Below are 56011 nucleotides of genomic sequence, written 5' to 3' on the forward strand. Positions count from 1 at the left end.
ACAGCAGCTGAGCTATCTGGCCAACGTCTATAATGACAAGGCGCGCGCCTTCTATCACAAGCACGGCGTGCAGCTGATCGACGCCGCTTACGAGGCGCACGAAGAGCCGGGCGAGGTGTCCCTGATGATCACCAAGCACTGCCTGCGCTTCTCCTTCAACCTGTGCCCGAAGCAGGCCAAGGGTGTGCAGGGCGTGCAGGGCCAGGTCAAGGCCGAGCCGATGACCCTGGTCAGCGGCAACGAGCGCTATACCCTGCGCTTCGACTGCAAGCCCTGCGAGATGCACGTGGTGGGTGCGATGAAGGACAACATCCTCAAGCAGCCGCCGCCTTCGGCCGTCCCCTACAGCCCACTGGTCTTCCACAAGCAGCGCCCGCGTGCCTGAGTCTTGAGAAGACGATAAAAAACGCCGCCCGGTTGCCCGAGGCGGCGTTTTTCATTGGGCGGCGAATGTCAGTCGACGGTCGCGCCGCTTTGCTTGACCACTTTGCCCCAGCGCGCGTGCTCGGCCGCGACGAACTTGCCGAAGTTCTCAGGCGTATCGCCCACGAAGTCCGAGCCGGTATCGGCCAGCACCTTCTGGAATTCCGGCTGCTTCATGACCTTGATCGCTTCCGCATTGATCTTGGCGACCACATCTTTCGGGGTCTTGGCCGGTGCGAACATGCCGTACCAGGCGTACGACTCGATCTGCGGCAGGCCCGCCTCGGCGAAGGTCGGCACATCCGGCAGCAGCGGCGAGCGCTTGGCGCTCGAGATCGCGATCGGCTTGACCTTGCCGCTCTTGATGTGCGGCATGATCGCGATGGTGCTGTCGAACATCACGGGGATATGGCCGCCCAGCAGGTCGGAGATCGCCGGCGCCGAGCCTTTATAGGGCACGTGAGTCATCTCGAGCTTGGTCACGCTGGCGAACAGTTCGCTGGTCAGGTGCTGGGGCGTACCGTTGCCCGAGGAGCCGTATGAGAACTGGCCCTTCTTCGACTGGATGTAGGCCATCAGTTCCTTCAGGTTCTTGGCCGGCACCGATGGGTGGGCGACCAGCACCAGCGGCACGCGCAGCAGATTGGTGACCGGCGCCAGGTCCTTCAGCGGGTCGAAGTTCATGTTCTTGTACAGACTCGGGTTGATCACGATCGGTGCGCTCGAGGTGATCAGGAGGGTCGTGCCGTCCGGCTTGGCGCGCGTCACCGCTGCGGTGCCGATGTTGCCGCCGCCGCCCGCGCGGTTGTCGATCACGAACGATTGTCCCAGCCCCTGGGTCAGGCCCTTGGCCATTGGGCGCGCCGCGATGTCCGACGGGCCGCCCGGCGGCCACGGAACCACCACCGTCACCGTCGAGCTTGGCCAGCCCTGCGCCAGCGCGCTGATGGACATCACCGATGCCGCCAGTGCAAAGGCAAATTGTTTGGTGCCGAAGAGTCGTCGCATAGTCTCCATCCTTTGTTAGTGAATTGGCATTGAGCGACAGTGTATCCTATTCGGCCCTCGGCAACACAGCGGCTACTACGTAGGCGTTATTTGCGCGAATTGAGCCTCGAACCGCATCCGCCCAGGGTAATTACAACACTCTCGTCAATTTTCGCAAAGGAAATCTAGATTTATTAATAGAAATGAACTACGCTGTAGGAACTCTCCTACTTTTCCACGAACATGGACCGCAGTTACCCCTACAGCCGCCGCCTGCTGTCACGCGCCCGCCTGCACAAGCGCATGGCTGTGATGGCTGCCGCCGGCTTGCTCGGCGCGACGGCGATGTTCATGCTGACGTGGAAACCGGACCCGATCGCTTCCGCCGTTCAGGCATCTTCCCTGCTGGCGTCGACAGATGGCGTGCAGAGCGTGCGCGGCGTGCGCCGCGTCTATCCCTATTCCGTGGTGCCCGGCGGCGTGTCCGGCAAGACCGAACTGGCGCGCGTGATCCGCACCGATCGGGTGGTGGCAAGCCATTACGCTACTTTCGACGTCGACCAGGCGCGCCCGGTCGTGGTCCAGAAGCCGCGCGCGGTGCACGTGTCCTATCGCAAGGGTGGACAGGTCTACTGGACTGCCCACAAGGTCATGCTGGCGCCGGGCGAGACCTTGCTGTCGGACGGACGCAGTGAAATGCGGGCACGTTGCGCGAACCGGATTTCGGACGTGGCCCAGTACCCGGTGGAAGCCCACCAGCCCGCCATGGATGAACTCGACAATGCAGTCGAGCTCGATGAAGACGAAGAATACGCGCTCGGCCCGGACGGCCTGCCGGTGTCGACGGCCGGCGGCGGCGGCATTCCACGCCACACGGGCCAGCGCTCGCCCGGCCGCCTCGGCGGCGGTGGCGGCGGCGGCGCGGCGCCGGGTGCGACGGCGCCGGACAGCATGCTCGCAAGCAGCACCTTCTCGCCCGCTTCCGCGATGAGCACCGCGATGGGCATGGCAGGCTCGTCCAGCAGCATGGGCAGCCGCCCGCGGCCGGCCGCGACGCCGGCCCCCACCACTACACCCACTGGTTCCGGCGGCAGCGAGAGCAGCAGCGGCGGCTCGTCCGGGTCGCAGCCCACGTCAGGCGGCGGCGAACCCGTCTCTGCACCAGGCGCCGGCACCGACGTCGTCACATCGCCCGGGATTCCCGAAACCGGCGCCGGACAGCCGCCGACGGGCCTGCCGCCAGTGACCGGCGACCCCGGCACCGTGCCCGTGCCGGGTACGTCGCCGGAGCCGGATCCGCTGCCGGTGTTCACGCCCGAGCCACTGCCGCAGCCGGGCAATCCGGTGCCGACCCCGCCGGCCGGCAATGGCCCGCTGTTTCCGCCGACCGGACCAGAGACCGGCCCCTTGATCCCGCAACCGCCGCTCACGCCGGCGCCTCCGCTCGAAAACGTCGAGCAGGAACCGAAGGCGCCCAACACCGTGCCGGAACCCGGCAGCGCCTGGCTGCTCGCCGGCGCGCTGGCCTCGATGCTGGGCCTGCGCCGGCGCGCCCGCTTCAAGCGGGAATCTTGAGTCCGGCAGCAACGGCCGGACGCGCGCGGAAGGCCTCGAGCGCGGCCTGCACGCGCGGGAAATCCTGAAAGCCCACGAGTTCGCCCGCGTCGTAGAAACCGACCAGGTTGTTCACCCAAGGGAAGATCGCGATGTCCGCGATGCTGTACTCCTCGCCCGCCACCCACCGATGCCTTGCCAGCTGGCCTTCGAGCACGCCGAGCAGGCGTTTTGACTCGCTCACATAGCGGTCGCGCGGGCGCTTGTCCTCAAGCTCGCGGCCGGCGAACTTGTGGAAGAAGCCGAGCTGGCCGAACATCGGCCCGATCCCGCCCATCTGGAACATCAGCCACTGGATCGCGGCGTAGCGCCCGGCCGGGTCGTTCGGGAGGAACTTGCCGCTCTTCTCGGCCAGGTAGATCAGGATCGCGCCGGATTCGAACAGCGGCAGCGGCTTGCCGCCCGGTCCGTTCGGATCGAGGATGGCGGGAATCTTGTTGTTCGGGTTGAGCGAAAGGAAGGCCGGCGACATCTGGTCGTTCGTCTCGAAGCTGACCTTGTGCGCCTCGTAGGGCAAACCGGTCTCTTCCAGCATGATCGAGGCCTTCACCCCGTTCGGCGTGGGCAGCGAGTACAGCTGGATGCGGTCAGGATGCTGTGCGGGCCACTTGGCAGTGATGTCGAAAGCGCTGAGGTCTGGCATGGTGTCGTCCACGAGGATTGATGGACTGCCAACGATAGCAAACTTCCCACGCGCCTGCCGGAAGCGGCCCGCTTTTAGCGCTTCTTAGCCGAACAGCTTGTTGGCGGTCCGTGCGATCAGTTCACCCTGGTGGCGTGCGCCGCCCAGTTCGATCTCGCTCGGCTGGCGCTGGCCCTGGCCGCCCGCGATGGTCGAGGCGCCATAGGGGCTGCCGCCGACGATCTCGTCGAGCGACATCTGGCCTGCATAGCTGTACGGCAGGCCGACCACGGTCATGCCGAAGTGCAGCAGGTTGGTGATGATCGAGAACAGCGTCGTTTCCTGGCCGCCGTGCTGGGTTGCCGTCGAGGTGAAGGCGCCGCCCACCTTGCCGTTCAGGGCGCCGCGCGCCCACAGGCCGCCGGTCTGGTCGAGGAAGGCCGCCATCTGGGCCGGCATGCGGCCGTAGCGGGTTGGCGCGCCGATGATGATGGCGTCGTAGTCCGGCAGTTCGTTCACGGTCGCGATCGGCGCATCCTGCTGCAGCTTGAAGTGGGCGTTCTTGGCGATCTCCTCCGGCACCGTTTCCGGCACGCGTTTCACATCCACCGTGGCGCCGGTGGTACGCGCGCCTTCCGCGACGGCATTCGCCATCTGCTCGATGTGGCCGTAGGTGGAGTAATACAGAACCAGGACTTTCGACATGCCTTCCTCCCTGTAGTGATTGGCAAAAGCCCTATTCTGCTGCGGTCGCCGATTTTGCGGCACGCGCGAGGACGATGCGCAGGGAAACCAGCTGCAAAGAGGGACCAGAGTTTGTCGGGAATGACCACTTCGGCCATAGCAGCATCCGCCAAGGCCGTCGCGTACCTGCTATGCCAGGGCCAAGGGCTACGTGCGTCTGGAAATGTCCCGCCACGGACGCAAGATCGGGACGGGTCAGGCAGTCGGATAACCGATCGCGGACCCTTCTACGGCGAGCTGATCGAAGCGGCGGCTTGACCCCAGCGCTTCGATCAGGGCCGGAGAAAGGGGCTCGTGCTTGTAGACCCGTGCAATGGCCTCGACGGGAATGTCGACTTCGTAGTAGTGCTGCGCAAAGTCGTGGTAGGTTTGAGGCCCACCCCTGTAGTACGAAAGCATCCATAACGCCCCATCTGGATCGCTCGTCAAAGGGTACGCGATCGCGCCTTGACGCCAAGCCTGATCGCCTGCCGGGAACCAGATGCAAAACGTCGTATCGTCCATATGAAACGCCGGCTCCGTCAATGAGGACGAGAACTGGCGCGGGACATCTTCCAGGACACCCGGCCAGACTTTCGCAGAATTCGAAGCCCATGGCGACATTGCCGATTCGTGATCGAAGCCTCGAATAAAACACCCGGCAGGGTCGAAAACAGCAAACAAGTCGTCGCCTTGGCCATTACGCATCGAACCCATCTGTGCATCGGGCGACCAGCTGGCATCGAACGAAAAGTACCGGTACTCACATTCCTCTTCGACAATTGCATCCAGCATTGCAAGAGACTGCATAACGCGTTTCAGTATATCGGGCGCTGGAAGGTCGAGCATTGGTCGTGTATGCATGGTTTCAACAGTGGAGGCAGTAAAGCGCCCTTCACCGTCCATCGGATGCGGCGATAACCATCCGCCCTTGAGGTCCTCTCTTGGCCGCACCAGGCCAATTGCAAGGTCCAGTGTACGGCGCTTATTGCTTCGTTTGCAAGTAAGCGATTTGATCAGGGTATCTAGCCTTCAGATAGCCAGGCCAGCGCCGCTTCCGCAATTTCCGCTGGAATCACGTGCTCGCCGACGAACTCTTCGTAGCGCAGCGGATAGCCGGCGTCGCGCAACTGGCGCACGATGCGGCGGCTGCAAGGGTCGATCGGCAGGATGGGATCTTCCGTGCCATGCGAAATGAACACCTTCGGCTCACCGCGCGCCTGGAGCGGACCGATGAAGCCGGGCGAAAAGGCCAGGATGTGGCTGAACAGGTCGCCATTGGCCAGCCCCAGTGACAGTGCATACGAGGCGCCATCCGAGAAGCCGCCCACCGCCAGCCGTGTGGCATCGACGTGATAACGCGTGAACACGTCAGTCAGTGCGCGGTCGGCCAGGTCGCGATCCGGCCCGTAGCTGCGCCCGGCGATGATGTCCCAGGTATTGCGGTTCGAGGCTGGCGCCACAAGGATCAGGCCGGCCTGGTCAGCCAAGTGCAGCAGCACGCGCAGGCCATCATGGGCATGGCCGCCGGCGCCATGCAGCAGCAGGACCAGCGGGGCTGGCGTCTCGAGCTTGTATTGGCTGGAAACGAAGACGTAGCTGTCGCGGGTGCCGCCGACTGCCAGTTTGTGCAGGCCGGTCGGGGAATCAGGGGGAAAGACGGAATTGACGGGCGCGGGGCGCGCCTCCAGGCGTGCATCGGCGGACATGGGGCCTCCTCGGACGGGTGGTCCGGGAAGGCGGGCCTTACCCGGTCAGATCCAGTAGATGAAGGCGGCCAGCGCGATCACCAGTAGCACACGCGTGATGTTGTAAGCGGTCTTGTTCCAGGCCTTGAAGCGGCGGCGGTACTGGCCCATGTAGAAGGAGATGCGGAACAGCTTGCTCACCAGGCCGACCTGGTCGCCCGTCTCGTTGGGCGAGGCGGCGGCGGTCATCACGGTGCGGCCGAACCAGCGGTTGAAGGCACCCATCCAGCGGTAGCGCATCGGGCGCTCGACGTCGCAGAACAGGATCACGCGGTCGCTCTCGCTGCCGTTGATGGCCCAGTGGATGAAGGTCTCGTCGAACACGACGCCCTGGCCGTCGCGCCAGCTGTGGCGTTCGCCGTCGACTTCGATGAAGCAGCGGTCGTCGTTCGGCGTGGCCAGGCCCAGGTGGTAGCGCATCGAGCCGGCGAAGGGATCGCGGTGCGGGTTCAGCTTGCCGCCCGGCGGCAACTCGGCGAACATCGCGGCCTTGACCGAGGGGATCGCCTGCAGCAGCGCATAGGTCTGCGGGCACAGGCGCTCGGCCGATGGATGGCTGGCGTCATACCATTTCAGGTAGAAGCGCTTCCAGCCGTTCTTGAAGAAGGAATTGAAACCGGCGTCGTCGTTCTGCTCGGCGGCCTTGATTTTCTTGAGGGCCAGCAGGTTTTCGGCTTCGGCGCGGATGATCGGCCAGTTCTCCTGCAGCTTCGCCAGTTCCGGGAATTCGCTTACCGGGATGAAGGGCGTGCTCGGGACCTTCGAGAACTTGTGCATGAAGATGTTGATCGGCGCCATGAACGACGAGTGGTCGAACAGCTGGCGACGGAAAGGCAGGCGCACGCGGCCGCGGAAGTGGATATGCAGGATCGACAGGATATAGAATCCGACCACTAACCACTTCATTACTTCCTCCGTCCTTGCTGGCTTGCCTGATAAGGGACGCAGGATACCACAACGGCCACTCAGCCGTCGAAGGCGGGGTCGTTATTCGGTGGAACCATGTTGCGCCGGCTAAGCGCGGTGCGCGCGCCGGCGCGGGGTCGATACGTCAGTCCGGCGCGCAAGCCGGACTCAGGGAAACTCAGTGCTGGACCGAGGTGATCGCATACCCTTTTTCGCTGATCTGGCCGGCCACGTTCTGCAGGTCGTAGTCTTCCAGTTCGTCGGCATCGTCCGCCACCTCGATGGCACGGACTTCGATTTCCCAGTCGGTGTTGGTGGCTTCTTCAGGGATGTTGCGTGCTTCCGGCACCGCCAGGTAGGACAGTTTGCCGTCGTTTTCTGGTCTGCGGTAAATATCCAAGCGCATAGTCGTTTCCTCAAGTCAAAGCCCGCTTTCCCGATGAAAGCGGGCACCCACAGTAGAAAAGATTAAGGCGCTGTCGTCTGTTAATTGACCCACACTCAGCCGCGCACTCAGCGGCCGGGCGATGCCCCGAGTATGCGCGCGGGCAACATCACAATGGCGCGCAACAGTTCGAACACGGCCTCGACGCCGACACCGAGCAGCCGGAACGGCAGCAGAAGCAGCCACACCAGCGGGTACAGCACCAAGGCCAGCAGGGCGATGGGCCAGCACAGGAACAGCAGCAGCAACCATAGCAGGAAACCTAACATTGTTCTCGTTCCTTTGGGTGGTAAGGGGTAGGAGAACTGTAAGTTACCGGGATGGGAGCGACAATCCGTGTGCGACGGACGGGGCAAAAGGCGGGGTAAATGGAAGAATTTGCAGGGTAGGCGGCTCGTAAGCGGGGCCACTGGCCCTGCTTACCCCACCCTGCGAAGGGAATCAGGCGAAGGCAGCGACCTGTTCCGTGACGCGCTGGTTCACGACCTGCGCCCGCAGCGAAGCCTGCAGCGACGGAATCGACCCGCCCGCGCGGTACTGGAAGGCCACGTGCACCAGGTCGCCCGCCTCCACCTTCACCGGCTGAGCCAGCGGCAGTGTCATGTAGTGGTTCAGCCAGTCGATCGTGTTCGACTCTTCCTGCACGATCGCCAGCACGTTCTTGGTGATGAAGCGCATCGCATTCAGCGTGCCGCTCTTCTCCGCCACGATGCCGCCTTCCCAGGCGAACACATTGTCGACCGGCTGGCTGAAGTCGATCAGGCTGTACACGGCCGGCTGGCCGAGCTCGACGGTGCCCGGGTAGACCACGCCGGTTTCCTGGAACTGGACGATCGGGGCGTAGAAACCCTCGAAATCGTATTCCTGCTGGATCGGCTGGGCCGCCATGATCACGGCTTCCGGCAGGAACACCGGCAGCGGGCCGCCGAACTTGGCCAGGTAGCGGCGCTTGAAGGATTCGATCACTTCGACCTGCTTCTCGCGCAGCATAGCGACGTGGATCATTTCGCAGATCACGACGTCCACCGGCTCCGGCGGCAGGTAGTCGAAGGCGTCGGCGTGGATCACCTCGACCTTGTGGCCGTTGGGGTTCACCGCCAGGAACTTGCGCGCCTCGCGCACCATGTCGGGATTGAATTCGACGCAGTAGACCTTGGCCGCCTGCTGGGCTGCGAAGAAGGACAGGACACCCGTCCCGCCGCCCAGTTCCAACACCTTGGCGCCAGGTTTCACCGCGTAATGGATGGCAGACTTGAAGCTATGCATCCGGTTCTGGTCCATCAGCATGTTGTGATGGTAGTGGACTGGAATGAACTGCCCCAGGTAGCAGCTTTCGATTTCGCGTTCGTTCAGCATCGGTATCCTCGACGTACAAGTTGTACAGTGAAGCCATTATGGCCAAGGATGCACGGCGCCCATGCGTCGAGCTGGAGGGTGTTTACCGTCCAGTTCCCACAAGAAATGTAAAAACGTCAGCGCTTGAAGGACGTAATGCTTGCGGCGATGTCGGTCTGGCCGGCGCGCTCGGCGATCTGGGCCGCGGTAAGGCCCTCGGTGTTCTTGAGGAGCGGATTGGCGCCCTGCTCCAGCAGCAGCCGGACCATAGCGGGCTGGCCCTCGCGCGCCGCCATCATCAGGGGCGTGTAGGCGCCGCTTTCGCGCGGCGACACCGCATCCAGCTTCGCCTTGCGGGCAATCAGAAGGCGCGCGATGTCCTCGCTGCCCGCGGCGGCCGCATAGTGCAGCGGCGTCCAGCCGGCGCGGTTGACCTGCGCACCCTTGGCCAGCAACGCCTCGGCGGCGCGCCGGTTGTTCTTGAACGCGGCCATCATCAGCGCCGTGTTGCTGTTCATGGCCTTTGCTTCCAGGTCGGTGCCGGGATGGGCCAGCAATGCATCGAAGACCCGCATCGAACCCTCGCGCACGGCCAGTACCAGCGCCGGCTCGCCGCCCACCGGGTTGATCTCGTTGGCGTTGACTTCCTTGCCGACCATCTCCTTGACGGCCGAGACGTTATCGACCTGCACCGCACGGAAGAATTCCGCGACCTGCTGCGGCGTGGCGGCTGCCGCCGCGGCGGTGGTCAACAGGGAGACGACGAGGATGGCGCGGCGGGTCAGGCTCATGGTCAGGCTTTCGCGGTCTGGAACAGGTTGAAGAAGTTCTCGCTGGTCTGTGCGGCGACGTCGCGCAGCGACACGCCCTTCAGGTTGGCGATGAATTCGCCCACGTGGGCCACATAGCCCGGCTCGTTCATCTTGCCGCGGAACGGTACCGGCGCCAGGTAGGGCGAATCGGTCTCGATCAGCATGCGCTCGAGCGGCACCGCCTTCGCCACTTCCTGCAGCTCCTTGGCGCTCTTGAAGGTGACGATGCCGGAGAACGAGATGTAGAAGCCCTGCTCCATGGCCGCCTGGGCCACTTCGAGCGATTCGGTAAAGCAGTGCATGACGCCCGCGACACCGCCGGCGTCGGTGCCGGCGCCCTCTTCCTTCATGATGCGGATCGTGTCGGCGCTCGCCGAACGGGTGTGAATGATCAGGGGCTTGCGCGTCTCGCGCGAAGCACGGATGTGGGTACGGAAGCGCTCGCGCTGCCATTCGAGGTCGCCCTCGAGCCGGTAATAGTCGAGACCGGTTTCGCCGATGGCGACGATCTTCGGGTGGTCGGCCAGCTCCACCAGCTGCTGGACGGTGGGTTCGGGCGTGTCTTCGTAGTCGGGGTGGACGCCGACCGACGCAAAGATGTGGGGGTGTTCTTCAGCGAGGGCGCGCACCTGCGGAAAGTCCGGCAGGTCGACGGAAACGCACAGCGCATGCGTCACCTTGTTCTCGGCCATCTTGGCCAGGATCTCGGGCATCCGGGCAGCCAGCTCCGGGAAATTGATGTGGCAGTGGGAATCGATAAACATCCCGTCATTTTAATCCAGTCGGCTGCAGGCCGTCGCTGTCGGTGCTTGCTCTACAATATCATCAGGACCACTGGATGGAATGCGCATGGCAATCGAGAACTTCAACTACGGATCGGACGATTCCGGTCTGGTATGGGGCTACCTGATGGCGCCGGCGGCGCCGGCAGTTCCCATCGGCACGGTTGAAGCGATGGAATGGCTGGCGCGGCGGCCGCCCTCGCAGTTCATCTGGATGCATTTTAATTTGTCGAACTCGGCCAGCGAGCGCTGGCTGCGCACCCAGGCAGGCTTGCCCGAGGAATTCTTCGCCGCCCTGCACCAGGGCTCGCGCTCAACCCGCATCGAGGCGGCCGACGACGCCCTGATCGCGGTCGTCAATGACGTGCTGCACAACTTCACGCTGGACGACGCCGACATCTCGACGCTGTGGGTGCACGTAACGCCCTACGGCGTCTTCAGCGCGCGCCGCAAGCCGCTGGAATCAATCGAACGCCTGCGCCAGGCACTGCGGCAGGGCGAAACCCTGGACAGTCCGATCCAGTTGCTGGTGCACCTGCTGCGCGACCAGGCCGAGGTACTGGTCAACATCGTGCGTGAAGCGGTGGCCCGGGCCGACGTCATCGAGGACCAGTTGTTGTCCGGTCGCCCCACTCGCAAGCGCGAAGACCTGGGCGCCTTGCGGCGCGTGCTGGTACGGTTGCGCCGCCTGCTGGCGCCGGAGCCGGCGGCCGTGTTCCGCCTGCTGCAGCGTCCACCGCTGTGGATCACCGCGCACGACCTGCAGGACCTGCGCCAGGCGACCGAAGAATTCGACGTGGTGCTGAGCGACATGAGCGCTCTGCAGGAACGGATCAAGCTGCTGCAGGAGGAGATTGCCGCTGGCGTCAACGAAGACAACAACCGCAGCCTCTTCCTCCTGACCATCGTGACCGTCATGGCCCTGCCGATCAATATCGTCGCCGGCCTGATGGGGATGAACGTGGGCGGAGTGCCGCTGGCCGAACACCCGCACGGGTTCCTGATCGTACTCGGCCTGATCGGCGGCTTCAGTGCCCTCGTCGCCTGGGTCCTGCTGAGGCTGCAGCGGCAGCGCTGAACGGAGTCAAGCGACCCGCTTCCCGAGGATGATCAGATCGCGCTCGATGCCATCCAGGTTCGCGACGCGTGGGAAATGCGCCCACTTCTCGAAGCCGTATTGTCCGAACAGCGCCAGGCTCGGCGCATTGTGGCCGAAGATGAAGCCCAGCAGCGTATGCACGTTTACCTTCGGCGCATGCGCAATGGCCAGCTCCAGGCAATAGCGCCCGATGCCTTTGCCACGCGCCTGTTCCGCGATGTAGATCGACACCTCGGCCGTCCCCGAATAGGCCGGGCGGCCGTAAAAATTCGAGTAGGACAGCCAGCCCAATACTTCCGGCTGCTCAGCAGTATCCTCAGCAGAATGGATCACCCACAGCGGCCGGCGCTCTGGCGTATGGTCGGCAAACCAGGCTTCGCGCGACTGCACCGTGATCGGTTCGGTGTCGGCGGTCACTTCACGCGAAGCGATGGTGGAATTGTAGATATCGACGATGACCGGCAGGTCGTCGCGGGTGGCAAGGCGGTGGACGTAGGACGGCATAGATAAGCGAAGCTGATCCAAAGTCAGCAAAGGTAAGGAAAACTGAACTAGAGGGTATGCGTGGCGCGCGAGGAGCGCAGTGCGGCGCCGAGGATTTCTTCGATCCTCAGCTTGGCGCGCTGGCCGGCTTCGTCCGCCGGGAAGTGCACGCCGATGCCCTGCGCCTTGCTGTTGTTCGCGCCGGCCGGGGTGATCCAGGCAACCTTGCCGGCGATCGGGTATTTGTTGGGATCGTCCATCAGCGACAGGATCAGGTAGATCTCGTCGCCGATTTTATAAGGTTTGGTGGTCGGCACGAACATGCCGCCGTTCTTCAGGAAGGGCATGTAGGCGGCGTACAGCGCGGCCTTTTCCTTGATCGCCAGCGACAGCACGGACGGCCGCGGCGGCTGCGGGGCCGCCGTTCCCTGCTGCTCTCCGGGGGTGGCGCTCATCGGTTTCCTTTCATGCACAGCACAAAGTGTACTCAAGCAACATATCTTCGACAAACAATTTCGCCGAAAGGGGATGGTCGGCGACGGCGCGGCGCTCGTTGGCGGCCTTGATCGCCCGGTTCAGATTGCCGGTTGCCACCCTGCCCGCCAGCCCGGCAAGTTCCTTCTGATAGCGCGGATAATAGCGGATTCGGCCGGACAGCTTCACCGACAGCACATCGTACAGCCAGCGCTGCTGCCAGGCGACCAGCGCCGACAACTGCGCTTTGGCCAGCTTCTCGGCCGCGCGCAAGGAAGCCTCGACGCTCGGATTGGCCAGGAAGTGCAGCAGCACATCCATCTCTTCGCGGCTGCCGGCTTCCGCCTCCGCCAGCGCGGCGAGCGGCGCGCCGCCCTGCTCGCGCAGCCAGCTGTCGGCATCCTGCACACCCTGGGCCTTGAGCCAGGCCAGCGCCTCGTCGTGGGCCGGCATCGGCAGCGCGAACTTGCGGCAGCGCGACAGGATGGTCGGCAGCAGGCGGTCCAGGCTGTTCGAGGCCAGCAGGAACACGGTGCCCGGCGGCGGTTCTTCCAGGGTCTTGAGCAGCGCATTCGAGGCCGGCATATTCAGTGCTTCCGCCGGATACAGCACCACCACGCGCAGGCCCTGGCGGTGGGTCGAGATGTTCATGAAGTCGCCCAGTGCGCGCACCTGCTCGATCTTGATTTCTTTCGACGGCGCCTTGGTCGACTTGGCCTTGGTGGCGGTCTCGCCGCCCTCCTCGCCCTCGCCCGCCGGCTCGTCTTCCAGCGCTTCCGGCCGCACGCGGCGGTAATCCGGGTGGTTGTTCTGCAAGAACCAGCCGCAGGACGCGCATGCGTTGCAGGCGTGGCCGTCGGGGCGCACGTTCTCGCACAGCAGGGCCTGGGCAAAGGTTTCCATGAAGTCGGCCTTGCCGACCCCAAGCGGGCCGTGGAACAGGATGGCGTGCGGCAGGCGTTCGCGCATCTGCTGCAGGCGCTCCCATGCCGCTTGCTGCCAGGGGTACATCGTCACAACGTTTTCTCCAACACTTCAGCCAATACTTGAGACAACTTCACCTGGATGGTTTCGATCGTCTGCGTCGAATCCACCACCACGATGCGCTCCGGGAATTGCGCCGCGCGGCGCAGGTATTCGTTACGGCATTTCTCGAAGAACGCCGCCTGCTCGCGCTCGAACTTGTCGAGGGTCCGGGTGGCGTCCAGGCGCTCGCGGGCCACCTCCAGCGGCACGTCGAACAGCAGGGTCAGGTCCGGCTGCAGCTTCGGATGGACCCAGTGTTCCAGCGCTTCCAGCCGGCTGCGGTCCAGGCCGCGGCCGCCGCTTTGATAGGCGAAGCTGGCGTCCGTGAACCGGTCCGACAGCACCCAGTCGCCGCGCCCCAGCGCCGGCTCGATGACTTGCGCCATGTGCTCGCGGCGGCTGGCGAACATCAGCAGGGCCTCGGTTTCCAGGTGCATCTTCTCGTGGAGCAGCAGTTCGCGCAGCTTTTCGCCCAGCGGCGTGCCGCCCGGTTCGCGCGACGACACCACGGTCTTGCCGCGCGACGCCAGGAACTCGGCGACGAAGCCGATGTGGGTCGATTTGCCGGCCCCGTCGATGCCTTCGAAGGTGATGAACTTGCCTTGCACTTCCCTACCGCCTTGCGTCATTTGCCCGTCCGCCGCTGATACTGGTTGACTGCACGGTTGTGCTCGTTCAGGTTCTCCGAGAAATGGCTGGTGCCGTCGCCGCGCGACACGAAATACAGCGCCTGGGTCTTGGCCGGCGCCAGCGCCGCCGCCAGCGACTGCACGCCCGGCAGTGAAATCGGCGTGGGCGGCAGGCCGGTGCGGGTGTAGGTATTGTACGGGGTGTCGGTCTGCAGGTCTTTCTTGCGGATGTCGCCGCCGAAGCGCTCGCCCATGCCGTAGATCACGGCCGGGTCGGTCTGCAGCATCATGCCGGTACGCAGGCGGTTGACGAACACGCCAGCGATCATGCCACGCTCGCTCTTCTGCCCGGTCTCCTTTTCGATGATCGACGCCATGATCAAGGCCTCGTACGGGTTCTTGTACGGCAGGCTCGGATCGCGCGTTTCCCAGGCAGCCTTCAGGTGGTTCAGCATGGCCTGGTGGGCCTGCTTGTAGATGGCCAGCTCGGAGGAGCCCTTGGCGAACAGGTAGGTATCCGGGAAGAACAGGCCTTCCGGATTGGTGTACTCGCTCGAAATCTTCCTCATCAGCTCGTCGTCCGAGAGCTTGACGGTGTCGTGACGCAGGCGCTCGTGGGCCGCGAGGGCGGTGCGCATCTGCTTGAAGGTCCAGCCTTCGACGATGGTGACGGCTTCCTGCGCGAATTCGCCGCGCACCAGCTGGCGCAACAGGTTGCGCGGCGTGGTGTTCGGCTTGAGCTCGTAGCTGCCGGCCTTGATCCGCCCGGCTTCGCCCGTGACGCGGGCCAGGATGTTGAACAGCTGCGGATTGACCGGCACGCCGGCCTTGACCATCTGCTGGGTGGCCACGCCGACGCCGACGCCCGGGTCGATGGTGAAGTCGATTGCCGGACCGTCCGTCGTCAGCGGGCTTTTGGCCCAGTATGAAAAGCCGGCGACTGCGGCGATCGAAACGATGACGCCGGTGACCACTAATTTTTTGATGAATGCCATGGGTTCTTGTTTTGGTTTTCGCCGTGGGTTTTGCCCACCTCGGCGCGATTTTGCCGACATCTTTATAATGAGCCCGTAATGATAAAGCTTATTTGCTACTGAATTGCTAATACTAACGGGATTATGAGTAACTGGACAGATACCCTTTCCTCGATGGGCGCCCGCTTCCATATTGACGAAGCCGCCCAGGTGGAAGATTTCGGCCGCGCATTGACCGCCGCCGAACTGGCCGACGGCTTCGTGGCCCCCGTCACCGACCTCGGCATCATTGCCGTCGCGGGAGACGATGCCGCCAGCTTCCTGCACAACCAGCTCACCAACGACGTCGAGCACCTCGGCCTTGGCGAAGCGCGCCTGGCCGGCTACTGCACCCCCAAGGGCCGGCTGCAGGCAACCTTCCTCTACTGGCGCGACGCTGACGCAGTGTACCTGCAACTGCCGCGTACGATCCAGCCGCCGCTGCAAAAGCGCCTGACGATGTTCGTGCTGCGCGCCAAGGCCAAGCTGCGCGACGCCACCGACGAAGCGCCCTTTGCGGCCGTGCTCGGCATCGGCGGCGGCAAGGGCGAAACGGCACTGCGCCGCCACGTGGCGCAACTGCCGGACGCAGCTTACGGCAAAGTCGACGGCCAATCCGGCACCGTGATCCGCCTGGCGGACGTGTTCGGCGCGCCGCGCTACCTCTGGCTGACCGATGCCGAGACGGCGACCGCTGCGCTGCCGGGTCTCGCCGGCGAACTCGCGCTGGGCGGCAACCAGGCCTGGCAACTGGCGTCCATCCACGCCGGTGTGCCGCAGGTGACGGCCGCCACCCAGGAACAGTTCGTCCCGCAGATGGTGAACCTCGAGCTGCTGGGCGGTGTCAATTTCAAGAAGGGCTGCTACCCGGGCCAGGAAATCGTCGCGCGCAGCCAGTACCTGGGCAAGCTCAAGCGCCGCACGGCGCTGGCCACGGTGGCCAACCCGGCCGCCCGCGCCGGTGACGAGGTATTCTCGATGCTTGACCCCGGCCAGCCCTGCGGCATGGTCGTGAACGCCGCCGCCAACGGCCTGGGCGGCGCCGACCTGCTGGTCGAGATGAAGCTCGACGCGCTGGGCGAAGACGTGCGCCATGGCGCCGCCGGCGGCCCGCAACTCAGCTTCCAGCACATGCCCTACCACCTCGACGCGCTCGACGTGTAACGATGATCGACCTGTACGTCTACTACAAGGTGCGCGAGCATAACGCCGCCAGCCTTGCGCCCCGGGTACGCGCCATGCAGGCGCAGCTCGGCTTGCCCGCGCAGCTGAAGCGCCGTCCGGAAGAGCGCGACGGCCTGCAGACCTGGATGGAAGTCTATCCAGCGGTACCGGGCGGCTTCGCGGCCGCCGTCGAGCAGGCGGCGCTGGACGCCGGCCTGCTTGCGTATATCGAAGGGCCGCGCCGGTCCGAAATCTTCACGGACCTCGACCTATGTGCCTGATCGTCTTTGCCTGGCAGGTGCTGCCGGGCGTGCCCGTCATCGCGGCGGCCAACCGCGACGAATTCTATGACCGCCCCGCTACCCCGGCCGCCCCCTGGCCGGAGCATCCGCACGTGATCGCGGGACGCGATCTGCAGGGCGGCGGCAGCTGGATGGGGGTGAGCACGACGGGCCCGAACGGCCCGCGCTTCGCTGCGCTGACCAATATCCGGGGACCGCTGGAGCGGCGCGAGAACGCCCCGTCGCGCGGCGACCTCGTGGCCGGATACCTGACCGGCGAGTTGCCGGCCGCCGACTACCTGGAACAGGTGATCGCGCGCGGCGACGTCTATAACGGCTACAACCTGGTGCTGGGCGACCGCGACACCCTGTTCTGGTACTCGAACCGCGGTGGCGAAGATCCGCGCAGTGGCAAGCCGCTCGAGCCGGGCCGCATCTACGGCATTTCGAACGGCCTGCTGGACGCACCTTGGCCCAAGGTGCTGCGTACCAAGGCCCAGTTCGCCAGCCTGCTGTGCCAGGGCGCTCCGGAAGACGCCTACTTCGAGATGCTGGCCGACACCACCCGCGCGCCCGACCTGCGCCTGCCGGAGACCGGCATGCCGATCGAGGTCGAGCGCATGCTCTCGCCGGTGTGTATCGAAATGGAGGGCTACGGCACCCGGACGTCGACGGTCGTCAAGCTATACCGCGAGGGCGAGCCGGAACTGCACGAGCGCGTCGTCCAGCCGTAACGGGGCGGGCCGTCACGTATCACCGCGTGGGCGGAATCCGCCCACCCTACGTTCCCCCACCCGTGGGGGCGTTACATTTCAAAGACATATTGACAGCCGGACGCGCTGTTACATTGTTTCCCCGTGGCAACCACATGAGGAAACGATATGAAAACATCATTGAAGCGTCTGGCAGTTCTCACCCTGATGGCCGCTTGCGCCAGCAGCCCATGGGCGGTGCAGGCGGCCGAACCAGCTAGCAAATGGGTCACCGGCTACTACGGCGGCTACTTCTGGGACAACGGCGACTACCAGGCTCCCGAGCACGTCGACATGACGGCCATGACACATTTCGTGTTCGCGCGTATCGGTCCGGGCGGCGGCAAGAGCGGCAAGCCCGGCGAGATCGTGCTCGGCGCCGGCTCGGCGCACGACCGGCGCGACCTCGGTCCCGGTGCGGCCTGGGACAAGACGGTCGAGGAATACATGATCATGCGCGCGCACCAGGTCGGCACCAAGGCGCTGATCATGCTGGGCGGCGAAGGCGACAACGCGGGCTTCATCGCCTCATCGCAGCCGGAAGTGCGCCCGCTGTTCGTGAAGAACCTGGTCGACTACATGGTCGCCAAGGGCTACGACGGCGTCGACGTCGACTGGGAAGGCATCGCCGACAAGGCCGTCGAGGAACAGGCGCTGCTCGAAGCCCTGATCGCGGACATCCGCAAGGAAGCGAATGCGCGTCCGCGCTACCAACAGAGCCCGGTGATCATCACCTTCCCGGCCGGCATGCTCAACACCAACATCGACAAGGTCAGCGAGCACCACAAGCGCGTGGCGAACCTGGTCGACCAGTACAACTTCATGAGCTACGGCATGGGCTGGTTCGGCCAGGGCTGGACCTCGACCACGTTCGCGCCGCTCACGGGCCACAAGGGCTCGCGCCCAATGTCGATCGCCAGCACGATCCAGATGTACGAAGACGAAGGCATTCCGCGCTCGAAGCTCGGCATGGGCCTCGGCTTCTACGGCATGAACTACGCGCCCCCCTACACCGGACCCGACCAGGAAACCGACGGCGACCTGAGCCAGTGGTCAGTGTTCGACGTGCGCTGGAATTACGCCCAGCTGCACAAGCACGGCTACCTGGACAAGGGCATCTACGCCTGGGACGCCGCGACCCAGACCAGCTACCGCACCTACCCGGGCGGCTACACCCCGGCCACCCGCACTGACTGGGCCACCGGCTACCTGAGCTACGAAGAGCCGGCGACCATCGCCGCCAAGGGCGCCTGGGCGAATTCAAACCGCGCGGGCGAAGGCGCAGCCGGCACCATCATCTGGCTGGTCAACTACGGCACCACGGACGGCGTCAACAACCCACTCCTGACCGCTACCAAGAAGGCATTCCTGGATCCGAACGCGGTCGAGCCTGGTCCCTACCCGAACCCGCTGCCGCCCGCGCCGGTGCCGACCGTGTCGGTCACCTTCGACAAGCCGAACGACTGGGGCAGCGGCTGGTGCGGCACGATGACTGTCAAGAACGTGGGTGACGTGGCCGGCTGGTTCGTGGCCGAGACCGACTTCCCGGACACCATCACCTCGCTGTGGAACGGTACCTACACGCTCGAGAACAAGAAGCTCGTCGTGAAGGGCATGAACTGGAACAAGATGCTGCGTCCGGGTGACGCGACCGAGATCGGCCTGTGCGCGACGCGCCCGGCCAAGCCGGTGGAACCACCGCCGCAACTGCCGGCCGGTGCGCTGACCTCCAGGCTGATCATCACCGGTGACTGGGGCAGCGGCTACTGCGCCAAGGTGGCGGTAACCAATACCAGTGCGGTGAAAGCGGTGCGCTGGAGCGTGCAGCTGCCGGTGCAGGGCACGCCGAGCGGAATGTGGAACGGGAAGTACACGCTGGAGAACGGCATCATGACCCTGTCGGGCGCGGACTGGAATCCGGACCTGGCGCCGGGGGCGACCAATGATGATGCGGGGTTCTGTGCGAGTCGCTGATTCATTCGACGTGATTTGACCGCGTGGGCGGAAAATCCGCCCACCCTACGGTAGGGTGGGCGGATTTCCGCCCACGCGGTCCGTTACAGGATGCTCAGCGCCGTCCTTTGACCCCTGCCCTCAGCATCTCCGTCACCTGCGGCGTCGCCGCATACGGATCCGCCGGCTGCGCTCCCTTCACGATCGCGTCAAACCGTTCCGCCACCGCACCCAGCGCCTGCGGATGCGAATAGATAAAGAAGCGCTCCTCCCGAATCGCATCGAACGTCATGCGCGCCACGTCCGCCGCCGTCACCTTGCCCGACTCGACCGCCTTTTCCGTCATCATCTGCGCCGCCATCTGGCTGGCCGTGGTGCGCTCGTGGCTGGCCAGTTCGTCCGGCCGATTGCGGTGCGACTGGGCGATCCCGGTCGGCACGAAGTACGGACACAGCACCGAAGCCTTGATCGGCGCATCGACCAGCCGCAAATCGTGGTGCAGGGTTTCGGTGAGCGCCACCACCGCGTGCTTCGACACGTTGTAGACGCCCATCGCCGGCGGCGTCAGCAGCCCGGCCATCGATGCCGTGTTCACGATATGCCCTTCGAAATCGGCGTCGCGCTGCGCGCACTCGAGCATCACCCGGGTGAACACGCGCACGCCGTGCACCACGCCCATCAGGTTCACGCCCAGCACCCATTCCCAGTCCTGTTCCGAGTTCTCCCAGATCAGGCCACCCGAACCGACGCCCGCGTTATTGAAGACCAGGTGCACGGCATGGAAGCGGGCGATGGCGGAATCGGCCAGCTCCTGCACGTGCGCGCCCTTGCTGACGTCGCACACCATGGCCAGCACTTCGGCGCCGCCCTCCATCAGCTCTTCGGCCGCGTGTTCCAATGCCTTGGCCTGCACATCGGCCAGCACCAGCTTCATGCCCAGGCTCGCTGCCGTGTTGGCGAACTCGCGTCCCAGCCCGCTGGCGGCTCCGGTGATGACGGCAACCTTGCCGCTAAAATCCTTCATGCTCCCCCTCCCTCGTTAGCCGTTCAGACTGCGGACACGCCGCCATCGACGGCCAGCGTCTGCCCGGTGATGTGCTTGCCGGCGTCGGAGGCAAACAGCACCACCGCGCCCTTCAGGTCCTCCTCGTCGCCGAGACGGTTCAGCGGCGCGTCCTTGGCCAGGCTCTCGGCACCAAACGCGGCCAGCACGCCCTTGGTCATCTTCGACGGGAAGAAGCCCGGCGCGATCGAGTTCACCGTGATGCCGTAGCGGCCCCATTCGCCGGCCAGCGCCCGGGTGAAGTTCACCACCGCGCCCTTGGAGGTGTTGTAGGCGATGGTCTGCATCGTGCCCGGCGGGTTGCCGGCCAGGCCGGCGATCGACGAGATACTGATGATACGCCCGTAGCGGCGCGGGATCATGGACAGTTTGCCGACCGCCTGCGTGACCAGGAAAATGCTGCGCACGTTCAGGTCCATCACCTTGTCCCAGGCTTCCAGCGGATAGTCCTCGGCTGGCGCGCCCCAGCTGGCGCCGGCATTGTTGACCAGGATGTCGACGTGGCCGAGCCGGGCAATGGCTTCCTGCACGAAGGATTGCACCTGCGCCTCGTCGGACAGGTCGGCCGCGATGGCCGAGGCGTCGATGCCGCGCTCCTTCAGGTGGGCGACGGCGGCGTCGAGCTCTTCCTGCTTGCGCGAGGAAATCACGACGCGGGCGCCCTGCTCGCCGAGGGCTTCGACCATCTGCAGGCCGAGGCCGCGCGAGCCGCCGGTGACGATGGCGGTCTTGTCCTTGAGTGAAAAGAGTTCCTGGGTGGTGCGCATTGTTGTCTCCGTCATTTGTTCTGGTAATGCGGCGTGGAGGCCGGCTTACACCTCGTAATCCATGCACTGCCGCCCTTCGCGAATCGCGCCGATGAAAGGCACCACCGCCTTGTGCGTCGGATGGTCGATATACGCCTGCAGCGCCGCGCGGTCGGCGAACTCGGAATACAGCACCACGTCATAGGTCGCTTCCAGCCCCGGCTGGGCCAGCATCACTTCGAACTTGAGCTGACCCGGCACGATATTCGCGCACGCATCCAGGCGGCGTTTCATCTCGCGCGCATTGCTCAGGCGGTCCGCGCCCTCTGCTTCATCCTTCAACTTCCACATCACGATATGCTTGAGCATTTATCTTCCTTTACACGGCTTGCTAGGGCCAATCGAGAATAGCATGATTAAGTACGGTCGTTCGTAAAAAAAGTTGCAAGTTCATATTGCGCGCCGCAGCATCTGTCCTTACAGAGTGAAGAAGCGTGTTTACGCGAAGTGTTGACAGCTTGTTACAGCTCATCTGTAAGCTCCGTGTAAGTTTGGAGTAATTATCGTGTAAGGAAACCGGAACACACTCCGCGACAGCTGACAAACAATCAGCATTTCCGGTGACACTAATACCTATACGGAGACACACATGGCAATCACACCCGGCATGACCGCCGGAGGGAGCGCTTCATCTTCCTCCGCCGGAATCACCAAGGAAGAACGGAAAGTCATTTTCGCCTCTTCCCTCGGCACGGTGTTCGAGTGGTATGACTTCTACCTGTACGGCTCGCTCGCTACCATCATCGCCAAGCAGTTCTTCATCGGCGACCCCACCACCACCTTCATCTTCGCCCTGATGGCCTTTGCCGCCGGCTTCATCGTGCGTCCCTTCGGCGCGCTGGTGTTCGGCCGGCTCGGCGACATGATCGGCCGCAAGTACACCTTCCTGGTGACGATCCTGATCATGGGCGCCTCGACCTTCCTGGTCGGCCTGCTGCCCAGCCACGCGTCGATCGGCATCGCGGCGCCGATCATCCTGGTCTCGCTGCGCATCCTGCAGGGCCTGGCGCTCGGCGGCGAATACGGCGGCGCCGCCACCTACGTGGCCGAGCATGCGCCGCATGGCAAGCGCGGCCTGTTCACTTCCTACATCCAGACCACGGCGACCATCGGCCTGTTCCTGTCGCTGCTCGTGATCCTGGGAACGAGGACAGCCATGGGCGAGGACGAGTTCCAGGCCTGGGGCTGGCGCATTCCCTTCCTGGTCTCGGTGATCCTGCTGGGCATCTCGGTCTGGATCCGCCTGTCGATGGCCGAGTCGCCGGCCTTCGCCAAGATGAAGGCCGAAGGCAAGACCTCGAAGGCGCCGCTGTCGGAAGCCTTCCTGAAGCCGAAGAACGCCAAGGTCGCCTTCCTGGCCCTGGCAGGCCTGACCATGGGCCAGGCGGTGGTGTGGTACACCGGCCAGTTCTACGCCCTGTTCTTCCTCACCAAGACCCTGAAGATCGACGAGCCCACCGCGAACATCCTGATCATGATCGCGCTGGCCCTCGCCACTCCCTTCTTCATCTTCTTCGGCTCGCTGTCCGACAGGATCGGCCGCAAGTGGATCATCCTCGGCGGCTGCGTCATCGCCGCGGCGACCTACTTCCCGATCTTCAAGGCGATCACCCACTACGGCAACCCGGCCCTCGAACGGGCTATCCAGAGTGCGCCGGTGGTGGTGGTGGCCGACCCGGCGACCTGCCACTTCCAGGTTGACCCGACCGGCACCAAGAAATTCCCGTCGTCCTGCGACATCGCGACCCGCATGCTGACCGCCGCGTCGGTGAGCTACACCATCCAGGAGGCACCAGCCGGCACCGTGGCTGCAGTGAAAGTGGGCGATACCACCTTCCAGTCCTTCAATGCGGTCATGACCCCGGACGGCCTGAACTTCGACGCCGCCTCGAAGACCCAGGAAGACGCGCTCAAGAAGCAGGTAACGGGCGCCCTCACCACTGCCGGCTATCCCGCCAAGGCTGACCCGGCAGAGGTGAACAAGCCGATGCTGGTGCTGCTGCTGTTCATCCTGGTGCTCTACGTGACCATGGTGTACGGTCCGATCGCGGCGATGCTGGTCGAGATGTTCCCGACCCGGATCCGCTACACCTCGATGTCCCTGCCCTACCACATCGGTAACGGCTGGTTCGGCGGGATGCTGCCGACCGTGACCTTCGCCCTCGTGGCGCTCAAGGGCGACATCTATTACGGGCTGTGGTACCCGATCATCATCGCGCTGGCGACCGTCGTCATCGGCGGCCTGTTCATCCGCGAGACCAAGGATAACGACATCTACGCGCACGACTGAGCGCGCAGTCGTCGGTCCGAAATGCCGCTGGCGACAGCGGCATTTTTTTTGTCTACTCCTCGCGTAACTCGACCGCCGCCAGCTTCCAGCTCCACAGGCCGTCACGGTCGAGGATAAAGGCGACGCCGCCGCCGTCGGCCCGCTGCACCACGGCCTGGCCCCAGCCGCGGTAGGACAGGTCGTAGTTCACCTTGTCGCGCGCCCCTTCGCCGGTCGGCGCCGGCGCGCTTTCCTGCTTGGGCTGGACGCGGATGTCGCCGGAGTCAAGCATGGCGGCGACGCCCGCCGGCGAGACCGCCGCGTTGACCACCGGATCGATCACCGCCAGCGCCATCGCCTTGCCGAAGGCCGCGAAGGGATTCGAGCCCGATTCCCCGAGCACGCCCTGGGCGCCCAGGCGGCGCATGACCTGGACCTTGACGCTCTCGCGCAGGCTGGGGAAGTCTACATAAGCGGACAGGGCCTGCGCGTCACGGGCCTCGACGGCGGCGCGCATGCGGTACAGCGCCAGGTGCGGGCTGGCATAGAGGACGCCCGCCAGAACGGCGATCGCGGTAGCGGCGCCGATGGCTGCCGTTCTTGTCTTCATGGCGTTGACGCGGATGGTTGGCTCAGCCGTCAGTATATGCATGCCGGCGCGGCCGACGCGCGCGCGATGCATGCGGCGGCTCAGGCGCGAGGCAGCTCGGTCGCGAACCGGCTACCCCGGCCGACCCAGTCGCTGTCGGCGCGGAACATGCCGCCATGCGTTTCGAGCAGCTGCCGGGTAATCCACATGCCCAAACTGCTGCTCCATCAGGGAATGACGGTGTCGTGCCGCGCACCCGGCCCTTCAGCCCCTGCGCGCAGGCGGATCGAGCAGCTTGCTGGACGGAGCCACCAGCAGCAGCACCAGCCAGCCGAGGAAGTCGAAACAGCGCCAGAACCCGACGAGGCAGAAGAAATACACCAGCCACTGCGCCAGGCTCTCCGGCGAACCCATGCCCGCCGCCCGCAGCACCAAGTTCGACAGCAGCGCGCTCAATGCGGCCACGATACCGACGAACCACCATGTTTGACGCAACCGCGTCTCCAGCGCTTTTGCCATCTCCGATCTCCTGCGTTGGTGTTCGACGTGCCTCAGCCGTTGAAGCCCTTGCCCTCGCTTGCCAGGCGCTCCAGCAAGGGCGCCGGTGTCCAGGCCTCGCCGTGGCGGGCTTGCCCGTACTTGCGGATGCTATCCAGCACCTTCGCCAGGCCGATGGAATCCGCGTAGAACATCGGGCCACCGCGGTGCAGCGGGAAGCCGTAACCGGTGAGGTACACCATGTCGATGTCCGAGGCGCGCAGCGCGATGCCTTCTTCCAGGATCTTCGCACCTTCGTTGACCAGCGCGTACACCAGGCGTTCGACGATCTCGGCATCGCTGATCGCGCGGCGCTCCAGGCCGATGTCGGCCGAGTGCTGGCGAATCATGTCGTTGACCAGCTCCGACGGATACGCCTTGCGGTCGCCCGCCTTATAGTCATACCAGCCGGCGCCGGTCTTCTGGCCGAAGCGGCCCTGCTCGCACAGCAGGTCGGCGGTCTTCGAATAGGCGATTTCCGGCGACTCGATGGCGCGGCGCTTGCGGATGTACCAGCCGACGTCGTTGCCGGCCAGGTCGCTCATGCGGAACGGGCCCATCGCAAAACCAAATTGCTCGATGGCGCCGTCGACCTGCTCCGGCAGCGCGCCTTCTTCCAGCAGGAAGAAAGCCTGGCGCAGGTACTGCTCTAGCATGCGGTTGCCGATGAAGCCGTCGCACACGCCGGAGACGACACCGGTCTTCTTGATCTTCTTCGACAGCGCCAGGCTGGTGGCCAGCACGTCCTTGCCGGTCTCGCGGCCGCGCACGATCTCGAGCAGCTTCATCACGTTGGCCGGGCTGAAGAAATGCAGGCCGATCACGTCCTGCGGACGCTTCGTGAACGAGGCGATGCGGTCCAGGTCCAGGGTCGAGGTATTCGAGGCCAGGATCGCGCCCGGCTTCATGACGGTATCCAGCTGGCGGAACACCGACTCCTTCACGCCCATGTCCTCGAACACCGCCTCGATCACGATGTCGGCCCCGGCGATGTCGGCGTAGTCCAGCGTGCCCTTGATCAGGCTAATGCGCTGTTCGGACTTCTCCGCCGTCAGCTTGCCCTTCTTGACCGTGTTCTCGTAGTTCTTGCGGATCGTGCCCAGGCCCTTGTCGAGGGCTTCCTGTTTGGTCTCGAGGATGGTGACCGGGATGCCGGCATTGGCAAAGTTCATGGCGATGCCGCCACCCATGGTGCCGGCGCCGATGACGGCCGCGCTATCGATCTTCCGGGTCGGCGTATCGCCTGGGACGTCCGGTACCTTGCTGGCGGCGCGTTCCGCCATGAAGGAATGGCGCAGCGCTTTCGATTCCGGCGTCTGCATTAGGTGCAGGAAGCGCTCGCGTTCAAACTTTAAACCCTCCTCGAAGGGCCTGGTCACGGAAGCGGCCACGGTCTCGACACATTCGAGCGGGGCCGGGAACGGGCCGGCCATCGCCTTGACGGTATTGCGCGAGGACTCGACGAAGGCTTCATGATTCGGATAATCGACCTTGCGGTCGCGCACCTTGGGCAGCGGCCGGGTGTCGGCGACCTTGTTCGCGAAGTCCACGGCGGCGGACAGCAGATCGGTCCCGGCCGGGAAGACTTCATCGAACAGCGCGGTGCCTGCCAGTTTTTCGGACAGGATCGGAGTGCCCGACACCACCATGTTCAAGGCCACCTCCAGGCCCAGCACGCGCGGCAGGCGCTGCGTGCCGCCGGCGCCCGGCAGCAGGCCGAGCTTCACTTCCGGCAGCGCGATCTGGGCGCCCGGCAGCGCGACACGGTAGTTACAACCAAGGGCCAGTTCCAGGCCGCCGCCCATGGCAACGCTATGGATCGCGGCCACCACCGGCTTGCTGCAGTCTTCCACCACGCGGATCAGGGTGTGCAGGGTCGGCTCGGTAAGCGCCTTCGGCGAATTGAATTCGCGGATGTCCGCGCCGCCCGAGAAGGCCTTGCCGGCGCCGGAGAGCACGATGGCCTTGATCGCATCGTCGGCTTCGGCCCGGCGAATCGCCTCGACGGCGGCGACGCGCGTCGCCAGTCCGAGGCCGTTCACCGGCGGATTATTCAGGGTCACTACGGCAACGCTGCCTTGGACGGTGTAGTCGGCGCTCATGTCTCTTCCTTCTCCTTGTTGTTGGTGCTGGCTGCTGCCAATCTTCTTAACTATACATCAAATAAAAGTACGTTCGTATTATTTTCTGGCCTTGTCGATTGTGCCAGAATAGTGCCTTGTTACGATCGCTTGAACACGACATGGAAAAACTGATTGCGCAGTTCCTTCGCCTTTACCTGATGCCGGGTATGGCGCCGCCGGACGACAGGGTGCGGCCGGTCACGCTGGTATCGGGCGACGACCTGACGCGCGCCATCGTGATCGATTTCGCCAGGGGGCGCCACGGCGCGCCGGACCAGCACTGGACCGAGCTGTGCGCGGTGGCGAACCGGCTGCAGGAAGCCTACGGTTTCCCGGCGCCGGCCGTCAGCATCACCGGGGCCAGCAGCTTCCGGCTGTGGCTGTCGCTGGAAGAACCGGTTCCGCTGGGCGACGCCCGACGCTTCCTGTCGATGCTGCGCGACGAACACTTCCCGGAGCTGGACCTGCAAGCCACGACCGAGGTCGAACTGCCGCCCTGCCTGAACGCGCAGACCGGCAAATGGGCGGCTTTCATCCATCCGGGCATGGGAGCATCGTTTGCGGAAGAAGCCGGACTCGAAATGGCACCGCCCCTCACGGCACAACTGGCCTTCCTCGAAGGGCTGGAGAGCATCGGCAAGGCGCAGTTCTTCGACGCGCTGGTGTCGATGAAACAGGGCGAGGCGCCGCAGGCGACGGCACCAGCGGCAATTGAGCCGCCGCCGAAGGAAGGCCTGCTGCTGAAGGATGCCACGCTCGAAGACATCGTGCGCCACCTGCATGCGATGAATATCGAGCCGACTTTCCGGCATCTGCTGCGTCCCGACTGAACACTGCCCTTCAGGCGGCCCTGGCCTGAAATGGGCTGTACCGCTGCACTGGCAACGGTTTTTTCTCTGTCATCGGGGGAAGAATTGCGTTGACGCCAGCGCGGCCGGCGCCGAAAGCTCGCCGGGCAACGCTCAGCGCTTGCGCATCAAATCCTTCAAGGCCACCACCGTCGACTCCACACCCATCCGCACCGCCGGCCCATGCTCCACCTTGAACAGCGGACTGTGATGACTCGGCAGCCGCAGCGTGCCCGCCTTGGCCGCCGCAATGTCCTGCACCGCCGTACCGCCCACGGTGAAATACACGCTCGGAATATACGGATCCGTCACGAACATCGGAAAGTCCTCCGACCCCATCCCTTCGCGGAACTCCTCGACACCGATCGCCTCGGCGCCCAGTTCCCTGGTCCAGGCCGCGCGCAGGCGCCGCACCAGTTCGACGTTGTTGACCACCGGCGGCGCCGGCGTATCCACCAGCTTCACCTCCGGCAGTTCCGACTCCGCCATGCCCGCGGCACGCGCCGTGTTCTCGGCCATGCGCTTGATGCCGTCCAACAGCAGCGCCCGCGTCTTCGGATTCTCGCTGCGTACGGTCAGTTGTAGCCGCGCGTTGTCGCCGATGATGTTGGCCTTGGTCCCGCCGTGGAAGGAGCCGACCGTGATCAGGCCCGGCTCGCGCGGGCTGAGTTCGCGGCTGACAATCGTCTGCAGGCCCATCACGATCATCGCCCCCAGCACGATCGGGTCCTTGCCACGGTGCGGCTGGGCGCCGTGCGCGCCCACGCCCTTGATCAGGATTTCGACGGTGTCCGCGCCCGAATACGGCGACACTTCCGATGCCAGCACCGTCCCCACCGCCATGTCGGCCTTGACGTGAAAGCCCAGCGCGTAATCCGGCTTGCCGAAGCGTTTGTACAGCCCGTCCTTCATCATGGCCAGCGCCCCGCCGATGCGTTCTTCGGCCGGCTGGCCAATCAACATCAGCGTGCCCGACCAGGCAGCACGGTCGGCCGCCATGCGGCGCGCCGTGCCGACCAGGCTGGTCATGTGGATGTCGTGGCCGCAGGAATGCGCCACCGGTGTGACATTCCCTTCCATGTCCTTCTGGGTCGCGGTCGAGGCGTTCGGCAGGCCGGACTTTTCCGTCATCGGCAGGCCGTCCATGTCCGCGCGCATCATCACCAGCGGGCCGGGGCCGTTTTTCAGGATCGCCACCACACCGGTGCCGCCGACGCCTTCGGTCACCGTGAAGCCGGCCGCGCGCAGCTCCTTGGCCAGGCGTGCGGCTGTCTTCACTTCGAGGAAGGACAGCTCGGGATTGCGGTGGAAGTAGTCGAGCAGCGGCGCCAGGTGGGCGTCGTAGTCGCGCGCGACCGCCTTCGACAGTTCGTTCGGCGTTTCAAACGCAGCGGCAGGCAGTACGCTTGCGGCCAGCAGCAAGGGAAGCAGTTTTTTCATGAGGATGGTAGTGTCGAATGTCATGCGGTCGGCAGGCGGTGCTCGCCATACGCGTCGCGTAGCTTGTTCTTCTGGATCTTGCCGGTGCCGCCGACCGGCAGCGCCTCGGCAAACACGACGTCGTCCGGGATCCACCACTTCGCCACCTTGCCCTCGTAGAAGTCGAGCAGGTCCTCGCGCGTCAGCTCGGCGCCGGGGCGCTTGACCACGACCAGCAGCGGGCGCTCGGCCCACTTCGGATGCGCCACGCCGATGCAGGCCGCCTGCAGCACCGCCGGGTGGGACATCGCGATGTTCTCCAGGTCGATGGAACCGATCCACTCGCCGCCGGACTTGATCACATCCTTGCTGCGGTCCGTGATCGCCAGGTAGCCATCCGGGTCGATGGTGGCCACATCGCCGGTCGGGAACCAGCCGTCCTGCAGAACGTCGCCGCCCTCGCCGCGGAAGTAGCCGGACACCACCCACGGACCCTTCACCAGCAGGTGGCCATAGGTCGTGCCGTCCCAGGGCAGCTCGCTGCCGTCATCGTCGACGATCTTCATGTCGACGCCGTAGATCGCATGCCCCTGCTTGCGCAGCACGGCGCGCTGCTCCTCAAGCGGCAGCGCCTTGTGCTTGCCGAGCAGCGTGCAGGCGGTGCCGAGCGGCGACATCTCGGTCATGCCCCAGGCGTGCACCACTTCCACGCCCAGCTTGTCGATCAGGGTGTCCATCATCGCCAGCGGACAGGCCGAGCCGCCGATCACGGTGCGGCGGAAGGTCGAGAAGCGCAGCTCGTTCTGCATCACATGATTGATCAGGCCGAGCCAGACCGTCGGCACGCCCGCCGAGAAGGTCACCCCCTCGCTTTCGAACAGTTCATACAGCGACTTGCCGTCCAGCGCCGGCCCCGGAAACACCATTTTCGCGCCCGACAGCGGCACCGAATACGGCAGGCCCCAGGCGTTCACGTGGAACATCGGCACCACCGGCAGCACGGTGTCGGCCGCCGAGACGTTCAGCGCGTTCGGCATCGCCGAGGCGTAGGCATGCAGCACGGTCGAGCGATGCGAGTACAGCGCGCCCTTCGGGTTGCCGGTCGTGCCCGAGGTATAGCACAGGGCCGCGGCGGAGCGCTCGTCGAACTGCGGCCAGGCATATTCGCCCGAAGCGGTGGCGATCAGGTCCTCGTAGCACAGCAGGGTCGGGATGCTGGTTTCCTTCGGCATGTGGCTGCGCTCGCACATGGCGACATAGCCCTTGATGGTCTTGCAGTGGCGCGCCATCTGCTCGATCGCGGGCAGGAACGTCATGTCGAAGAACAGGTACTGGCCTTCAGCATGGTTGATGATGTAGGCGATCTGCTCCGGGTGCAGGCGCGGGTTGATGGTGTGCAGCACAGCCCCCGAGCCGGACACGGCGTAATACAGCTCCATGTGACGGTAGCCGTTCCAGGCCAGCGTCGCGACCCGGTCGCCCATCCCGACGCCCAGGCCCTGCAGGGCCTGCGCCATGCGGCGGGCGCGCAGCTCGCACTCGCGGTAGGTGTAGCGGTGGATGTCGCCTTCCACCCGGCGCGAGACGATTTCGCTAGCGCCATAGTGGCGCGCGGCGAATTCGATGATGCTCGAGACGAGCAGCGGCTGGTCCATCATCTGGCCCATCAGGGGACTTGTCTGGTGTACGGAAACGGCGGCGGTCATCGGAACTCCATGAGCAGATTGGCAACTAATGGCTCAGTTTCGTCTGGTGACTTACGCTGCGTCAACGAGAATCGATGATGCAATGCAGCATCCATGCCGCCATCCCCGCTCGCTCTTGGGCGCCATGGCCGGATGCAGGCGTGCGCCGATAGAATCTGCCCGGTACGGTAGAATCCTGCACATACCGCACGCATAAGCGAAGGAACGACCATTACTGCTGACGAACTCCCCTTCAACAACTCGTTTGCCGAGTTGCCGCCGGCCTTCTATACCCGGCTGATGCCGACGCCCTTGCCGTCGCCCTATTTCATCGCTGCCAGCGCACCTGCGGCGGCGCTGGTGGGGCTCGACTCGCAGGCGCTGGCGCAGGAAGATTTCGTCGCCGTGTTCACCGGTAACAAGGTGGCGGTGCGCTCTCAGCCACTGTCCGCCGTGTATTCGGGCCACCAGTTCGGCGTCTGGGCCGGCCAGCTCGGCGACGGCCGCGCGATCGTGCTCGGCGACCTGCCGACGCCAACTGGGCAAATGGAATTGCAGCTCAAGGGCGCTGGCCTGACGCCTTACTCGCGCATGGGCGACGGCCGCGCCGTCTTGCGCTCGTCGATCCGCGAATTCCTGTGCTCGGAAGCGATGGCCGCGCTCGGCATTCCGACCACCCGCGCCCTGATGCTGACCGGCTCCAACCAGCGCGTGATGCGCGAGACCGTCGAGACCGCCGCCGTGGTCACCCGCATGGCGCCCAGCTTCGTGCGCTTCGGCTCCTTCGAGCACTGGCACTACCGCAACAAGCAGGACGAGCTGCGCACCCTGGCCGACTACGTCATCAAGAACTGGTATCCGGAATTCACCGGCGCCGCCAATCCCTACAAGGAGCTGCTGGCCGAGGTCACCCGCCGCACCGCCGTCATGATCGCCCACTGGCAGGCGGTCGGCTTCATGCATGGCGTCATGAACACCGACAATATGTCGATCCTGGGCCTGACCCTGGATTACGGCCCCTTCGGCTTCATGGAAGCCTTCGACGCGAACCACATTTGCAACCACACCGACCAGGGCGGCCGCTATTCGTATGCCAACCAGGTGCCGGTGGGCCACTGGAACTGCTACGCGCTCGGCAACGCCCTGCTGCCACTGATCGGCACGCCTGAGGACACCGAAGAAGCGCTGGACGTCTACCGTCCCGCGTTCGGCGCCAAGCTGGACGAGCTGCTGCACGCCAAGCTGGGCCTGCTGGATGCGCGCGACGGCGACAGCGCCCTGTTCGACGCGATGTTCCAGCTGCTGCAGGCAAACCACGCCGACTTCACCCTGTTCTTCCGCCGCCTGGGCGAGCTGCAGCTCGAAGGCAGCCTGGAGAGCGATGCGCCGCTGCGTGACCTGTTCCTGGACCGCGCGGCCTTTGACGCCTGGGCCGTTCAATACCGCGCGCGCCTGAAGGCCGAAGACAGCCGCGACGAGCTGCGCCGCGCCGCCATGCACCGCACCAACCCGAAATACGTGCTGCGTAATTACCTGGCGCAGAGCGCCATCGAACAGGCCCAGAACGGCGACTTCGGCGGCGTGCACAAGCTGCTGGCCATCCTCGAGCGCCCCTTCGACGAGCAGCCGGAAAACGAATCCTATGCGGCCCTGCCGCCCGACTGGGCAGCCCACCTCGAAGTGAGCTGCTCTTCCTGAGACCACGAGAACGACCATGAACGATAAAGTGACCAAGAGCGACGCCGAATGGCGCGCCCAGCTCGACCCGATGCAATACCAGGTGACCCGCCACGCCGCCACCGAGCGCGCCTTCACCGGCAAGTACTGGGATCACCACGAGCACGGCATCTACCACTGTGTGTGCTGCAACACCGCGCTGTTCGAGTCCGACGCCAAGTTCGAATCCGGCTGCGGCTGGCCAAGCTACTTCAAGGCGCTCGACCCGGACAATGTCATCGAAAAGGTCGACCGCACCCACGGCATGGTGCGCACCGAGATCATCTGCGCCGTGTGCGACGCCCACCTCGGCCACGTGTTCCCGGACGGCCCGCCGCCGACCGGCCTGCGCTACTGCATCAACTCGGCCGCCCTGCGCTTCGAGCCCGCCTGAACCGCTGAGGACTCTACATGATCAAGTTTTTGTTCGACATGCTGCCGGTGATCCTGTTCTTCGGCATCTACAAGTATGGCGAAAGCAACCCGGAATGGGCCCACGGCCTGACCTCCGACTACCTCGGCTTCCTCATTTCCGGCGGCGCGGTGCCGGCGGCGCAGGCGCCGATCCTGCTGGCCACCGCCGTCACGATCCTGGCCACGGTGCTGCAGATCGTCTACCTGCTGGCGCGCCGCAAGAAGGTCGACGGCATGCTGTGGCTCTCGCTGGGCGTGGTGGTAATCGCCGGCGGCGCCACCATCTATTTCCATGACGAGACCTTCATCAAGTGGAAGCCGACCATCCTGTACTGGGCCTTCGGCGCCGCGCTGCTGCTGGCCCAGCTGATCTACCGCAAGAACCTGATGCGCTCGGCGCTTGGCGGCGCCATGAGCCTGCCGGACGCCGTCTGGAACCGCGTGCTGTATGCTTGGATCGCCTTCTTCGTCGGGCTCGGCTTTTTGAACCTCCTGATGGCTTTCGTGGTCTTCCGTAGCGATACCGGCGCCTGGGTCAGTTTCAAGCTGTTCGGCATCAGCGGCATCCTGTTCGCCTTTATCATCATCCAGTCGCTGTTCTTGTCAAAACATATACAGGAGGACGCCCAAAATGGAAGCTAATCGTACCGAACGCCTGCGCGAACGCCTGCAGGCCGAACTCGCCCCCACCCTGCTGGAAATCAGCGACGATTCGCACCTGCACGCCGGCCACGCCGGCGCCGCCTCCGGGGGCAGCCACTACAGTGTGAAGATCGTGTCCGACAAGTTCCAGGGCCTCACGCTAGTCATGCGCCATCGTCTTGTGTATGATGCCGTTCACGAAATGATCAACAAGGCGGAAATCCATGCGCTGGCCATCACGGCCCAGACGCCGGCGGAGCAAAGCGGGGGCTGAGGCCCTTGCCGGATTCCTGGGGGAACGCCTGTAGCTCATCTTCAGTCAGCTTTAAGAATAGTGGCCGACAATATGTAACGCGAAGTACCAGAACTTGAAGTACAAGAACTAATCAAATCTCGTCCAAGCACATCCCTCCCACAGGAATTCCAGAAATGACTTTTAAGCCAGCACGCCTGCTGTTAGCTCTGATCGCCGTTGCCGCAGCACCTGCCTTCGCCCAGAACCTCGCCGTCGTGAACGGCAAAGCCATCCCGACCTCGCGCGTGGACGAAGCCGTCAAGCAGCTGGTCGCCGCCGGCCAGGGCCAGGATTCGGTGCAGATGCGCGCAGCGATCAAGGAAGAGATGATCGCGCGCGAAGTGTTGATGCAGGAAGCGATCAAGCAGGGCTACGACAAGAAGCCGGAAGTCAGGCAGGCGCTCGACAATGCGCGCCAGGCCATCGTGGTCAACCAGCTGGCCCGCGACTACATCGCCAAGAACCCGGTGACCGATGCCGAAATCAAGGCCGAGTACGACAAGTTCAAGGCCCAGACCGGCGACAAGGAATACCACGTCCGCCACATCCTGCTGGACACCGAAGCCGATGCGAACGCCGTGATCGCCAAGATCAAGGGCGGCGCCAAGTTCGAGGAACTGGCCAAGCAGTCGAAGGACACCGGCACCGCCAACAACGGCGGCGACCTGGACTGGGCTACCCCGGCCTCCTTCCCGCCTGAATTCGCCGCCGGCTTCACCAAGCTGCAGAAAGGCGCCGTCACCGACAAGCCGGTGAAGACCGCCAACGGCTTCCACGTCATCAAGCTGGACGATACCCGCGCCGCCAAGCTGCCGTCGCTGGACGAAGTCAAGCCGCAGATCGCCGACGCCCTGGCCCAGCAAAAACTCGCGGCCTACCGTGAGCAAATGGTCAAAAAGGCAAAGGTGCAGTAAGATGTACTACCGCCGGTGCTCATGGGCACCGGTTATTGCCGCCGCGCGGCGAACTTTTTGTGTTTAGATAGGACCTCAACAATGATTTTGAAGCCAGCCCGCCTGTCCTTGGCAATCAGCTTTGCCGTAACCACGATGATCGCCGCGCCTGCCTTCGCGCAGAACGCCGCCACCGTGAATGGCAAGCCGATCCCGGCGGCAAAGCTTGACCAGATGGTCAAGCAAGTGGTCGCACAGGGCCGCGCTACCGATACGCCCGCGCTGCGCGATGCGATCAAGAAAGAGCTGATCGGCCGCGAAGTCCTGATCCAGGAAGCCGACAAGCAAGGCGTCGGCGGCCGCGCCGACGTCAAGGCTGCGATCGACAACGCCCGCCAGAGCATCATCATCAACGCGATGCTGGCCGACTACGTCAAGAAGAACCCGATCAAGGACGCCGACATCAAGGCCGAGTACGATCGCTTCAAGGCGCAAGTGGGCGACAAGGAATACCACGCACGCCACATCCTGGTTCCGACCGAAGACGAAGCCAAGGCCCTGATCACCAAGCTGAAGGGCGGCGCCAAGTTCGAAGACCTGGCCAAGGCCAACTCGAAAGATGGTTCGGCAGCCAACGGCGGCGACCTGGACTGGGCAAGCCCGGCCAACTACGTGCCTGAGTTCTCGAAGGCCATGGTCGCCCTGCAAAAAGGCGCCATCACCGACACCCCGGTCAAGACCCAGTACGGTTTCCACGTGATCAAGCTGGAAGACGTTCGCCAAGCCAAGATCCCGGCCCTGGACGAAGTCAAGCAGCAGGTCGCGGAATCGCTGCAGCAGCGCCAGCTGGCGCAGTACCGCGAAAGCCTGGTCAAGAAGGCCAAGATCCAGTAATCCTGGTCTTCAGCTGAATCCAGCAAGAAAGCGCCCCTCGCGGGCGCTTTTTTCATTTCGGAACTGTCCTACGGCGGCGCGGTGCGTGCGCCTATTTAGTCGCCTGCCACGACGGCTAAGATGGTCTCCAGGACAACCACAAGGAGACCAGCATGAGCACCGAACAGCGCACCCAGCAAGGACCAGTACCCGACGGCGGCCGCGAGGGGCCGGGCGAGGACATGCGCACGGCCGGCGACGACATGAGCCTCCCCGGCGCAGGCGGCGGCGCACTTGGGGCTGACCAGTCGGCCGAGCCGGTCTGGCGCAACCAAGTGCCGCCACCCGGCAGCGGGACAGGCGCGGAACAGTCGAACGCGGGACACTACACAGCCAATGCGGCGGGTCATGGCGGCGGCATCGTCAGCGCACCTGCCTACAGCAACGTCAACGCCCCGGGACAGCCGCTGAGCGGCGCCGGCAGCGCCACCGATCCGGCCGGCGGCACGGTCGGCGGCATCCAGGCCAGCCGCGAGGCCCAGGCCAATGGCGGCGCAGCCGGCGGCGCCCCGGACATGGCCAGCAATGCAGACGGCAACATGAGCGGTTCGGCGGGTACAGACCGTTCCTGATCGCTTGCAACGAAGGCGCTTCCGCGGAAGCGCCTTTTTCTTTGGGCAAGCACGTGCGCCCTCTCCTACGCACGTCTGCTCGCTCGTCCTATTGAAGGCTCGCTCTAGAAGACTACCATCGAGCCATGCATAGACAGGAGGACAGCATGGACAAGGAACAGGCAAAGCGTGGCGCAGCCACGCAGGAAGACAGCAAAGCCTCGCAGGGCGGCCTGTGGCAGTACCAGGTGCCGGCCCAGGATCCGGGTGCAGGCGCGGTGCAGTCGAACGCCGGCCACTACACGGGCGGCGCACACGGCGGCGACAGCCAGCAGGGCGATTTCCTGCCCTCGCCACCGGACGCGAACGCCATGCCGGCAGGCGCGGCGCAAACCAGCCGCGGTAGCGCGGGCCGGTCCGAGACAGGGGGCGGTGGTGGCGGCGGTGGCGATACGGGTAGCGGCAGCGCCGGCGGCAGCCAGGGTGGCGCCGGCGGCGGCAACCTGGGCGGGGCCGGCGCGGGTGCCGGCAAGACCCCGGGCACCCCGGGCGGCAACGGCACCCCGGACGAGCCGATCTGGGGTAGCTGAACTGTCACGCCCGTAGGAGTGGTCCGGTCCACTGGACCAGATCACCCCTACGATTCAAGCATGAAAAAACGCCTCCGAGGAGTAATGCCAGTCACTTAAGAGCTATCGCTCATCCGTAGGGTGGGCGGGTCTCCCGCCCACGCGGTCTAGTCACACCACTGCAGCCCGTGCGGCTGTTCGTATCACAACTATCACCGCGTGGGCGGGCAAGCCGCCCACCCTACGATTCTCACTAACTGACCGGCATTCCTCCGAGGAGGCGCTCTTCGTCGTCGCGTGGAGCGATCAGCCGACCCACTTGCGCGCATTGCGGAACATGCGCATCCATGGCGATTCGTCCGGCCAGGCATCCGGCGCCCACGAGTGCACGACGGTGCGGAACACGCGCTCGCCGTGCGGCATCATGGCGGTGAAGCGGCCGTCTTCGGTCGTCACGGCGGTCAGGCCGCCCGGCGAGCCGTTCGGGTTGAACGGATAGGTCTCGGTCGCCTGGCCGCGGTTGTCGACGTAGCGCATCGCCTTCATGACGCCGGTCAGGTCGCCGGTCAGCGAGAAGTCGGCGAAGCCTTCGCCGTGGGCGATGGCGATCGGCGCCTGGGTGCCTGCCATGCCGGCGAAGAAGATCGACGGCGAGTCCAGCACCTCGACCATGCCGAAGCGCGCTTCGAACTGTTCCGACTTGTTGCGGGTGAACTTCGGCCAGGCGTGGGCGCCCGGGATGATCGATTTCAGGTTGCTCAGCATCTGGCAGCCGTTGCACACGCCCATGCCGAAGGTGTCCTGGCGCGCGAAGAACTTCGCGAACTGGTCCGCCAGTTGCGGGTTGAACAGGATGGTCTTGGCCCAGCCTTCACCCGCGCCCAGCACGTCGCCGTAGGAGAAGCCGCCGACGGCGATGATGCCCTTAAAGTCATCCAGCTTGGCACGGCCGGCGATCAGGTCGCTCATGTGAACGTCAATGGCTGTGAAGCCCGCTTCGTGCATGGCCCAGGCAGTCTCGATGTGCGAGTTGACGCCCTGCTCGCGCAGGATGGCCACGCGCGGACGCACGCCGGTCGCGATGAAGGGCGCGGCTACATTGTCGCGCAGGTCGAAGGTCACAATCGGCGACATGCCCGGATCGCTTTCGTCCAGCAGGCGATCGTATTCCTGGTCGGCGCAGTCCGGATTGTCGCGCAGGCGCGCAATGCGCCAGCTGGTCTCGCTCCACAGGCGGTGCAGGACGCTACGCTTCTCGCTGTAGATGACTTTCGCATCACGGGTGAACTCGATCACGCCGCGGTCGTTCACTTTACCGATGATGTGGCTGCAGGCGCCCAGGCCCAGCTCACGCAGCACCGCCATCACGGCCTGCTTGTCGTCCATGCGTACCTGCAGCACCGCGCCCAGCTCTTCGCTGAACAGCGCGCGCAGGGTCATCTCGTTGCGGCGCTCGCCCACTTGCGTGGTCCAGTTCTTGGCGTCGCCCCAGTCGGAAGCGTGCTCGCCTTCCATGGTCAGGATGTCGAGGTTCACCGACACGCCGGCGCGGCCGGCGAAGGCCATCTCGCACAGGGTGGCGAACAGGCCGCCGTCCGAACGGTCGTGGTAGGCCAGCAGCTTGCCTTCGCGGTTCAGGCGCTGCACGGCATTGAAGAAGGCCTTCAGGTCGTCCGGTGCGTCGACGTCCGGCACACTGTCGCCCAACTGCTGGGTCACCTGGGCCAGGATCGAAGCGCCGAGGCGGTTCTTGCCGCGGCCGAGGTCGACCAGCACCAGGGCGGTGTCGCCGAGGTCCGTGCGCAGCTGCGGGGTCAGCGAACGGCGCACGTCCGCCACCGGCGCAAAGCTCGAAACGATCAGCGACACCGGCGACACCACCGACTTGCTCGCACCTTCATCGTTCCAGGTGGTGCGCATCGACAGCGAATCCTTGCCGACCGGGATAGACACGCCCAGCGCCGGGCACAGCTCCATGCCCACCGCCTTCACGGTATCGAACAGGGCGGCGTCCTGGCCCGGCTGGCCGCAGGCCGCCATCCAGTTGGCCGACAGCTTGATGTCCGAGATGTCGTCGATCGCGGCGGCGGCGATGTTGGTGATCGCCTCGCCCACGGCCATGCGGCCCGAGGCGGCGGCGTTGATCACCGCCAGCGGGGTGCGCTCGCCCATCGCCATCGCTTCACCGACAAAACCGTCGTAGGACATGGCGGTGACGGCGCAATCGGCCACCGGCACCTGCCACGGACCGACCATCTGGTCGCGCACGGTCATCGCACCCACGGTGCGGTCGCCGATGGTGATCAGGAAGGATTTATCGGCCACGGTCGGGTTGAGCAGGACGCGGCGTGCGGCTTCGCCCAGCTCGATGCCGGTCAGGTCGATGGCCGGGAAGTCGTAGCGCACGTGCTCGACGTCGCGCAGCATCTTCGGCGGTTTGCCCAGCAGGACGTCCATCGGCATGTCGACCGGGTTGTTGTTGGCCTGCGGGTCGATCACCTTCAGCTGGCGTTCCTCGGTCGCAGTGCCGACCACTGCATACGGGCAACGCTCGCGCTCGCACAGGGCGGCGAACTTGTCGAGGTCCATCGGCGCGATCGCCAGCACGTAGCGCTCCTGCGATTCGTTGGACCAGATCTCTTTCGGCGCCATGCCGGATTCTTCGAGCGGCACCTTGCGCAGGTCGAAGATCGCGCCGCGCTTGGCGTCGTTGACGATTTCCGGGAAGGCGTTCGACAGGCCGCCCGCGCCCACGTCGTGGATCGAGATAATCGGGTTATCGGCGCCCATCTGCCAGCAGCCGTTGATGACTTCCTGGGCACGGCGCTCCATTTCCGGATTGCCGCGCTGGACCGAGTCGAAGTCCAGGTCGGCGGTGTTGGTGCCGGTCGCCATCGAGGACGCGGCCGAGCCGCCCATGCCGATGCGCATGCCCGGGCCGCCCAGCTGGATCAGGAGGCTGCCGACCGGGATCTCGTCCTTGTGGGTATGCTCGGCCGAGATGTTGCCGATGCCGCCGGCGATCATGATCGGCTTGTGGTAACCGTAGACGGCGTTCGCCGCGCCCACGTTCTGCTCGTAGGTGCGGAAGTAACCGCCCAGCACCGGGCGGCCGAATTCGTTGCTGAAGGCGGCGCCGCCGATCGGGCCGTCGATCATGATCTGCAGCGGCGAGGCGATGCGCTCCGGCTTGCCGTACACCGCGTCCACGCGGCCGGCTGCGCCTTGAGTGACGTCGCTCGCGTTTTCCCACGGACGCTGGGCGTCCGGCAGCAGCAGGTTCGAGACCGTGAAGCCGGTCAGGCCGGCCTTCGGCTTGGCGCCGCGGCCGGTCGCGCCCTCGTCGCGGATCTCGCCGCCGGCGCCGGTCGAAGCGCCCGGGAACGGGGAAATCGCGGTCGGGTGGTTGTGGGTTTCCACCTTCATCAGGGTGTGCACCAGCTCCGTCGACGACGCGTACTCGTTGCCGAGGCGCGGGAAGAAGCGGGTGACGGTGGCGCCCTCGATGATCGAGGAGTTGTCGCTGTAGGCGACCACGGTGCCGCGCGGATTCAGCTGGTGCGTGTTCTTGATCATGCCGAACAGCGACTTGTCCTGCTTGACGCCGTCGATGATCCAGTCGGCGTTGAAGATCTTGTGGCGGCAGTGTTCCGAGTTGGCCTGCGCGAACATCATCAGCTCGACGTCGGTCGGGTTGCGCTGCGCTTTCGTGAACGCTTCGTGCAGGTAGTCGATCTCGTCGATCGACATGGCCAGGCCGAGTTCCGTGTTGGCGCGCACCAGCGCGTCGCGGCCCTGCCCGATCACATCCACCGTCTCGAGCGGACGGCCTTCCAGTTCGTCGAACAGGCGCTGGGCCTCGTCGGCATTGCGCAGCACGCTCTCGGTCATGCGGTCGTGCAGCAGTGCGGCCACGAGCGCGACCTCGTTCTCGGCCAGCTTCTTCGGCGCGCCGATGCCGGTGCCGAGGATGCCACCTTTCAGCACCACGGTATAGCCGACGCCGCGCTCGATGCGGTGCACGTGCGCCATGCCGCAGTTGTGGGCGATGTCGGTGGCCTTCGAGGCCCAGGGCGAGATCGTGCCCAGGCGCGGGATGACGAAGAACTCCTCGCTCACGCCTTCGTAGAGTGTCTCGGCAGCCGGCTCGCCATAGGTGAGCATGGCCGACAGGCGCTGGGTGTCGTCCGTCGACAGCGGGCTGCTGGTGTCGATGAAGTGGTAGAAGCGTGCCTGGACTGCTGCAATCGTCGGTGCGACGGCCTGGAGTTGCGACAGGAGGCGTTGGCTACGGAAGGCGGAAAGGGCGTTGGAACCCGGCAGAATCAACATGGCTGAGAAGTTGGTTGATGCAGCGTAGCTGCTAGGGTGGAAGATAGCCCGCCATTATACAGTGTTGCAATGCAGCGTTGCATTCCCGCCAGCGTTGACCTTGTAGAACGGACATTTCTTGATCCTGCAGGAACTTATCGGTATTGTAACGGCTACATAATTACAAATGGTGCGAGATGCAAGAGAACGCCAACCTGTCGGTCCTGATCGTCGACCCCAGCCAGGGGATGCGCGGCAGCCTGCAAAACATGCTGAACCAGACCGGCATCAGCAAGGTCGAGTCAGCCGTGAATGCCAGCACCGCCATCAAGCAGCTCGGCAAACGCAGCTACGACATCATCCTGTGCGAATACGACCTGGGCGGCCCGTCCGGCGACGGCCAGGACGGCCAGCAGTTGCTGGAAGACCTGCGCCACCACCGTTTGATCACCGCCTCGACCATCTTCATCATGCTCACCTCCGAGGGCGTGTACGACAAGGTGGTCAGCGCGGCCGAGCTGACTCCGACCGATTACGTACTGAAGCCCTTCACCGTCGAGATGCTGAGCAGCCGCATCAAGCGCGCGCTCGAGCGGCGCACAGCCCTGCTCCCGGTATGGCAACTGGCGGCGCAAGGCAAGCCGGTGGACGCCATCCGCGCCTGCGCCACCGCCGCCATCGCCAGTCCGCGCTACGCGCTCGACTTCCTGCGCCTGAAGGCCGAGCTGCACGTGTCGGTGGGCGAACAGCGCGAGGCGGCCGCGATCTACCGCGACGTGCTGGCCGAGCGTCCGCTGGGCTGGGCCGGGCTGGGCCTGGCGCGCACCATGGTCGCGCAGGGCCAGTTCGAGGAAGCGCGCGACACCCTCGAGGCGCTGGTGCAGGCCAATCCGCGCCTGATGGCGGCCTACGACCTGCTGGCGCGCTGCCACGAACAGCTGGGCGCCAGTACCGACGCCCAGAAGGTGCTGGAAGAAGCCGTCTCGATCTCGCCGCACATGGTGCGCCGCCTGCGCAAGCTGGGTGAAGTCGCGATGGAAAACGGCGACGCCGAAGCAGCCGAGAAATCCTTCAAGCAGGTCGTGACCAAGGCGCGCTACTCGGAATTCCGCAACCCCGAAGACCACGTCAACCTGGTCAAGGCCCTGGTAACGCGTGGCGACGTGGCGGGCGCCGTCGGCGTGATCCGCGACCTGGAGCGCAGCATGCGCGGCAATGCCAACGTCGACGCCTGCAAGGCCTATTCGAACGCCCTGCTGCTGGAGAAGACCGGCAACGTCAGCGCCGCGGTGGCCGAGCTGTCGAACGCCGTCAGCGCGGCGCGCACCAGCAGCGGGCTGTCCTCCAATTTGCGGATCAACCTGGCCCAGGCCTGCCTGGAACACCAGATGGACGAGCAGGCCTCGAACGTCATGATGACGGTCATGCATGACACCTCCAGCGCGGTGACGGTGGACGAAGCGATGGGCGTGTTCGTGCGCGCCGGCCGCCCCGACCTGGCCGACGGCATGGGCCAGCAACTGCGCGCCCAGGCCCAGATCCTGCTCGGCGTGGCCGACGAGAAACGCAACATGGGCGATGTGCGCGGCGCGGTGCAAACCCTGCTCGAGGCCCTGCACATGGCGCCGGGCAACCTGCAGGTGATGGTCGCCGTCGCGGGCGGCATCCTGCGCCAGGTGAACGAACTCGGTTGGGACCACAGCCTCGCCGAAGTGGCGGACGAACAGATCGAGCGCCTGCGCGCGATGGACCCGGCGCATCCACGCCTGGCCGCGCTGCTGGACGAGTTCCAGCAGGCCAAGCGCAAGTACGGTATCTCGACGTGAACCGCACCCTGTCCCCGCGCGCCCGCGGCCGGCAATAAACGATGAAGATCGTCGACACCTACTTCCGGCTCCGTTCGGGCAAAGGCAAGTCCGGCTGGCTCATGCTGCCGGTACTGCTGTTGATGGTGGTCGGCGTGTATTCCCTGGTGCATGCCACCGGCGGCATCAAGTACGTCTATTCGCACTCGATGTACATTCCTGTCATGCTGGCGGGCCTGTGCTACGGCTGGTCCGGCGGCATCCTGATTGCCGTCATCGCGGGCATCGCCCTCGGTCCCCTGATGCCGATCGAGGTCGTCACCGGCGAGCCGCAAAAGGCCGCCAACTGGCTGTTCCGCACCGGCTTCTTCCTGTTCGTCGGCGTCCTGAGCGGCATCGCAAGCAATGCGGCCCTCGCCCAGGTACGGAAGCTGCAGTGGATGACCCGGCACGACCCGGCCACCGGACTTCCCAACCTGACCGCCCTGCTCGACGCGCTGGGCGCCGGCGACGCCAACCCGTCCGGCTTCGCGCGCCGCGCGCTGGCGGTGATGTCGATCCGGAATGCGCCGGAGCTGCGCACGGTGTTCGGGGTGGCGGTTGTCGAGGAAAACATGACGCAGCTGGCCGGGCGTGCGCTTGGCAGCCTGCCGCCCGGGGCCCGCGTGTTCCGCGTCAGCAGCGAGCAGCTGGCGGTGCTGTTCGAGGATCCCGAGGGCGCCTCGGCCGACACCCTCGCCCGCGTCGGCGCGGCCTTCCAGCTGCCCTTCCTCTACCGCGAGGTGCCGCTGCACCTCGACGTCCTGGTCGGCTACGTGGTGCTGGCCGACGCCGGCGTGGCCCCGCAGGATTACCTGCGCCGCGCCCAGTCGGCCACCTTCCACGCGTTCGAAACCGGCAGCGAGATCGCCCACTACCAGGTACAGCTGCACGACAGGACCAGGGACAGCCTGGCCATCCTCAGCGGGCTGCGCATCGCGCTGGAGCGGCGCGAGCTGCTGCTGCACTACCAGCCCAAGGTATGCCTGCGCACCGGCACCGTGCGCGGGGTCGAAGCCCTGATGCGCTGGAACCACCGCGAACGCGGCCTGATCGGGCCCGCCGTGTTCATCGAGCGCGCCGAGCAGAGCACCCTGATCCATGCGCTGACCGCATTCGCGCTGGAGACGGCCCTGGGCCAGGCGCTGCAGTGGCAGGCGCAGGGCATCGACCTGCCGGTAGCCGTGAATATCTCGTCGCGCAACCTGGCGCACCCGGACTTCGCCAGACGGATCCTGGATACGCTGGCGCGCTGCGGCGCCGCGCCGCGCCTGCTCGAACTCGAGGTCACCGAAAGTTCGCTGATGCTGGATGTCGCCCGCACCACCGCCGAGCTGCAGCTGCTCGCACGCCAAGGCGTCCGGGTTGCGATCGACGACTTCGGCACCGGGTATTCGTCGCTGGCCTACGTGCAGCGCCTGCCAGTGTCGCACCTGAAGATCGACCGCAGTTTCGTGTCCGACCTGATGAGCAGTCCCGACAGCCAGCACATCGTCGAAACCGTCGTGTCGCTGGCGCGCAAGATCGGCCTGCAGACGATCGCGGAGGGCGTCGAAGACGCGGCGACCTACGAACGGCTGCAGTCCCTGGGCTGCGACATGGCCCAGGGTTTCTACCTCGCCCGGCCGATGCCGGCCGACGCTCTGCCTGCCTGGCTCGAAGCCTTCGACAGCAAAATCTCGCGCATCCCAGCTTGAAGGCGATTGCAGCGCTGCAATCGGAGCTCGGCTTGGCGCGCATTTCGATTGCATCGACGCAAACGTCGACGGCGCGCTGGCGCACTAGCCTTCTTCGAAGATGCAGCCCACATAGGCCACGGTGATTCGCTCCAGACGCGCGGTGTCGCCGATCTGGCCAGGGAAGCGTTGAGCGGTCGACGCCGCGCACCCGTCCTCGCGTTCGTGCAGGCGCGCCTGGCAAGCGCCTTCGCTCAGGCCGTACTTGTTGCGGGCGCAGCTCTTCTCAAGACGGCCTGCCAGCTCTTGCAACAGCCTGGCGTCCACGCCGGACGCCTGCAGGGCTGCGTCGAGGGCCGCCCGGCCACGTTCACTGTCCTGCTGCTTGGCGACCACGATCGTCTCCGCCTCTGCCAGCCCCCGGCGCTCGATATACGAATTGGCGCCCCAGCCTAGCGCGAGCAGCGGGATGGCGAACAGCAGCAAGCCGAACTGACGGCCCGTCCCAACGTTTGCCGCGGCTTTATGCAGCGGCCGGGCAGGCTCGCCGGCCGCTGCGTTCACTTTGGCGTAGCAGACCCCGCAGCTGGGGCACTGCCAGTCCGGATTGGTGGCGTCAAGGGGGCGGGCATGGCTGCATTTCGGGCAAATCACGGCGATCCAACATCGATTCAGGCTGCAAGGAGCGCAAGTGTAGCGCCCGCAGGGCCCGGAAAAACGCGTGAATTGTCACAGGGCGGCCCTCGTCATCGAGGCGCCTGCGCAAGGCTGCCCAGGTGCTTGCCGAAGAAGGCGATGACGCTCGCATTCATGGACTCATGGAAGGCGTCCCTGTCGAAGTCTGCGCTGTCCGCGCACAGGAGCGGAGGCCCGAACAGGCCGCATGGCACCAGGAAGGAGAAATGCCCCGCTCCGGGAACCGAATGGAACTCGGCGCGCTGACCGAGTCCCTCGCGAACCATCCTGGTGTTGCTCGCGTACGGGACATGCGTGTCCCGCTCGCCGCTCCACAGCTGCACGGGAGCGCGTACCTCAGCGAGGGCGTCCGGCTGCATCAGGAATCCCAGGCCCGGCGCCGCGACGACGGCTGCCTTGATCCTGGCGTCGGGCGACAAGACATTGCCCGCCCGTGCCTGCGCAGGATTCAACAAGGGAGACCGGCCTTCGCGCAGCAGCTTACAGATGAACTCCGGCGTTCGGGCGCAATGGGCCGCGATCTGTCCCAGGTCGGGCCGGGCGCCAAGCGCGACAAGGACCGTCGCGCCGCCGGCGGAAAATCCGAAGGCGCCGACCCGCCCTGCGTCGATACCGGTTCGTCCCTCCCAGCGCCCCAGCATATGGTCGACGCTCGCGCGCAGCTGACGTGAACGCGCACCCAGCCAGGGCACCGTCCCGGCAGCGCTTTGGTCGGTAAAATTGTCGCCCGCGTGCATGGGCGCCGCCACGATGTAACCCGCTCCGGCCAGGGCAAGGGCGAGGTCGGCATGGCTGCCCGGTCCACCTCCGTTGCCGTGCGAGATCACGACCAGCGGCAGGCCGCTACCCGCTACCTCCGCATCGCGCGCGACCTTCATTAATCGCAGTCCCAGCCAGCTGGTCGGCCAGGGGCGCGCCTCGGTCGGATACCACACGCCGATGGGGAAGGCCTGTCCGCCCTCGTCCACAGCTTGGGTGATCTGGAAGCCCACCGGCTTTTTCGAGTCCAGCGCGGTCCAGAGCACCGCTCCGGCGAGTACGCAAGCCAGCACGGCCAGCAGCAGGAAGACGCGGCGTATCCATTTCATCGTCGTGGTCGCAAAAGAGGATAAGGCCCCTATCTTGCTGGCGAAGCGATGGACGATGCAACAACTACCTCTGGCGCATAAACCGCCGCATCAACATTCCGGCTTGCCGAAACCGCCCCCGCCCGGCGTCTCGATCACGAACAGGTCGCCCTGTTCCATGCCGACCTTGCCGATATGGCCCAGGGTCTCCAGGCTGCCGTCGGCGCGCAGCACGGTGTTGCGGCCCCGCTCCCCGGGTTCGCCGCCGGCCATGCCGAAGGGCGCGTGGATGCGGTTGTTCGACAGGATCGCCGCCGTCATCGGCTCCAGGAAGCGGACCTTGCGCACGCCGCCGTTGCCGCCGCGCCAGCGTCCGGCGCCGCCGGAGCCATGACGGATCTCGTAGCTCTCGAGCCGCACCGGGAAGCGGAACTCGAGGATCTCCGGGTCGGTCAGGCGCGAGTTGGTCATGTTGGTCTGCACCACGTCGGTCCCATCGAAACCTTCGCCCGCCCCGGAGCCGCCGGAGATGGTCTCGTAGTACTGGTAGCGCGCGTTCCCGAAGGTGAAGTTGTTCATCGTGCCCTGGCTGGCCGCCATCACGCCCAGCGCGCCGTAGAGGGCATTGGTGATGCAGGTCGAGGTCTCGACGTTCCCGGACACGACTGAGGCCGGATAATGCGGATTGAGCATCGAGCCCGGCGGGATGATCACCTTCAGCGGCTTGAGGCAGCCGGCATTCAGCGGGATCTCGTCGTCGACCAGCGTGCGGAACACGTACAGCACCGCCGCCATGCAGACGCTCGAGGGCGCATTGAAGTTGTTGGGCAGCTGGCCTGAGGTGCCGGTGAAGTCGATCTCCGCGCTGCGGTTCGTGCGGTCGACGCGCACCGCCACCTCGATGCGCGCGCCGTTGTCGAGCTCATAGCGGTACTGCCCATCCTGCAGGGCCGAGATCACGCGCCGCACGGCTTCCTCCGCATTGTCCTGCACGTGCCCCATGTAGGCGCGCACGACGTCCAGGCCGAAATGCGCCACCATCTTGTGCAGTTCCTCGACGCCCTTCTGGTTGGCTGCCACCTGGGCGCGCAGGTCCGCCAGGTTCTGGTCCGGGTTGCGCGCCGGGTAGCGCGCACCAAGGAGCAGCGCACGCGCCTCCCCCTCGCGCAGCACGCCGTCGAGGCCGTCCACCAGCTTGAAGTTGTCGATCAGGACGCCCTCCTGCTCGATGTGGTGCGAGTCCGGCGGCATCGAGCCTGGCGTCGTGCCGCCGATGTCGGCGTGGTGGCCGCGCGAGCCGACGTAAAAAAGGATTTCGCGGCCAGTCTCGTCGAACACGGGCGAAATCACCGTGACATCCGGCAGGTGGGTGCCGCCGTTGTACGGGTCGTTCAGGGCATAGACGTCGCCGGCTTTCATGGTGCCGGCGTTCTTGCGCATCACGGACTTGATGCTCTCGCCCATCGAGCCCAGGTGCACCGGCATGTGCGGCGCATTCGCCACCAGATTGCCGTCGGCGTCGAAGATCGCGCAGCTGAAGTCGAGGCGCTCCTTGATGTTCACCGAATAGGCCGTGTTCTGCAGGCGCAGGCCCATCTGCTCGGCGATCGACATGAACAGGTTGTTGAAGATCTCCAGCATGACCGGGTCGGCCGTGGTGCCGATGGCGCGCCGTTCGGGCAGCGCTTCCACCCGGCGCAGAACCAGGTGATTGTAGGCCGTTACCTGGGCCTGCCAGCCCGCTTCCACCACGGTGGTGGCGTTCGCCTCGGCGATGATGGCCGGGCCGCGCACGATGTCGCCGGCTTGGATGGCCGCGCGCAGGAACACGCCGGTGTCCAGCCAGGCGCCGCCGCTGAACATGCGGACGGTTTCGCCCGGCGCCGGCATCGAGCCGTCGGAGTTTTCACCCGCCCGCGCTTCGGCCGGCGCATCCGAGCGGCCGATGGCCTCGACCGACACTGCCTCGACCACCAGCGCGCGCGACGGCATCAGGAAGGAATAGCGGCGCTTGTAGGCGCCCTCGAAGGCCGTCTGCATGGTGTCCAGCTCGCCGAATGGCACGACGATGGCCGAATCGGTGCCTTCGTAACGCAGGTGCACGCGCTGCACCAGTTCGATGCGCTCCGGAGCCACGCCCTGCCCCAGCAGCTGGTCGCGCGCATTGGCGCCCAGCGCGGCCAGGCGCACCGCCAGCGCGTCGATGCCGGCATCCTTCAGGCGCTGCTCGACGGCCTGCTCGCGCATCGCGGTCTGGTCAGCCAGGCCCATGCCGTAGGCCGACAGCACGCCGGCCAGCGAATGAATGAACACGGTCTTCATCCCGAGCGCATCGGCCACCAGGCAGGCATGCTGGCCGCCGGCGCCGCCGAAGCTCGTGAGTGCGTACTCGGTGACGTCGTGTCCGCGCTGCACTGAGATCTGCTTGATCGCATTGGCCATGTTGCCGACCGCGATCTGGATGAAGCCTTCCGCCACTTCTTCCGGCGCAGGCGTGCTGCCGGTAGCCTGGCCGATGTGCTCCGCCATGGCGGCAAAGCCGGCGCGCACCGCTTCCAGGTCGAGCGGCTCATCTCCGCTTGCGCCGAACAGGCGCGGGAAATGCTGCGGCTGGATCTTGCCGAGCATGACGTTGCAGTCGGTGACCGCCAGCGGACCGCCGCGGCGGTAGCTGGCAGGGCCCGGGTTGGCGCCGGCGCTGTCCGGGCCGACGCGGTAGCGGGTGCCGTCGAAGTGCAGGATCGAGCCGCCCCCGGCCGCCACGGTATGGATGCTCATCATTGGCGCGCGCATGCGAACGCCCGCCACCTGGGTCTCGAACACCCTTTCGAACTCACCGGAAAAGTGCGACACGTCGGTCGAGGTGCCGCCCATGTCGAAGCCGATCACCCGCTCGAAGCCGGCCAGCCGGCTGGCGCGCACCATGCCGACGATGCCGCCCGCCGGGCCGGACAGGATGCTGTCCTTGCCCTGGAAAGCGCGCGCATCGGTCAGTCCGCCGCTGGACTGCATGAACTGCAGGTTCACCCCGGGCAGCTCGCCCGCCACCTGATCGACGTAGCGGCGCAGGATCGGCGACAGGTAGGCATCGACGACGGTGGTGTCGCCGCGCGCCACCAGTTTCATCAAGGGGCTGACCTCGTACGATACCGAGACCTGGGTAAAGCCGATTTCGCGCGCAATGCGGGCGGTCGCCGCCTCGTGGGCGGTATAGCGGTAGCCATGCATGAACACGATGGCGAGCGAACGCAGGCCGCGATCAAAGGCGCCCTGCAGCACCGCGCGGGTGGCGGCTTCGTCCAAGGGCAGCACCACGTCGCCGTGGGCGCCCATGCGCTCCTCGATTTCGAGGACCTCGGCGTACAGCAGCTCGGGCAGCACGATGTGGCGGTCGAACAGGCGCGGCCGGTTCTGGTAGGCGATGCGCAGTGCATCGCGGAAGCCGCGGGTGATGGCCAGCACGGTCGGCTCGCCCTTGCGCTCCAGCAGCGCGTTGGTGGCCACCGTGGTACCCATCTTGACGGCCTCCACCTGCACCACCGGTACCTGCTCGCCCGCGGCCAGGCCGAGCAGGTGGCGGATGCCGGCCACCGCCGCATCGCGGTACTGTTCCGGATTCTCGGACAGCAGCTTGTGCGTTACCAGCTGCCCGTCGGGCCGGCGTGCCACGATATCGGTGAAGGTGCCGCCACGGTCGATCCAGAACTGCCAGTCCATGTATGTACTCCTGCTGCGGGTAGAAACGCCTATTGTAGTCCGCCCGCGCGACCGGTTTGGCGAAAATGCATGACAATATGCTCATGGACACCGACCTCTACACCGCCGCGCAGCTGCGCGAAATCGAACGGGCCGCCTATGCCGACCTGCCGCCCGGTGCCTTGATGCGCCGGGCCGGCGAAGCCGCGGCCAAATTTGCCCTCGAGCTGCTGGGAGAGCGGCGCGACAAGCCGGTCCTGCTGCTGGCCGGTCCGGGCAACAATGGCGGCGACGCGCTCGAGATGGCGGCGATCCTCGCCGATGCAGGCGTGGACGCCACCGTGCTGCATCTGCCGGGCCAGCGCGAAACCACCGATGAAGCAGCCAGCGCCCACGAGCGCGCGCGCGACGGCACGGTCGGCTTCATCGACATGCTGCCGCCGGACGCCGACTGGGGCCTGGCGGTCGACGGCCTGTTCGGCATCGGCCTCACGCGCCCCATTGAGGGCGAATACCGCGACCTGGTCGCCGCGCTCAACAGCATGCGCTGCCCGGTGCTGGCGCTCGATGTGCCCAGCGGGCTGGATGCGGACACCGGCGCAGTGATCGGCCCCGACGGCGTGGCGGTGCGGGCCACGCACACCATCACCTTCCTGGCGAACAAGCCTGGACTGCACACGGCGGACGGCCGCGACCACGCGGGCCAGGTGCAGGTCGAGCGGCTGGGCCTCGCGCAAGACCTGTTGCCCGCGCCTGCCGCGCGCCTCGCTTCGGCCGAGGTGTTCGCGGGACGGCTGGCGGCGCGGCGGCACAACACCCACAAGGGCAGCTTCGGCGACGTCGCCGTGATGGGCGGCGCGCACGGCATGGCGGGTGCCCCGGTCCTGGCCGCGCGCGGCGCCCTGTACGCCGGCGCCGGCCGGACCTTTGTCGCGATGCTCGACCCCGGCCCCGGCTACGACAGCGTGCAGCCCGAGCTCATGTTCCGCCTGGCCGACGACTTCGATTTTGCCAAGCGGACGCTCGTCATCGGGCCCGGCATGGGCGGTTCCGCGACCGCCATGCGCCTGCTGGCCAAGGCCCTGGACAGCGACAGCCCGCTGGTGATCGACGCCGATGCCATCAACCTGATCGGCGCCAGCCCCGACCTGCTGGGACGCCTGGCGCAGCGCATGGCGCCGGCAGTGCTGACGCCACACCCACTGGAAGCGGCGCGCCTGCTCGGCATGACAGCAAGCGCGATCCAGGCCGACCGATTGACGGCGGCGCGCGAGATGGCCCTGCGCACGGGGGCGGCCGTCATCCTGAAGGGATCGGGCTCGGTCATTGCGCGTCCGGACGGCGCCATGCTGGTCAACCCGACCGGCAATGCGGGCCTTGCGACGGCTGGCAGCGGCGACGTCCTGGCGGGGATCTGCGGCGCCCTGCTGGCGCAGGGCTGGCCGGCATGGGAAGCGGCAGCGGGAGCGGCGTGGATCCATGGGGCGGCGGCCGACCTCTTGGTGGCGCACGGCGTCGGGCCGATCGGCATGACGGCGGGCGAACTGCCGGCGGCCGCGCGCGCGGTGCTGAACCTCCTGGTGCTGGAAGCGGCGAGAAATTAAGCCAGGCGGCCGGCGGCGATCGTGATGGTGCGGCCGCAGCGCGCGGCCATCGCCGGGTCGTGCGTCACCAGCACGAGGGTGGATCCGCGTTCGCGGTTCAGTTCGAACATCAGCTGAATGATCGACTCGCCCGTGGCGGCATCCAGGCTGCCGGTCGGCTCGTCCGCGAACAGCAGCGGCGGCTCGGTGACAAAGGCGCGCGCCAGCGCGACGCGCTGCTGTTCGCCGCCGGATAGATACTTGGGGTAGTGGCGCAGGCGGCTGCCCAGACCGACGCGGCCCAGCATCGCTTCGGCTTTGGCGCGGGCGTCGGCGTCGCCGCGCAGTTCCAGCGGCAGCATCACGTTTTCCACCGCGTTCAGGTGGGCCAGTAGCTGGAAGGACTGGAACACGAAGCCTAGCTTGGCCTTGCGGAAGGCGGCGCGGCCGTCCTCGTCGAGGGCGAAGATATCGGTCCCGCCCAGCAGCACCTTGCCTTCGGTCGGCGTATCGAGGCCGGCCAGCAGGCCGAGCAGGGTCGACTTGCCCGAGCCGGAAGCGCCGACGAGCGCGAGCGTCTCGGCCGGTTGCACGGTAAAATCGATGTTTTGCAGGATGGTGAGTTCGCCGCTGGCGTCCGCCACCCGCTTCGTCAGGCCGCTGACGGCAATCGCCGGGGTACGGACATCGGGCGTCGCTGCCGTATCTTTGACCAGACCATTCTTGTACGCCTCGGGGTGATCACGCATGCTAGCTATTCTTAAAAAGTTGTCCGTCGGTGCCTGCCTGATGCTGGCAGCATCGGCGAGCGCCTATTCTGCACCAAAAACCGTGCTCGTGGTGGGTGACAGCCTGTCCGCCGAATATGGCATTACCCGCGGCACCGGCTGGGTCGCCCTGCTCGAGCGGAAGCTCAAGGCCGAGAACGTCCAGGCCAAGGTGGTCAACGCCAGCGTCAGCGGCGAGACCACCATCGGCGGGCGCACCCGCCTGCCCGCCCTGCTGGAGCAGCACAAGCCCGACATCATGATCCTCGAGCTCGGCGCCAACGACGGCCTGCGCGGCCTGCCGGTGGCATCGGCCGAAAGCAACCTGCGCGCGATGGTCAGCATGGCGCAGCAGAAGAAGGCGCAGGTGGTGCTGGTCGGCATGCGCATGCCACCCAACTACGGCCGCGCCTACACCGAGAGCTTCTTCAACATGTTCAAGAAGCTTTCCACCGAAACCAAATCGCCGCTGGTGCCCTTCATGCTGGAAGGCGTCGCCGACAAGCCGGCCCTGTTCCAGCAGGACCGCCTGCACCCGACGGCCGCCGCCCACCCCATCATCCTGAACAACATCTGGCCGCAATTCGCGCCGCTCGTGAAAAAATAATGAAATACCCTGCCGTCCTGAGCTTCGCCGACATCCTTCCCGACCTCGATTCCTTCGACACCATCATCGACGCACGCAGCGAGTCGGAGTACGCGCTCGACCGCATCCCGGGTGCGATCAACGCGCCGGTGCTGGACGACGCCCAGCGCATCCGGGTCGGCACGCTGTACAAGCAGGTTGGCGCCTTCGAGGCCAAGCGCGTCGGCGCGCCGCTGGTGGCCGCCAACATCGCGCGCCATATCGAGACTCTGTTTGCGGACAAGCCGCGCGAATGGAAGCCGCTGGTCTACTGCTGGCGCGGCGGCAACCGCAGCGGCTCGATGGCCCACATCCTGGCCAAGATCGGCTGGCCGGTGGTGCAGCTCGACGGCGGCTATAAGGCCTATCGCGCGCACGTGGCCAGCGCCCTGGAGAATCCGCCGGAGCTGGACTTCCGCGTGGTCTGCGGCACCACCGGCAGCGGCAAGAGCCGCCTGCTCGAGACCCTGGACCGTATGGGTGCCCAGGTGCTCGATCTCGAAAAGCTGGCCGCCCACCGCGGCTCGGTACTGGGCCATCTGCCCGACGAACCGCAGCCGACGCAGAAGATGTTCGAGAGCCAGATCTGGCACCAGCTGCGCCACTATGACCCCAGCCGGCCGGTGTTCGTGGAATCGGAAAGCAAAAAGGTCGGCAACCTGCGCGTGCCGGATGCGGTGATGCAGCGCATGCGCGCCTCGCCCTGCATCTCCCTGTCGCTGTCGCGCGAGAACCGGGTGCGGCTGCTGATGGAAGACTACGAGCACTTCTGCAAGGACCCCGCCGCCCTGACCGGCCAGCTGGACCACCTGGTGCAGCTGCACGGCCACGAGAAGATCAAGGCCTGGCACGAGATGGCCAATAGCGGCGCGATGGCGGAGCTGGTGGACCAGCTGCTGGTGGAGCACTACGATCCGGCCTACCTGCGTTCGATCGACAGGAACTTCGTGCAGTTTCCGAAGGCGGAGGTGCTGGAGCTGGGCGATATTGCGGAGGGTGATTTCGAAGCCGCTGCGCGCAGTTTGCATCCTGCTTGAGTACCGTTAGCATCATTCTCACCGCTCGCCTTTGATCCGTCATCCCGGCGCAGGCCGGGATCCAATTCCGTCGCACTGGGAGAACGCAAGCGTTCCTGGCGTCATGTGCAAACTTGGATCCCGGCCTACGCCGGGATGACGTGCTAAGGGTGTGGCATCATCGATGCTGCGCCACGATTCAACATACAAAACAAAAAGCCCGGCTGCTCACACAGCCGGGCTTTTCTTTACCTGCTTGCCGCTTACTCGGTCTTCGCCCCGAGCTGCGACGGCTGCACGTTGATCTTCGCCTTGGCCTTGGACTTCAAGGCTTCGACGTAGTTGAACATCTCCGCCTGGCCGACCATACCAGCTACGGTCTGCGCTTCCTGCTTGCGGCGGTTCGCGTCCGGTGCGGCGGGCTGCGAGACCTTGCCGATGCGGTAGACGCCATAGCCCTGGCCCGGAATCTCGACGCCCACGTAGGCCGGCAGCTTGCTCACGTCCGCCTTCAGCACCGCGATTGCGGCGGTGGTGTTGATGGTCGGTTCCTTGGTGCGTGCCACGACCTTCGGCTCGCCGAAGCCGGTGGCGTCGCCCGATGCCTTGGCAGCGTTCAGCTTCTGTTCGCCGGCGGCACGCGCCAGGCGCGCAGCTTCCTCGATCGTCACGCGCTGGCGGATCAGGGCGTCGACTTCAGCCAACGGACGCTTGGTGGCCGGCTTGAACTCGACCACGCGACCCGAGATCAGCACGCTCGGCGCCACTTCCACGGCTTCGGTGTTGCGCTTGTTCTTGACGGCGTCCACGCCGAACAGCGCGGCCAGGAATTTCTCGTTGTTGAACGGCGCCTGCGCCTGCTGCGGGTTCGGCTTGCGGGTCAGGCCGTCCACGGTCTGGATCTTCAGGCCCAGCTTGTCGGCCACGGGCTTGAGGCTCTCCGACTGCTCGTAGACCATGTTGGTGAAGATCTCGGCCATTTCCGAGTACTTCTTCGACATCTTCTGCTTCTTCAGGTCGGCAGCGATCTCTTCCTTCGCGCCGTCCAGCGGCTTCTGCGCGGCGGGCTTGAGCGACGTGAGCTTGATGATGTGGTAGCCGAACTCCGACTGCACCACACCACTGGTCTGGCCTTCCTTCAGCGCATAGATTGCGTCTTCCACCGGCTTGACGAGACCGCCCTTCTCGACCACGCCCAGGTCGCCGCCCGACGGGGCCGAGCCCGGATCCTGCGACTGCGCCTTGGCGATCTCGGCGAAGTTGTCCGGGTTCTTGCGGACCTCGGCCAGCACTGCCTCGGCCTTGGCCTTCGCGGCCGCCTGGTCGGCCGGCTTGGCGTCGCGCGCCACCGTGATCAGGATGTGGCTCGCGGTGCGCTGTTCCGGCGTGGTGTAGCTCTTGAGGTTCTTGTTGTAGTAGTCGGTGACTTCGGCGTCGGTCACCTGCACCTGGCTGGCCACGGCTTCGGCGTCGAACACGACGTATTCAGCCTTGACCTGTTCCGGGATCGAGAACAGCGCGGCGTTCTTGTCGTAGTAGGCCTTGACCATCGCGTCGGTGACCTTCACCTGCGGGAGGAACTGCGCGATCGGGAACTGCATCTCCTGGACTTCGCGTTCCTGGTCGTTGATGTCCGACAGGCGCGCGGTCACGCTGCGCGGGGCAAAGGCGGTCGACTGGATCGAACCGGCCAGCTGCTGCACGGTGAGGTCGCGGCGCAGGCGCTGGTCGAACATGGCCGGGGTCATGCCCTGCGCGGCCAGTGCGGCCTTGTACTGCTCCATGTCGAAGCTGCCGTCCGGTTTGCGGAAGGCCTGCACTTCCTGGATGGTCTTGGCCAGCGCGGCGTCGCCCACGGTCATGTGGGTGCGCGCGATTTCGGCGTTGATGGCGCGTTCCGCCACCAGGTTGTTCAGGATCGCCTGCTTCGCTTCCGGCGTCTCGAACATCTTCTGGTCGAACTGCGGGCCCATCATCTGGCGCGCCTGGTCGATCTGGCGGCGCTGGGCTTCTTCCCATTCCTGCTGGGTGACCTTCTGGCCGGCCACGGTCGCCACGCCGGAAGCGGCGTCGCCGCGGTCCTGGTAGCTCTCGACACCGACTAACA

At 65.5% G+C, this 56011-nt stretch carries 52 protein-coding genes (2 of these 52 cut by a window edge); 22 read left to right on the forward strand and 30 right to left on the reverse strand.

The genetic code is table 11. The features are described from left to right. Positions 1–385, forward strand: the 3' end of a protein-coding gene (locus LK539_RS20905; protein WP_227802995.1) for a U32 family peptidase. It extends 1586 nt beyond the left edge of the window; only the last 385 of its 1971 coding nucleotides appear in the window; the start codon falls outside the window, past its left edge; its stop codon occupies positions 383–385. Between the two features lie 68 nt (positions 386–453). Here the strand turns inward: LK539_RS20905 and LK539_RS20910 are convergent, their stop codons facing one another. Continuing rightward, positions 454–1431, reverse strand: coding sequence for a tripartite tricarboxylate transporter substrate binding protein (locus LK539_RS20910; protein WP_227802996.1), 978 nt, complete (start codon positions 1429–1431; stop codon positions 454–456). A 222-nt stretch (positions 1432–1653) separates the two neighbouring features. Between LK539_RS20910 and LK539_RS20915 the strand changes: the two genes are divergently transcribed. After that, the gene (locus LK539_RS20915) at positions 1654–2985 is read left to right on the forward strand and encodes a PEP-CTERM sorting domain-containing protein (protein ID WP_227802997.1); all 1332 of its coding nucleotides are present in this window, start codon (positions 1654–1656) and stop codon (positions 2983–2985) included. Here LK539_RS20915 and LK539_RS20920 read toward each other — a convergent pair. The 10 genes from LK539_RS20920 to LK539_RS20965 form a co-directional block, all read right to left on the reverse strand. Then, a complete protein-coding gene (locus LK539_RS20920; protein ID WP_227802998.1) occupies positions 2969–3667 on the reverse strand; it encodes a glutathione S-transferase N-terminal domain-containing protein in 699 nt (232 codons plus the stop codon). The genes LK539_RS20915 and LK539_RS20920 overlap by 17 nt on opposite strands. Positions 3668–3751: 84 nt before the next feature. Beyond that, a complete protein-coding gene (gene wrbA / locus LK539_RS20925) occupies positions 3752–4351 on the reverse strand; it encodes an NAD(P)H:quinone oxidoreductase (RefSeq protein ID WP_227802999.1) in 600 nt (199 codons plus the stop codon). Positions 4352–4585: 234 nt separating this feature from the next. Beyond that, complete coding sequence (locus tag LK539_RS20930; protein WP_227803000.1) at positions 4586–5218, reverse strand: hypothetical protein; 633 nt, start codon at positions 5216–5218, stop codon at positions 4586–4588. Positions 5219–5394: 176 nt separating this feature from the next. Further along, a complete protein-coding gene (locus tag LK539_RS20935) occupies positions 5395–6078 on the reverse strand; it encodes an alpha/beta hydrolase (protein ID WP_227803001.1) in 684 nt (227 codons plus the stop codon). A 45-nt stretch (positions 6079–6123) separates the two neighbouring features. Then, positions 6124–7023 carry a lipid A hydroxylase LpxO gene (gene lpxO, locus LK539_RS20940; protein WP_227803002.1) on the reverse strand — a complete coding sequence of 300 codons (900 nt, stop codon included), beginning with the start codon at positions 7021–7023 and terminating at the stop codon, positions 6124–6126. A 178-nt stretch (positions 7024–7201) separates the two neighbouring features. Continuing rightward, positions 7202–7429, reverse strand: a complete 228-nt coding sequence (locus LK539_RS20945) for a DUF6139 family protein (RefSeq protein ID WP_227803003.1) — start codon at positions 7427–7429, stop codon at positions 7202–7204. A gap of 107 nt (positions 7430–7536) precedes the next feature. Continuing rightward, a complete protein-coding gene (locus LK539_RS20950; protein ID WP_227803004.1) occupies positions 7537–7737 on the reverse strand; it encodes a hypothetical protein in 201 nt (66 codons plus the stop codon). 172 nt (positions 7738–7909) lie between these two features. After that, positions 7910–8824, reverse strand: a complete 915-nt coding sequence (locus LK539_RS20955) for a methyltransferase domain-containing protein (RefSeq protein WP_227803005.1) — start codon at positions 8822–8824, stop codon at positions 7910–7912. A 116-nt stretch (positions 8825–8940) separates the two neighbouring features. Beyond that, positions 8941–9594, reverse strand: coding sequence for an ankyrin repeat domain-containing protein (locus LK539_RS20960; protein ID WP_227803006.1), 654 nt, complete (start codon positions 9592–9594; stop codon positions 8941–8943). A gap of 2 nt (positions 9595–9596) precedes the next feature. After that, positions 9597–10379 carry a TatD family hydrolase gene (locus LK539_RS20965; RefSeq protein WP_227803007.1) on the reverse strand — a complete coding sequence of 261 codons (783 nt, stop codon included), beginning with the start codon at positions 10377–10379 and terminating at the stop codon, positions 9597–9599. Positions 10380–10458: 79 nt separating this feature from the next. On the opposite strand from LK539_RS20965, the gene LK539_RS20970 reads away from it, so the two are divergent. Then, a complete protein-coding gene (locus LK539_RS20970) occupies positions 10459–11475 on the forward strand; it encodes a transporter (protein WP_227803008.1) in 1017 nt (338 codons plus the stop codon). Between the two features lie 6 nt (positions 11476–11481). Here LK539_RS20970 and LK539_RS20975 read toward each other — a convergent pair whose 3' ends face one another. From LK539_RS20975 to mltG, 5 genes are read right to left on the reverse strand one after another with little or no spacing between them, the layout of a single operon-like run. After that, entirely contained in the window at positions 11482–12000 is a 519-nt protein-coding gene (locus LK539_RS20975; RefSeq protein WP_227803009.1) for a GNAT family N-acetyltransferase, read from the reverse strand. 47 nt (positions 12001–12047) lie between these two features. Then, positions 12048–12434 (reverse strand): PilZ domain-containing protein, encoded by a 387-nt coding sequence (locus LK539_RS20980; RefSeq protein WP_227803010.1) that lies wholly within the window; start codon positions 12432–12434, stop codon positions 12048–12050. Between the two features lie 10 nt (positions 12435–12444). Next, positions 12445–13464, reverse strand: a complete 1020-nt coding sequence (locus LK539_RS20985) for a DNA polymerase III subunit delta' (protein WP_227803181.1) — start codon at positions 13462–13464, stop codon at positions 12445–12447. A gap of 2 nt (positions 13465–13466) precedes the next feature. Further along, on the reverse strand, positions 13467–14108 hold the full coding sequence (gene tmk / locus LK539_RS20990) for a dTMP kinase (RefSeq protein ID WP_227803011.1): 642 nt from the start codon (positions 14106–14108) through the stop codon (positions 13467–13469). Next, positions 14105–15103 carry an endolytic transglycosylase MltG gene (gene mltG, locus LK539_RS20995; protein ID WP_227803012.1) on the reverse strand — a complete coding sequence of 333 codons (999 nt, stop codon included), beginning with the start codon at positions 15101–15103 and terminating at the stop codon, positions 14105–14107. The genes tmk and mltG overlap by 4 nt, the downstream gene beginning before the upstream one ends. 123 nt (positions 15104–15226) lie before the next feature. On the opposite strand from mltG, the gene LK539_RS21000 reads away from it, so the two are divergent. The 4 genes from LK539_RS21000 (at position 15227) to LK539_RS21015 (ending at position 19292) form a co-directional block, all read left to right on the forward strand. After that, complete coding sequence (locus LK539_RS21000; RefSeq protein ID WP_227803013.1) at positions 15227–16285, forward strand: folate-binding protein YgfZ; 1059 nt, start codon at positions 15227–15229, stop codon at positions 16283–16285. 2 nt (positions 16286–16287) lie between these two features. Beyond that, a complete protein-coding gene (locus tag LK539_RS21005; RefSeq protein WP_227803014.1) occupies positions 16288–16566 on the forward strand; it encodes a DUF4936 family protein in 279 nt (92 codons plus the stop codon). Next, a complete protein-coding gene (locus tag LK539_RS21010) occupies positions 16557–17300 on the forward strand; it encodes an NRDE family protein (RefSeq protein WP_227803015.1) in 744 nt (247 codons plus the stop codon). The genes LK539_RS21005 and LK539_RS21010 overlap by 10 nt, the downstream gene beginning before the upstream one ends. 147 nt (positions 17301–17447) lie before the next feature. After that, on the forward strand, positions 17448–19292 hold the full coding sequence (locus tag LK539_RS21015; RefSeq protein ID WP_227803016.1) for a glycosyl hydrolase family 18 protein: 1845 nt from the start codon (positions 17448–17450) through the stop codon (positions 19290–19292). A 94-nt stretch (positions 19293–19386) separates the two neighbouring features. Here LK539_RS21015 and LK539_RS21020 read toward each other — a convergent pair whose 3' ends face one another. From LK539_RS21020 to LK539_RS21030, 3 genes are read right to left on the reverse strand one after another with little or no spacing between them, the layout of a single operon-like run. Beyond that, positions 19387–20295, reverse strand: a complete 909-nt coding sequence (locus tag LK539_RS21020) for an SDR family oxidoreductase (protein WP_227803017.1) — start codon at positions 20293–20295, stop codon at positions 19387–19389. 23 nt (positions 20296–20318) lie between these two features. After that, on the reverse strand, positions 20319–21101 hold the full coding sequence (locus LK539_RS21025) for an SDR family oxidoreductase (protein WP_227803018.1): 783 nt from the start codon (positions 21099–21101) through the stop codon (positions 20319–20321). Between the two features lie 45 nt (positions 21102–21146). Beyond that, positions 21147–21449, reverse strand: a complete 303-nt coding sequence (locus tag LK539_RS21030; RefSeq protein WP_227803019.1) for a Dabb family protein — start codon at positions 21447–21449, stop codon at positions 21147–21149. Positions 21450–21729: 280 nt separating this feature from the next. Between LK539_RS21030 and LK539_RS21035 the strand changes: the two genes are divergently transcribed. Next, positions 21730–23430 (forward strand): MFS transporter, encoded by a 1701-nt coding sequence (locus LK539_RS21035; RefSeq protein ID WP_227803020.1) that lies wholly within the window; start codon positions 21730–21732, stop codon positions 23428–23430. Positions 23431–23482: 52 nt separating this feature from the next. Here LK539_RS21035 and LK539_RS21040 read toward each other — a convergent pair whose 3' ends face one another. The 3 genes from LK539_RS21040 to LK539_RS21050 all read right to left on the reverse strand — a co-directional run bounded on the left by LK539_RS21040 (position 23483) and on the right by LK539_RS21050 (position 26637). Then, positions 23483–24091: a DUF2939 domain-containing protein gene (locus LK539_RS21040; RefSeq protein ID WP_227803021.1), complete on the reverse strand. Its 609-nt coding sequence runs from the start codon at positions 24089–24091 to the stop codon at positions 23483–23485. A gap of 171 nt (positions 24092–24262) precedes the next feature. After that, entirely contained in the window at positions 24263–24517 is a 255-nt protein-coding gene (locus LK539_RS21045; protein WP_227803022.1) for a hypothetical protein, read from the reverse strand. Between the two features lie 32 nt (positions 24518–24549). Further along, on the reverse strand, positions 24550–26637 hold the full coding sequence (locus LK539_RS21050; RefSeq protein ID WP_227803023.1) for a 3-hydroxyacyl-CoA dehydrogenase NAD-binding domain-containing protein: 2088 nt from the start codon (positions 26635–26637) through the stop codon (positions 24550–24552). A 140-nt stretch (positions 26638–26777) separates the two neighbouring features. Between LK539_RS21050 and LK539_RS21055 the strand changes: the two genes are divergently transcribed. After that, a complete protein-coding gene (locus tag LK539_RS21055) occupies positions 26778–27488 on the forward strand; it encodes a hypothetical protein (RefSeq protein WP_227803024.1) in 711 nt (236 codons plus the stop codon). 132 nt (positions 27489–27620) lie between these two features. On the opposite strand, the gene LK539_RS21060 is transcribed toward LK539_RS21055, so the two are convergent. Continuing rightward, entirely contained in the window at positions 27621–28970 is a 1350-nt protein-coding gene (locus LK539_RS21060; protein ID WP_227803025.1) for an amidohydrolase, read from the reverse strand. Next, entirely contained in the window at positions 28967–30631 is a 1665-nt protein-coding gene (locus tag LK539_RS21065) for a 3-(methylthio)propionyl-CoA ligase (RefSeq protein ID WP_307729126.1), read from the reverse strand. The genes LK539_RS21060 and LK539_RS21065 overlap by 4 nt, the downstream gene beginning before the upstream one ends. Before the next feature lie 192 nt (positions 30632–30823). Here LK539_RS21065 and LK539_RS21070 point away from each other — a divergent pair, with 192 nt between their 5' ends. The 8 genes from LK539_RS21070 (at position 30824) to LK539_RS21105 (ending at position 36644) form a co-directional block, all read left to right on the forward strand. After that, positions 30824–32308 (forward strand): protein adenylyltransferase SelO family protein, encoded by a 1485-nt coding sequence (locus LK539_RS21070; RefSeq protein ID WP_227803183.1) that lies wholly within the window; start codon positions 30824–30826, stop codon positions 32306–32308. Between the two features lie 16 nt (positions 32309–32324). Further along, positions 32325–32720 carry a peptide-methionine (R)-S-oxide reductase MsrB gene (gene msrB, locus LK539_RS21075; RefSeq protein ID WP_227803026.1) on the forward strand — a complete coding sequence of 132 codons (396 nt, stop codon included), beginning with the start codon at positions 32325–32327 and terminating at the stop codon, positions 32718–32720. Positions 32721–32740: 20 nt separating this feature from the next. Next, complete coding sequence (locus LK539_RS21080) at positions 32741–33382, forward strand: septation protein A (RefSeq protein ID WP_227803184.1); 642 nt, start codon at positions 32741–32743, stop codon at positions 33380–33382. Continuing rightward, a complete protein-coding gene (locus LK539_RS21085; protein ID WP_227803027.1) occupies positions 33372–33656 on the forward strand; it encodes a BolA family transcriptional regulator in 285 nt (94 codons plus the stop codon). The genes LK539_RS21080 and LK539_RS21085 overlap by 11 nt, the downstream gene beginning before the upstream one ends. 155 nt (positions 33657–33811) lie before the next feature. After that, a complete protein-coding gene (locus LK539_RS21090) occupies positions 33812–34591 on the forward strand; it encodes a peptidyl-prolyl cis-trans isomerase (protein WP_227803028.1) in 780 nt (259 codons plus the stop codon). Between the two features lie 81 nt (positions 34592–34672). After that, entirely contained in the window at positions 34673–35464 is a 792-nt protein-coding gene (locus tag LK539_RS21095; protein WP_227803029.1) for a peptidylprolyl isomerase, read from the forward strand. Between the two features lie 152 nt (positions 35465–35616). Then, positions 35617–36075, forward strand: a complete 459-nt coding sequence (locus tag LK539_RS21100) for a hypothetical protein (RefSeq protein WP_227803030.1) — start codon at positions 35617–35619, stop codon at positions 36073–36075. Between the two features lie 146 nt (positions 36076–36221). After that, positions 36222–36644, forward strand: coding sequence for a hypothetical protein (locus LK539_RS21105; protein ID WP_227803031.1), 423 nt, complete (start codon positions 36222–36224; stop codon positions 36642–36644). A gap of 285 nt (positions 36645–36929) precedes the next feature. Here LK539_RS21105 and purL read toward each other — a convergent pair whose 3' ends face one another. Further along, positions 36930–40955, reverse strand: a complete 4026-nt coding sequence (purL, locus tag LK539_RS21110; protein ID WP_227803032.1) for a phosphoribosylformylglycinamidine synthase — start codon at positions 40953–40955, stop codon at positions 36930–36932. Between the two features lie 176 nt (positions 40956–41131). On the opposite strand from purL, the gene LK539_RS21115 reads away from it, so the two are divergent. Together LK539_RS21115 and LK539_RS21120 are read left to right on the forward strand one after the other, a co-directional pair. Continuing rightward, a complete protein-coding gene (locus LK539_RS21115; protein WP_227803033.1) occupies positions 41132–42760 on the forward strand; it encodes a tetratricopeptide repeat-containing response regulator in 1629 nt (542 codons plus the stop codon). 41 nt (positions 42761–42801) lie between these two features. Continuing rightward, positions 42802–44475 (forward strand): bifunctional diguanylate cyclase/phosphodiesterase, encoded by a 1674-nt coding sequence (locus LK539_RS21120; protein WP_227803034.1) that lies wholly within the window; start codon positions 42802–42804, stop codon positions 44473–44475. 84 nt (positions 44476–44559) lie between these two features. Here the strand turns inward: LK539_RS21120 and LK539_RS21125 are convergent, their stop codons facing one another. From LK539_RS21125 to LK539_RS21135, 3 genes are all read right to left on the reverse strand, one after another. Next, positions 44560–44940 (reverse strand): hypothetical protein, encoded by a 381-nt coding sequence (locus LK539_RS21125; RefSeq protein WP_227803035.1) that lies wholly within the window; start codon positions 44938–44940, stop codon positions 44560–44562. 260 nt (positions 44941–45200) lie between these two features. Then, positions 45201–46238: a dienelactone hydrolase gene (locus LK539_RS21130; RefSeq protein ID WP_227803036.1), complete on the reverse strand. Its 1038-nt coding sequence runs from the start codon at positions 46236–46238 to the stop codon at positions 45201–45203. Between the two features lie 90 nt (positions 46239–46328). Then, positions 46329–49934, reverse strand: a complete 3606-nt coding sequence (locus LK539_RS21135; protein WP_227803037.1) for a hydantoinase B/oxoprolinase family protein — start codon at positions 49932–49934, stop codon at positions 46329–46331. A gap of 83 nt (positions 49935–50017) precedes the next feature. Between LK539_RS21135 and LK539_RS21140 the strand changes: the two genes are divergently transcribed. Then, entirely contained in the window at positions 50018–51517 is a 1500-nt protein-coding gene (locus LK539_RS21140; protein WP_227803038.1) for an NAD(P)H-hydrate dehydratase, read from the forward strand. Here the strand turns inward: LK539_RS21140 and LK539_RS21145 are convergent. Then, a complete protein-coding gene (locus LK539_RS21145) occupies positions 51514–52245 on the reverse strand; it encodes an ABC transporter ATP-binding protein (protein ID WP_227803039.1) in 732 nt (243 codons plus the stop codon). The two genes, LK539_RS21140 and LK539_RS21145, sit on opposite strands and share 4 nt — an antisense overlap. A 40-nt stretch (positions 52246–52285) precedes the next feature. Between LK539_RS21145 and LK539_RS21150 the strand changes: the two genes are divergently transcribed. Both LK539_RS21150 and mnmH read left to right on the forward strand, forming a co-directional pair. Next, a complete protein-coding gene (locus LK539_RS21150; protein WP_227803040.1) occupies positions 52286–52870 on the forward strand; it encodes an arylesterase in 585 nt (194 codons plus the stop codon). Next, positions 52870–53925, forward strand: coding sequence for a tRNA 2-selenouridine(34) synthase MnmH (gene mnmH, locus LK539_RS21155; protein WP_227803041.1), 1056 nt, complete (start codon positions 52870–52872; stop codon positions 53923–53925). The genes LK539_RS21150 and mnmH overlap by 1 nt, the downstream gene beginning before the upstream one ends. 242 nt (positions 53926–54167) lie before the next feature. Here mnmH and LK539_RS21160 read toward each other — a convergent pair whose 3' ends face one another. After that, positions 54168–56011: the 3' portion of a SurA N-terminal domain-containing protein gene (locus LK539_RS21160; RefSeq protein ID WP_227803042.1), read on the reverse strand. It continues 73 nt past the right edge of the window; only the last 1844 of its 1917 coding nucleotides appear in the window; its start codon lies off the right edge, out of view; its stop codon occupies positions 54168–54170.

It is taken from the genome of Massilia sp. IC2-476 (assembly GCF_020707295.1).
In the GTDB taxonomy this organism is placed as follows: Bacteria; Pseudomonadota; Gammaproteobacteria; order Burkholderiales; family Burkholderiaceae_D; genus Telluria.

What these genes read in the sequence shown, in the direction of transcription:
- LK539_RS21060 (WP_227803025.1), bottom strand. Translation starts at nt 28,970, where the DNA reads ATGACATTCGACACTACCATCCTCATGAAAAAACTGCTTCCCTTGCTG.
- LK539_RS21020 (WP_227803017.1), bottom strand. Translation starts at nt 20,295, where the DNA reads ATGAAGGATTTTAGCGGCAAGGTTGCCGTCATCACCGGAGCCGCCAGC.
- lpxO (WP_227803002.1), bottom strand. Translation starts at nt 7,023, where the DNA reads ATGAAGTGGTTAGTGGTCGGATTCTATATCCTGTCGATCCTGCATATC.
- LK539_RS20970 (WP_227803008.1), top strand. Translation starts at nt 10,459, where the DNA reads ATGCGCATGGCAATCGAGAACTTCAACTACGGATCGGACGATTCCGGT.
- tmk (WP_227803011.1), bottom strand. Translation starts at nt 14,108, where the DNA reads ATGACGCAAGGCGGTAGGGAAGTGCAAGGCAAGTTCATCACCTTCGAA.
- LK539_RS21095 (WP_227803029.1), top strand. Translation starts at nt 34,673, where the DNA reads ATGATTTTGAAGCCAGCCCGCCTGTCCTTGGCAATCAGCTTTGCCGTA.
- LK539_RS21065 (WP_307729126.1), bottom strand. Translation starts at nt 30,631, where the DNA reads ATGACCGCCGCCGTTTCCGTACACCAGACAAGTCCCCTGATGGGCCAG.
- LK539_RS21150 (WP_227803040.1), top strand. Translation starts at nt 52,286, where the DNA reads ATGCTGGCAGCATCGGCGAGCGCCTATTCTGCACCAAAAACCGTGCTC.
- LK539_RS21130 (WP_227803036.1), bottom strand. Translation starts at nt 46,238, where the DNA reads ATGAAATGGATACGCCGCGTCTTCCTGCTGCTGGCCGTGCTGGCTTGC.
- LK539_RS20945 (WP_227803003.1), bottom strand. Translation starts at nt 7,429, where the DNA reads ATGCGCTTGGATATTTACCGCAGACCAGAAAACGACGGCAAACTGTCC.
- LK539_RS20960 (WP_227803006.1), bottom strand. Translation starts at nt 9,594, where the DNA reads ATGAGCCTGACCCGCCGCGCCATCCTCGTCGTCTCCCTGTTGACCACC.
- LK539_RS21025 (WP_227803018.1), bottom strand. Translation starts at nt 21,101, where the DNA reads ATGCGCACCACCCAGGAACTCTTTTCACTCAAGGACAAGACCGCCATC.
- LK539_RS20975 (WP_227803009.1), bottom strand. Translation starts at nt 12,000, where the DNA reads ATGCCGTCCTACGTCCACCGCCTTGCCACCCGCGACGACCTGCCGGTC.
- LK539_RS21115 (WP_227803033.1), top strand. Translation starts at nt 41,132, where the DNA reads ATGCAAGAGAACGCCAACCTGTCGGTCCTGATCGTCGACCCCAGCCAG.
- LK539_RS21030 (WP_227803019.1), bottom strand. Translation starts at nt 21,449, where the DNA reads ATGCTCAAGCATATCGTGATGTGGAAGTTGAAGGATGAAGCAGAGGGC.
- mnmH (WP_227803041.1), top strand. Translation starts at nt 52,870, where the DNA reads ATGAAATACCCTGCCGTCCTGAGCTTCGCCGACATCCTTCCCGACCTC.
- LK539_RS21015 (WP_227803016.1), top strand. Translation starts at nt 17,448, where the DNA reads ATGAAAACATCATTGAAGCGTCTGGCAGTTCTCACCCTGATGGCCGCT.
- LK539_RS20950 (WP_227803004.1), bottom strand. Translation starts at nt 7,737, where the DNA reads ATGTTAGGTTTCCTGCTATGGTTGCTGCTGCTGTTCCTGTGCTGGCCC.
- LK539_RS21145 (WP_227803039.1), bottom strand. Translation starts at nt 52,245, where the DNA reads ATGCGTGATCACCCCGAGGCGTACAAGAATGGTCTGGTCAAAGATACG.
- LK539_RS20980 (WP_227803010.1), bottom strand. Translation starts at nt 12,434, where the DNA reads ATGAGCGCCACCCCCGGAGAGCAGCAGGGAACGGCGGCCCCGCAGCCG.
- LK539_RS21090 (WP_227803028.1), top strand. Translation starts at nt 33,812, where the DNA reads ATGACTTTTAAGCCAGCACGCCTGCTGTTAGCTCTGATCGCCGTTGCC.
- LK539_RS20955 (WP_227803005.1), bottom strand. Translation starts at nt 8,824, where the DNA reads ATGCTGAACGAACGCGAAATCGAAAGCTGCTACCTGGGGCAGTTCATT.
- LK539_RS21105 (WP_227803031.1), top strand. Translation starts at nt 36,222, where the DNA reads ATGGACAAGGAACAGGCAAAGCGTGGCGCAGCCACGCAGGAAGACAGC.
- LK539_RS20930 (WP_227803000.1), bottom strand. Translation starts at nt 5,218, where the DNA reads ATGCTCGACCTTCCAGCGCCCGATATACTGAAACGCGTTATGCAGTCT.
- wrbA (WP_227802999.1), bottom strand. Translation starts at nt 4,351, where the DNA reads ATGTCGAAAGTCCTGGTTCTGTATTACTCCACCTACGGCCACATCGAG.
- msrB (WP_227803026.1), top strand. Translation starts at nt 32,325, where the DNA reads ATGAACGATAAAGTGACCAAGAGCGACGCCGAATGGCGCGCCCAGCTC.
- LK539_RS21010 (WP_227803015.1), top strand. Translation starts at nt 16,557, where the DNA reads ATGTGCCTGATCGTCTTTGCCTGGCAGGTGCTGCCGGGCGTGCCCGTC.
- LK539_RS21040 (WP_227803021.1), bottom strand. Translation starts at nt 24,091, where the DNA reads ATGCATCGCGCGCGCGTCGGCCGCGCCGGCATGCATATACTGACGGCT.
- LK539_RS21050 (WP_227803023.1), bottom strand. Translation starts at nt 26,637, where the DNA reads ATGAGCGCCGACTACACCGTCCAAGGCAGCGTTGCCGTAGTGACCCTG.
- LK539_RS21055 (WP_227803024.1), top strand. Translation starts at nt 26,778, where the DNA reads ATGGAAAAACTGATTGCGCAGTTCCTTCGCCTTTACCTGATGCCGGGT.
- LK539_RS21135 (WP_227803037.1), bottom strand. Translation starts at nt 49,934, where the DNA reads ATGGACTGGCAGTTCTGGATCGACCGTGGCGGCACCTTCACCGATATC.
- LK539_RS21045 (WP_227803022.1), bottom strand. Translation starts at nt 24,517, where the DNA reads ATGGCAAAAGCGCTGGAGACGCGGTTGCGTCAAACATGGTGGTTCGTC.
- LK539_RS21035 (WP_227803020.1), top strand. Translation starts at nt 21,730, where the DNA reads ATGGCAATCACACCCGGCATGACCGCCGGAGGGAGCGCTTCATCTTCC.
- LK539_RS21005 (WP_227803014.1), top strand. Translation starts at nt 16,288, where the DNA reads ATGATCGACCTGTACGTCTACTACAAGGTGCGCGAGCATAACGCCGCC.
- LK539_RS20985 (WP_227803181.1), bottom strand. Translation starts at nt 13,464, where the DNA reads ATGTACCCCTGGCAGCAAGCGGCATGGGAGCGCCTGCAGCAGATGCGC.
- LK539_RS20915 (WP_227802997.1), top strand. Translation starts at nt 1,654, where the DNA reads ATGGACCGCAGTTACCCCTACAGCCGCCGCCTGCTGTCACGCGCCCGC.
- LK539_RS21100 (WP_227803030.1), top strand. Translation starts at nt 35,617, where the DNA reads ATGAGCACCGAACAGCGCACCCAGCAAGGACCAGTACCCGACGGCGGC.
- LK539_RS20935 (WP_227803001.1), bottom strand. Translation starts at nt 6,078, where the DNA reads ATGTCCGCCGATGCACGCCTGGAGGCGCGCCCCGCGCCCGTCAATTCC.
- LK539_RS20920 (WP_227802998.1), bottom strand. Translation starts at nt 3,667, where the DNA reads ATGCCAGACCTCAGCGCTTTCGACATCACTGCCAAGTGGCCCGCACAG.
- LK539_RS21000 (WP_227803013.1), top strand. Translation starts at nt 15,227, where the DNA reads ATGAGTAACTGGACAGATACCCTTTCCTCGATGGGCGCCCGCTTCCAT.
- LK539_RS20965 (WP_227803007.1), bottom strand. Translation starts at nt 10,379, where the DNA reads ATGTTTATCGATTCCCACTGCCACATCAATTTCCCGGAGCTGGCTGCC.
- LK539_RS21140 (WP_227803038.1), top strand. Translation starts at nt 50,018, where the DNA reads ATGGACACCGACCTCTACACCGCCGCGCAGCTGCGCGAAATCGAACGG.
- mltG (WP_227803012.1), bottom strand. Translation starts at nt 15,103, where the DNA reads ATGGCATTCATCAAAAAATTAGTGGTCACCGGCGTCATCGTTTCGATC.
- purL (WP_227803032.1), bottom strand. Translation starts at nt 40,955, where the DNA reads ATGTTGATTCTGCCGGGTTCCAACGCCCTTTCCGCCTTCCGTAGCCAA.
- LK539_RS21120 (WP_227803034.1), top strand. Translation starts at nt 42,802, where the DNA reads ATGAAGATCGTCGACACCTACTTCCGGCTCCGTTCGGGCAAAGGCAAG.
- LK539_RS20910 (WP_227802996.1), bottom strand. Translation starts at nt 1,431, where the DNA reads ATGCGACGACTCTTCGGCACCAAACAATTTGCCTTTGCACTGGCGGCA.
- LK539_RS21085 (WP_227803027.1), top strand. Translation starts at nt 33,372, where the DNA reads ATGGAAGCTAATCGTACCGAACGCCTGCGCGAACGCCTGCAGGCCGAA.